We start from the raw sequence: 55,971 nt of genomic DNA on the forward strand, positions 1-55,971 counted from the left end.
ACACGGGAGTGCTCGGCGGTGCGCTCCTTGATGATCTGGCGATACGAGGCGATCATGCGGTTCGCCGCCTTGCCGTCGCCGAGGATCTCGCGCAGCTGCTCGATCTCGCCGTCGCGGACCATCTTCCAGAACTCCGAGCCCTCCGCCGGGTCGCTCAGCGGGAGGTTGACGTTGCGCACGCCCGGCAGCTCGACGTCGGGGCCCTCCAGCTTCTGGTCCGAGGCGTTGCGGAAGTCGAAGATCGTGTGCAGTCCGAGCGAGGTGAGGAACGCGGCGTCCTCGGCGGTCGCGTGTGCCAGGTGGCCGCTGCGGTACAGCACTCCGTAGCGCACCCGCCGTCCGTCGACGGTCGGCAGCCCGCCCACGTCGCGGAAGTTGCGCACGCCGGCCAGCTCTGGCTCGGTCGACGGGATCTGCTGCGTCACGGGGGCTCCTCCCGGTCGGGACCGTCGCCGCGGCTCGTCGACGGGCACTTTCATGACGATACGACATCGGTTCCCGGGGCAATCAGTTGTCCACAGACGTTGCCTCCAGGCCCGCAAGCCCTTGATGATGTTGACGATTGAGCGTCCATGTTCGAATGTGTGAGGGTTTGATGCTGGAGATCTCCGAAACCGGCCGTACCTGGCTTCTCTCCGGGCCGGCCAGCAGTTACGCCGTCCACCTCACCGAGGACGACGTTCTGCTGCACCTCCACTGGGGCCCGAGCATCACGCTCGCCGACGCCGAGGAACTCGCCGCCCGGCCGCTGCCCGGCGAACGCGGATTCGAGTCCCCGCTCGACGGCCGCGAGGAGTACCCCGTCGAGGGCGGCCCCCGCTTCGTACGCCCCGCGCTGTCCGTGCGCGCGGGCGAGCGACGCGGTACCGAGTGGAGCTTCGAGGCGTACGAGACGCCGGACGGCGCCGGGGGCGACGAACTGCGGCTCCGCTTCCGCGACGGCGGACTCGCGATCACGCTCCACTACCGCATGCGCGGCGACGTCGTGGAGCGCTGGGTGGGCCTGGACAACCAGGGGCCCGACGCCGTGGAGCTGCTGCGCGCCGACTCCGCCACCTGGACGCTGCCCGAGCGCGAGGACTGGCGGCTGTCCCACCTGCACGGCCGCTGGGCCGCCGAGTCCCGGCTGACCAGTGCGCCGCTCACCTACGGCGAGAAGGTCATCGGCAGCCGCCGCGGCCACACCGGGCACCAGCACCTGCCGTGGGTCGCGCTGGACACCGACGCCACCGAGGAGCGCGGCGAGGTCTACGGCTGTGCCCTCGGCTGGTCGGGCTCCTGGCGGATCGCCGTGGCCCAACTCCTCGACGCGCGCGTGCAGATCACCGGCGGCGCCGGGTACGACGAGTCGGGCCTGCTGCGGCTGGCGGCGGGGGAGTCCTTCACCACGCCCGTCTTCGCCGGACTGTGGAGCGACGGCGGCTTCGGGGGCGCGAGCCGGACCTGGCACGCGTACCAGCGGGCGTACGTCGTCCCGGACGCGGACCGGGACCGGCCGGTGCTGTTCAACTCCTGGGAGGCCACCGAGTTCGACATCTCCGAGGAGCAGCAGGAAGCGCTCGCCCGGCGCGCCGCGGACATCGGCGTCGAGCTGTTCGTGGTCGACGACGGCTGGTTCGGCGCCCGCACCAGCGACCGCGCCGGGCTCGGCGACTGGGCGCCCAACCCGGACCGCTTCCCCGGCGGTCTGAAGCCGCTGGCCGACCAGGTGCACGCGCTCGGCATGCAGTTCGGGATCTGGGTCGAGCCCGAGATGGTCAACGCGGACAGCGATCTGTACCGGGCGCACCCGGACTGGGTCCAGTACCAGCCGGGACGAAAGCGGACGGAGTTCCGCAATCAGCTCGTACTGAACCTGGCACGCGAGGATGTCCAGGAGTACCTGTTCAGCCGGCTCGACGCGCTCCTGTCCGGCGCCCCGATCGACTACGTGAAGTGGGACTTCAACCGCAGCTTCACCGACGCCGGCTGGCCCGGCGAGCCGTATCCGCAACGGCTCTGGGTCGATCACGTGCACGCCTTCTACGCCTTGCTGGACCGGCTCAGGGCGGCCCACCCGGACGTCGCCTTCGAGTCCTGCTCGGGCGGCGGCGGCCGGATCGACCTCGGGGTGCTGAGCCGGACCGACCAGGTGTGGACCTCCGACAACACCGACCCGCTCGACCGGCTCGCCATCCAGCACGGCTTCAGCCAGATCCACCCCGCGCGCGTGATGGCCGCCTGGGTGACCGACAGCCCGAACGCCATGCTCAACGGCCGCGTCAGCTCGCTGCGGTTCCGGTTCGTCAGTGCCATGGCTGGGGTGCTCGGGGTGGGTGGCGACCTCACCCGGTGGAGCGAGGCGGAGCTCGGCGAGGCCCGTGAGTGGGTGGAGCTCTACAAGGAGATCCGGCCCCTGGTGCAGCGCGGCGACCAGTACCGGCTGCGGCCGCCGCGGGGCGGGCTGAGCGCCGTGCAGTACGTCCTCGGGGACGAGACCGTGGTCCTCGCCTGGCTCCAGGCGCAGAGCTACGGCGAGCCCGTGCCGGCGCTGCGGCTGCGGGGGCTCGATCCGGCAGCGTCGTATGCATGCCTGGAAACGGGCGAAATCCACAGAGGGGCCGTATTGCTGCATCACGGACTTCGCGTCGGTTTGCGGGGCGATTTGGATGCGACGGTTCTTCGGCTGCGGCGCGTCTGAACCTTCTGTCCGAATTGGCGCCTTCCTTCGTGTTGCGATGCGTTCATTCCAACTCGCTCTGGAATGAGGGAACCTGTGCGTCGGGCACGTGAGGAGCGTCATATCCGTGACGGTGCGTCGCCCGTCATGTTCACGTAATCCCCATATTTTTCCTGGGGTTTGGAGAGCTGGAGGCGGACGTAATGCACGCAGGGTGACCGGTAATTCCCGCAGCGGATCACGAGAAACGCATGCGCGTGGAACCTCTTACTTGTCGCTTTGCGTCCTGCTCGCTTACGTTCGCCATCCATCCGGACGGACGCCCAATCCTGCCGCCGCCCGGAGTCCCCACTACTCACCCGTGAACGGCAGGAGCGGGGGACCCACAGGTACAACGCCTGTTCCGGTCTCCGGAACGGCTAGGGGTTAAGCCGCGCCTCGGTGCGGCCGGGCATCTCCAGCTCGCACCCGACAGCTCACCTCGCAGGCGCCGGAGAGGAATTCGCCATGCCCGCGAAGGGTAAGCACCGCCGTCCGAAGGCCCAGCGCCTGACCCGCTCGATCGCCGTCGCCGGTACCGGCGGAGCGGCACTCGCCCTCCCGCTGATGGGTGCCGCAGGCGCCCACGCGGCCCCCTCGCAGTCCCCTGCGGAAAAGGCCGTCCAGTCCCTTCCGGCCGCCGAGAAGACGACTGTCGACAAGGTGGCGGAGAAGAAGAGCGCCGCGAACACCGCGACCGTGCGCACCTATTCGGTGCGGGCCGGTGACTATCTTTCGAAGATCGCCGACGAGCAGCACGTCAGCGGCGGCTGGCAGAAGCTCTACTCCGACAACCGCGAGGTCGTCGGCTCCGACCCGTCGCTGATCCACCCCGGTCTGAAGCTGACCCTCGGCAAGAAGGGCGCGGCGAGCGCGCAGAAGTCGGCGGACACGTCCACGAGCACCCGGAAGTCCTCGTCCTCCGCGTCGAGTTCGTCCTCGCAGTCCTCCTCGAAGTCGAGCACGACGGCCGCCGCCCAGAGCAGCGAGTCGACCGGCGCGAGCAGCAGCGCCGCCGGCTTCACGCTCCCGGTCGCCGGTGCCACCGTCGGCACGCCGTACCGCATGGCCGGCAGCATGTGGTCCAGCGGTTACCACACCGGCGTCGACTTCGTCGTCCCGACCGGCACCCCGCTCAAGGCCGTAGGCGCCGGCACGGTCGTCTCCGCCGGCTGGGGCGGCGCGTACGGCAACCAGGTCGTCATCAAGCTCGCCGACGGCTACTACGCCCAGTACGCCCACCTGTCCTCGCTCTCGGTCTCGTCCGGCCAGACCGTCGCCGCGGGCCAGCAGGTCGGACTCTCCGGCGCGACCGGCAACGTCACCGGTCCGCACCTGCACTTCGAGATCCGCACCACCCCGGACTACGGCTCGGACGTGGACCCGGTCGCCTACCTCCGCGCGAAGGGCGTCTCCGTCGGCTGACGCCCACTCCACGTGCCACCGAAGGCCGGACCCCGATCCCCGGGTCCGGCCTTCGGTGTCGGCGTGGCTGCGTGCGTGACCGCCGCGTTGCGTTCTTGTGGCACGGGCGCCCGGGGCATCGACAGGAAGGGGTGGATGGGGCCAGAGTGATCCCGGCCGTCGCGTAAGCGCTTTCTGTCCCCGCTCGCTGCCACGGGGACCTCGGCGGCACACGTTCCCCGGGCGCCGCACGGTGGCCGACCGGCCCTTTCGCAGAGGAGCAAGATGACGACCACCCGTAGAGCCTTCGGGGCGCTCGCCGCCGGTGCCGCGCTCGCCGCCCTCGGCCCCGCCGGGAACGCCGCCGCCGGGCCCCGCCACCGTCGCCTGATCGCCCACGACGACTTCCGCCACGGCCTTCGCCAGTGGGCCGTGGAGCTGGAGAAGGGCGGCACCGTCACCGCCTCCCGCGGCACCCTGGAGGTCGAGGTACCGGCCGGCGCGACGATCTGGTTCAGGAAGCGGCTCGAAGGGCCCTACGTCATCGAGTACACGGCCACGCCCGTGTCCGAGGGCGGCGTCAACGACCGGGTCTCCGACCTCAACACCTTCTGGAACGCGGTCGACGTCCGTTCCCCCGAGGACCTCTTCGCCACCCGGCGGGGCGGGGCGCTGGCCGAGTACGACCACCTCCGGACGTACTACGTCGGCTACGGCGCCAACTCCAACACCACGACCCGGCTGCGCCGCTACGTCGGTGAGGCCGGCGTCCGTCCGCTGATCTACGACTACACGGAGCCGCTGCTCGTGGCGAACGAGCCCCACCGCGTCCGGATCGTCTCCGACGGCTCCACCCAGCAGTGGTGGACCAACGGGCGCCTCGTCTTCGACCACACCGACCCGCAGCCGTACACCAGCGGGCACTTCGCCTTCCGGACGACGTGGAGCCACTTCCGCCTGCGCGACTTCCGGGTATGGCGGCTGAGCCCTCAACGCCTCTGATCGGAGGCCTATTCCGGGCTTGGGAAACACTTTAGGAGTGGCTTATCTCACCGCCCGTCAATCCTCCCTTACGGTCGCGTAGGTCACATTCGAAGGTGAATCATGGGCCGACGTGGCAGACGATTCGAAGAGTGACAGCAGAGCAGTGATCGGGTCGTACGTTGCGGTGGGGGACAGCTTCACCGAGGGCGTCGGCGACCCCGGCCCCGACGGGGCGTTCGTCGGCTGGGCGGACCGCTTCGCGGTGCTCCTGGCGGACCGGCGCCCCGAGGGCGCGTTCACGTACGCCAACCTCGCGGTACGCGGGAAGCTCCTCGACCAGATCGTCGAGGACCAACTTCCCAAGGCCGTGGCCCTCGCACCGGACCTGGTCTCCTTCTGCGCGGGCGGCAACGACATCCTCCGGCCCGGCAGCGACCCCGACGAGGTCGCCGAGCGCTTCGAGCGGGCGATCGCCCGGCTCTCCGAGGCGTGCGGCACCGTGATGGTGACCACCGGCTTCGACACCCGTGGCGTGCCCGTGCTCAAGCACCTGCGCGGCAAGATCGCCACGTACAACGGACATGTGCGGGCGGTCGCCGACCGCTACGGCTGTCCCGTGCTCGACCTGTGGTCCCTGAAGACGATTCAGGACCGCAGGGCCTGGGACGGCGACCGGCTCCACCTGTCGGCCGACGGGCACACGCGCGTGGCGCTCCGGGCCGGCCAGGTGCTCGGTCTGGAGGTCCCCGCCGACCCCGACCAGCCGTGGCCCCCGCTGCCGCCGCGCGGCACCCTCGACATCCGGCGCGACAACGTGCAATGGGCGCGCGAGTACCTGGTGCCGTGGATCGGGCGCCGGTTGCGCGGGGAGTCCTCGGGCGACCATGTGACGGCGAAGGGCGCGCTGTCGCCGGACGACATCAAGATGCGGATCGCGGCGGTCGCCTGACGAGCGCGTGGCGGCCGCCCCGGACGTGACCGCGCGGGTGCGGGTGCGGGTGCGGGTGCGGGTGCGGTCCGGTCTCCGGGCCGGCGTCGGGTGGCGGTGTGCCGTCACCCGACGTCTGGCTCCCGGAAGGGCCGGAACACGCAGGCCTGTTCCGCGTACGACCGTCGCGGGCGTCGCCGCGGCCCTCCGGCCCTGAGGCCGGGCGGTGGCTGCCCGGTGTCGCCGCACCGGCGGCCGGGGCCGTCACCTCCGGCGTCCTGCCAGAAGCCCTCGCCCACGCGCGCGCGATGCCGTCGGCACGGGGCGTGCCGTCGGTACGGGGACGGATCAGGGTGACGGCGTCGGTGAGGGCGGCTTGCGGAGGGGGCCGAACGGCCGGCGGGTGCCGCTCAGGCCCCGATCCACCGGCGAAGTGTCTCGACCGTGTTCTCCGGCGCGGAGTTGAAGCACAACCGGATGCCGGGCGCCTCCTCGACGAGGAGGTTGACCAGTCGTTCGAACAGGACGGTGTGCTCCGGCATCATCCGGACCCCGCCCCCGATCATCGCCAGGCCGAACGTGTCCGCCCGGAGGGCTTCCCGGACGGCCGCCTCGGCGTCGTCCGCCGCGGTCCCGATCAGACAGGACCGCACATCGAACCCCGCCTCGCGCAGTGCCGTGTGTGCCGCCTCGATCCGGGCCGTGAAGGCCTCCTCGTCGATCCCCGCGGGCAGCCGGCTGTAGTCGAGCACCCGCGGGTCCAGCCCGACGGACAGCACCTTCGTCGTGCTCGGCAGGGGAGCGGAGGCCGTCGGACGGACCATGGGCGGGACCCTCTTCTGTCGACGGAGGGCCGGGGCGGCTCCCTCAGCCCTCCTGCGCGCTCAACGTGCCGGTCCCCAGCCCGAGTTCCCGGGCCAGCGCGTCGTCAGCCCACTCCCGCGCGCGGGCCCGGGACACCGCTTTCGGGTACGAGGTCAGCTGCACGGCGAGACCGTCGAGGAACGCCGTCAGGCGCAGGGCCGAAGCCTCGGGGTCGGGGCACCGGAACTCGCCCGCGGCCACGCCCTCCCGGACGACCTCGGCGATCGCCGCCTTCCACTGTCCGTCGAGATCCCGGGTGACCTCCTGGAGCGCGGGCTCGCGCAGCGCCGCCGCCCAGCCCTCGATCCACAGCCGCCAGCCCTTGGCCTGGCCGGTCGGGGCGTACCAGCGCACGGCCGACCGCAGTCGGCGCAGCGCCGTCGTCCGCCGGCCGAGCAGCTTGCGCAGGTGGGCGAGGTCGTCCGCGGCGGCGTGGGCGAACGCGGCGGCGACCAGCTTCTCCTTGGTGGAGAAGTGGTAGAGCACCAGCGCGTTGCTCACCCCCAGCGCCGCGGCCACGTCGGCGATCCTGACCGCCGCCACGCCCCGCGCCTCGATCTGCTCCACGGCGGCCCGCAGCAACTCCGCACGCCGCTCGGCCACGCCCAACCGCACTCTCGCCACGCGGTCACCCTATCCAGGCGGGGTCCGCCGGGGCCCGGACCGTGGGACGGCCGCCGTCACCGGTACCACCCGAACCGCTCCGCGATCACCGGCAGCCGGTCCTCGACGATCGCGTGCGCGGCGGCCCGCGGTGACGTGCCGTCGGCCTCCGCGCGGGCCAGCATCAGATCGACCAGGGCCCGCATGGCGCGGCGGGTGTGTGCGAAGGCCTCGTCGGCGTCGGGGCCGATGTCACCGAACAGGGTCCACCACCACCAGGCGTTCGTCCCGGAGTTCACGACCACGTCGGGCAGGACGGTCACCCCCCGCGCGGCGAGCAGCGCCTCCGCGGCGGGCAGGACGGGCATGTTCGCGGCCTCCACGATCCAGCGGGCGGTGATCCGGCCCTGGTTCGCCGCGTCGATCGCGTACGACACGGCCGCGGGCACCAGTACCTCCGCGTCGGCGGACAGCCAGGCCTCGCCTGGCAGGTCGCGGTCGCCGGGGCGCAGCGCGGCACGGTCCACGGTGCCGTACGCGTCCCGCGCCCGCAGCAGTGCCTCCACGTCCAGCCCGGCGGGGTTGGCGATCGTGCCCTTGATGTCGGCGACGGCCACGACGGTGAGCCCCGCGCGCGTGAGGAAGCGTGCCGTGGCCCCGCCCATCGTGCCGAGCCCCTGCACCGCGACCCGCGTCCCGGGGTACGGCACGCCGGCCCGGTCCAGGGCCGCGAGCACCGACTCGGCGACCCCGCAGCCGCCGACCAGTTCGTCCAGGCCGATGCCGTCCACCTCCACGGCGAACGCGTCCGCGAGCCGTCGCCGGGCCGCCCTCTCGTCGTCGAGCAGCGGATACACGGCCTGTATCGAGGAGACGAGCCCGGCCTCGGCCACTGCCCGGTCCACCAGGTCCTGGGTGAGCCCGAGATCCTCGCCCGTGGTCCACACACCCTCGACGTACGGTCGCGTCGCGCGCAGGAAACGCACGAGGATCCCGTACGCCGCCGGGTCCCGCGGGTCGCAGTCGATGCCGCCCTTGGCGCCGCCCAGGGGGACGTAACGGCTCTCGGGGTCGTAGTGCAGCGCCTCCTTCATGGTCATGCCGCGGGCCAGTCCGGTGACCTCGTCCAGGGTGCAGCCCTCGCGCATGCGCAGCCCGCCGCTGGCCACGCCCCGGACCAGCCGGTCGACGACCAGGAAGCCCTGGCGGCCGGTGACGTGGTCGGTCCAGGTGAGCGAGAGCAGGGGGGTGGTCATCGGGGGTCTCTCCTGGGCGAGGGGGCGGGCACGGGGCCGGGCGGTCGGGCGCACTACTGAACGGCGAGTCAGTATCCGGAGGCGGTCGGGGTGCTGTCAACGCGGGCCGAAACCGGTTGACGCGCGCAGAGCCGGCGCTGTTGGGTCCTCCTGGGGAAGGCACCGGTCGTCGAAGGGAGCGAGGGCGTGGCGAACGTCGTCGAGTTGTCGTACTACCCGGTCAAGGGATGCGCCGGGATCTCGGCGAGCGAGGCCGTGGTGACACCGGCCGGGCCGGCCCACGACCGCGCCTTCATGGTGGTGAGCGAGGACGGGGTCTTCCGGACCCAGCGCCGACACCCCCGGCTCGCGCTGATCCTGCCCGGCATCGACGCCGCCGGCGAGCGGCTGACGCTGCGGGCGCCGGACCACGGCGAGGTGGCCGTCGACGTCGACACCACCGGGGCCCGCCGACCGGTCGACCTCTTCGGCACGCCGTACCGGGGCATCGACCAGGGCGACACCGCGGCCGGGTGGCTCTCCGAGGTGCTCGGCGTGCCGAGCCGACTGGTGCGGGTGCCGCCGGACCACGACCGGGTGACCGACGGCAGGACCCCGGGCACCGCGGGCTGGGCCGACAGCGGTGCCCTGCACGTGCTGTCGCGGTCCAGCCTCGACCTGCTCAACGAGAGGATCGCCGAGCGGGGCGGGGAACCGCTGCCGATGAACCGGTTCCGCCCGAACATCGTGATCGACGGCTGGGACGTCCCGCACACCGAGGACCGGGTCCGGCGCGTCCTGGTCGGCGATGCCGAGCTGGCCTACGCCAAGCTCGCCGTCCGCTGCGCCGTCACCCTGGTCGACCAGGAGCGCGGCGCCAAGGCCGGCCCGGAGCCCATCCGTACGCTCGCCGGATACCGGCGCGGCACTGTCGGCACCGTGTTCGGCGTGAAGTTCTCCGTGCTGCGACCGGGCAAGGTGGCGGTCGGCGACGAGGTCGACGTCCGGGAGTGGGGCGCGTCCGAGGCGCGGTTCACGCCGCCGTGACCGGGGCGACCCCGGTCTGTCGGCGGGGCCGACCATAATGGAATGCCTCACCGACTCCACCTGGAGGTACCGTGTCCGGTTTCCGTTCCCCGAGCTCCGGGTTCCGCGCGCTGCGGCCCGCGGCCTTCGGTGTGGATCCGAGCGGTGAACGCCTCGCGCGCATCCGTAGATCGCCGCACTTCAAGGACGGGGTCTTCCAGAACCCGGGCGGCGTGGCCCGCACCCGGCCGTCCGGTTCGATGCTGGAGTTCGCCAAGGTCTTCTTCGACAAGGACGAGCGGCCCCGCCGGTCCCCCGGGGGCCGGATCCCGGTGCACCCGACCACCCTCGCCGACATCGCCCGGCCGCCCGCCACCGGGCTGCGGCTGACCTGGATGGGGCACTCCAGCGTGCTCGCCGAGATCGACGGGCAGCGCGTGCTCTTCGACCCGGTCTGGGGCGAGCGCTGCTCCCCGTTCCCCTTCGCCGGCCCCAAGCGCCTGCACCCGGTGCCGCTCCCGCTGGCCGCGCTCGGCCCGGTCGACGTGGTCGTCATCTCCCACGACCACTACGACCACCTGGACCTGCCCACGATCAAGGCGCTGGCGGGCACGGACACCCTGTTCGCGGTGCCGCTCGGCGTCGGAGCCCACCTCGAGCACTGGGGCGTCCCCGCCGACCGGCTGCGCGAGCTGGACTGGCACGAGGCCACCCAGGTCGGCGGCCTCACCCTCACCGCCACCCCGGCCCGCCACTTCTGCGGTCGCGGCCTGCGCAACACCCAGCACACCCTCTGGGCCTCCTGGGTCGTCGCCGGCGCGGAGCACCGGATCTACCACAGCGGTGACACCGGCTACTTCGAGGGCTTCAAGGACATCGGCGCCCAGCACGGCCCCTTCGACGCCACGATGATCCAGATCGGCGCGTACAGCGACTTCTGGCCCGACATCCACATGACCCCCGACGAGGGCATGCGCGCCCACCTCGACCTTCAGGGCGGGCCCGCGGGCGGTCCGCTGCTGCCGATCCACTGGGCCACCTTCAACCTGGCCACGCACCCGTGGGCGGACCCGGGGGAGGGCACGCTCGCGGCGGCCCGCAGGGAAGGGGCCCGGGTCGCCCTGCCCCGGCCCGGCGAGCCCTTCGAGCCCACCTCCGAGACGGTGCCCGGCGAGCCGTGGTGGCGCGGGGTCGCGGCGGCCCCGGTGGGTGGGTGGCCCGCGGACGGTGTGGTCGCCGCGACGGCACCGCCGACCGACACGGCCCGTGACCTTCCCGGTGCCGCCACCGCGGGCACCGGGGACCCCGAGACGGTGCCCGCAGGCTGAGCGCGAGCCTGGGAACGGCTGACGGCGAGGGCCGGGGAGCAGGACGCTCCCCGGCCCTCGCCGTTTGTTCGTGACCACTTCTGACCAGGTTCGATCGGAGTCTGGCGATTACGGAACAGGCAGTCGCGGGGCTTATCGGGCTGTCGTACGAAGCCTCATACCAGAGCGGGACGCTCTCCGTACGAGTTTGTCAACTGCCCATCGCATGTGATGCCGCGCCGACTACTGTGAGTGTCCGTCGAGCGACGCAGCGCCGAATTCCCGGCGCTCTCGACCGACGCCGCGATGGCGCATGCCCTGCCGGCGCGCCACGCGGATTCAGACCGGATCAGACCGGGATCAGGGAGCGGGGTCCGGTACGTGCAGCCGCGAGCCGGAGGAGGGAGTCGACGCGATGGGGAGCCCCCCAGCTCGACCGCAACCGGGCACCGGGGGAAGCCGGTGACCGACGACCGCGTCGGAGCACGCCCCACCAGGAGCGGGCGCACCCGGCAACCGGCGGGAGCGCGCCCCGGGCCCAGGGAGCCCGGCCGCGGACACCCGAGCCCGCCCGGCGACCCGGCCCGACGGACCACCAGTACGAGGACACCGATGTCTCAGCTCCGCGCACCGGCGCCCCGCGCAGACCGCCGTGAGGGCGGCCGGCACGGAAGGCCGACCGCCCGGCCCGCACCCGCGCTGCCCGAGACCCACATACGGCCACAACTGCTGCGGCTGGCCGTCCTGCCCCCCATCGCGGTCGCCCTCAGCGCCTCGGCGGCCGTCCTGTTCACCGTCCGCTCCACCGGCGCACAGCCCGGACTCACCCTGTGGGGCGTGCTCGCGGGCGCCTTCTCCGTCACCCTCGCGGGCATTCTCATCGCCGCCGTCGCCGCCGACCGCGCCGCCGGGGCGGTCAGCGACCGCATCGGCGCGCTCCGGCGCACCAGCGCGCGCGGCGAGGCCGACCTCAAGGCCCTCGTCGAGGCCCTGCGACGCGGCGAGGGCCCACCCCCGCGCAAACCGCGCGGCGGCCCTCCCGAGGACGCCGACGACTTCGACCTGCTCGCCGCCGACCTGACCCGCGCCCACGACGGCGCCGTCACCGCGGTGGTCCAGGCCGCCCAACTGTCCAGCCAGGCGGGCAGCGAACAGAAACTCGAGGTCTTCCTCAACCTCGCCCGGCGCCTGCAGTCGCTCGTCCACCGCGAGATCTCCATCCTCGACGAGCTCGAGAACGAGATCGAGGACCCCGACCTCCTCAAGGGCCTCTTCCACGTCGACCACCTCGCCACCCGCATCCGGCGGCACGCCGAGAACCTCGCCGTGCTCGGCGGCGCCGTCTCCCGCCGCCAGTGGAGCAACCCCGTCTCCATGACCGAGGTGCTGCGCTCCGCCATCGCCGAGGTCGAGCAGTACTCCCGCGTCAAGCTCGTCCCGCCCATCGACGGCACCCTGCGCGGGCACGCCGTCGCCGACGTCATCCACCTGCTCGCCGAACTCGTCGAGAACGCCACGGTGTTCTCCGCCCCGCACACCCAAGTCCTGCTGCGCGCCAACCTCGTGACCGCCGGACTCGCCGTCGAGGTCGAGGACCGCGGCCTCGGCATGCCGGTCAACGAGCAGAACAAGATGAACGCCCTGCTCGCCGACCCCGACCAGGTCAACGTCGGCAGCCTGCTCGCGGACGGCCGGATCGGCCTGTTCGTGGTCTCGCAGCTCGCCCGGCGGCACGGCATCAACGTCCGGCTCCAGACCAACATCTACGGCGGTGTGCAGGCCGTACTCATCGTGCCGCAGGCCCTGCTGGGCGCGGACCAGGACGTGCCGGGTGCCGTCCCGCGCGCACCCTCGCCGCCACAGCCGGGCACGGGGGCACCGGCGGCGGGTCCGATGGGCGGGACGGGGACCGCCGTACCACCGCAGCAGTACCCGTACGCCGGAACCCAGCCCGGAGCCGGGGCCGTCGGGGACACCGGGCCGCAGCGCGTCGTACCGTTCACGCCTCGCCGCCCGGAGCAGGCCCCGCGGGCCACGGCCCCGGAGCGGGGTGACGGCGATCCGGTGCCGCTCCCCGTCCGCGGCACCCACCAGGAGCGGCCCAACCCGGCCGAGGCCGTCCCCGGCATCCGTCCCGACGACCGGCAGCACGTCGCCGAGACGACCGGCGCACCGCCGACCCCGCGCACCGGCACCGTGCGCGGCACTATGGGCAAACCCCAACTGCCCCGCCGCCGCGCCCAGGAGCACATCGCACCCCAGCTGCGCGACGGCCCGGCGGCACCGCGCCCCGAGAACGAGCACCTCGTCGGTCACGACCCGGGGCTCATGGCGGCCTTCCAGCGCGGCATCGGCCTCGCCGAGGCGCAGCAGCACCTGGAGGCGGACCCCACCGGGTCGGCCCCCTCGGCCGGCGGCCACCCCCCGCACCTGGAGGCGACCCGCTTCGACACGGACCGGACGCCCTCCCCGTACCTCGACGCGACGTACCCCGCCCCGGACCGCACGCAGCCGGACACCGCCCGCCGGGACGCGCCGCCCCACGACGTCCCCGCCATGGACCCGGCCCGTGCGGCCGAGGTGCGCGGCGCGCACGACGGCCTGTCCGCGGCCCGCCCCGAACACACCCCCACCCGGCACGACGGGAGCGCGACAGCCGGATGACGACCCCCCTCTCCACCCCACCCCCCAGCGCTCCCGTAGACCTTCGTACCTCAAGGAGTCGATCCCCCATGGCGAGCGAAGCGCCGACCGGCCAGGTATCCGATCTCGACTGGCTGATGAGCGGCCTCGTGCAGCGCGTACCGCACACCACCAGCGCCGTCCTCCTCTCCTGCGACGGGCTCGTGAAGTCGGTCCACGGCCTCGACACCGACAGCGCCGACCACATGGCCGCCCTGGCCTCCGGCCTGTACTCGCTCGGCCGCAGCGCCGGGGTCCGGTTCGCCGACGGCGGGGACGTCCGCCAGGTCGTCGTCGAACTGGACTCGACCCTGCTGTTCGTGACCACCGCCGGATCCGGCACCTGTCTCGCCGTGCTCGCCGGCCGCGAGGCGGACGCCGCCGTCCTCGGCTACGAGATGGCGATGCTGGTCAAGAGCGTGCGCCCCTACCTGGTGACCGCACCCCGGCAGCACGCAGGCGGACCGACGGCGATGAGGCCTTGAGCGTGGCGGCGGCCGGTGACGGGCCCTGGCTCGACGACGCGGCCGGACGCCTGGTGCGCCCCTTCACGGTCAGCAACGGCCGCACCAGGCCCACCATCGCGCTCGACCTGCTGTCGCAGGTGATGGTCACCGGAGCCACCCCCCTCGGCTATCTCGGCCTCGAGCACACCCAGGTGCTCGACCTGTGCCGGGCGCCTGTCTCGGTCGCCGAGATCGCCGCCCATCTGAAGCTGCCGGCGGCCGTCACCAAGGTGCTGCTGTCCGACCTCGTCGACTGCGGGGCGCTCACCACCAAGCCCCCCGAGTTCACCCACAACCCGACTGACCGGGCCCTTCTGGAGGCAGTGCTCGATGGACTACGACGACAGCTCTGACCCCTTCCCCACCGCACTGAAGATCCTGGTGGCGGGCGGGTTCGGGGTAGGCAAGACGACCTTCGTGGGCGCGGTCAGCGAGATCGCCCCGCTCAGTACGGAGGAACTGCTCACCACGGTCAGCGCCGCGACCGACAACCTCGAAGGGATCGAGAACAAGGTCGAGACGACCGTGGCCATGGACTTCGGCCGCATCACCCTCGACCCGGAACACGTCCTCTACCTGTTCGGCACGCCCGGACAGCAGCGGTTCTGGTTCATGTGGGACGAACTGTCCGAGGGCGCGCTCGGCGCGGTCATCCTCGCCGACACCCGGCGGCTGGAGGACTGCTTCGCCGCCGTCGACTTCTTCGAACAGCGCGGCCTCGGATTCATCGTCGCGATCAACGAGTTCGACGGCTCGTACCGCTACGACCCCGAGGAGGTCCGGGCCGCCATCGACCTCTCCCCGGAGATCCCCATCGTGCGCTGCGACGCCCGGATCTCCAGCTCGGGCGTGCAGACCCTGCTGACCCTCGTACGCCATCTCATCGCCCATGCCCCCGCACCCGCGCCGAGCCATGGCGCCCACAGGTGATGTCCGCACCCACCGCCACGGAGCCGCACATGACCGACACCCGCAGCGACGGGACCCGCCGATGAGGTACGACCCGGCGCGCCCGGCCGGTCGGCTGCTGCTCACGCCCGAGGACAAGGAGGCGCCCGCGCGGGCCCGCCGGCTGCACGGGCTGGGGCTCGGCGCGCGTCCGGAGCCCGTGCTCGACGACTTCGCGGACCGGCTCGCCGCGCGGACCGGGGCGCCGTACGCCATGGTCAACTTCATCGACGAGAACCGGCAGTTCTTCGCCGGCCTGCACACCCCGGACGCCCGGCCGGTGGTGACGGGCGAGGAGACCAAGCCGGAGCTCGGCCGCCATCTGGAGCGTGACCACGGCTTCTGTCCCCATGTGGTGGTCCGGCGCAAGGCGCTGGTCCTGGAGGACGTCTGCGACTATCCGCGGTTCGCCGGCAACCCGGTCGTCGACGAGTTCGGCATCCGTTCCTATCTGGGCGCCCCGCTCGTCGACAGCACCGGCATGGTGCTGGGCACGGTGTGTGTCGTCGACGTGGAGCCGCGGCCGTGGGGGAGAGGGGGCCTCGAGACCATCAAGTCGTCGGCCGCGGAACTGACCGCCAGGCTGGAGCGGATGGCGGTGGACGGCCTCCCGCTCTGAGGCCGCGGCCGTCGGGGGGCCGCAGCCGTTGGAGGGCGTTCGGGGGAGGAGGGTCTCAGACCCCGCCCCGCCAGATGTTGTCGAACGCCGAGTTCTCTATCGCCCGTCGCTGCCGCACGCCCTCCAGTTCCATCACCGCGTCCCCGACGGCCGCCAGCACCGCCGTGACGGTGTCGTCGGTCAGGTCGTCCGGAGCCTCGGCCGGCTCCTCCTGGAGCCCGGCGGCGGTGGCCAGTGCGGCGAGGACGGGCTCGGCGGAGGCCCGCCGCTCCTCCGCGCGGGTCCGCTCCGGCGAGTCGAGCAGCACGGTCCGCCCGGTGCGCACCGGGATACGGCGGCCCCGGGCCCGGGTCGCCAGGCCCTGCGACTCCAGGGCGGCGGCGTAGGCCGCGGACAGCCCCTCACCCCGGCGCCACAGCCAGTCCTCGACCGACTCGTACGGCTCCTGTCGTACGACCGAGGCGCCGGCATCGTCCAGCAGGGCGTCCCCGGTCCGCGGCGGCGCCCCGGGCACGATCCGGTCGGAGTCGACGGTGAGCGCACCGGCCTCCACGAGGTCCAACAGCTCGGCACCCGCGAGCGCGAGCGAGACGTCGCCCTGCTCGACCGGGGTGCCGGGCGCCGCCGCCAGCGCGAGTACAGCGAGATCACGTGCGGTGTTCATGTGCGGCTCCCCGTCGGTCCGGTACGTCCCTGCGCATACCAACGGGCATCCCCCGTCCGGTGTTCCCGCCACGCGCGGCGGGCGTGAAGCGGAGCTGCGGCGCGGGTTAAGAAAACCTCGATGGACCCGGGGCGGTGCCGTACGGCAGATTGCTACGCGATCCCACCCTCTTCCCGGACGCGGGCCGCTTCGGCGTGCACGCGCGCGGGACCGCACCCACAGGAGCCGTAGCGTTGAAGGCGCTGGTCAAGGAGAAGGCGCAGCCCGGGTTGTGGCTCGCGGACGTCCCCGAACCCGTCGTCGGACCCGGCGACGTACTGATCAAGGTGCTGCGCACCGGGATCTGCGGCACCGACCTGCACATCCGGTCCTGGGACGGATGGGCGCAGCAGACGATCAGTACCCCGCTGGTGCTCGGCCACGAGTTCGTCGGGGAGGTCGTGGAGACCGGGCGGGACGTCGTCGACATCGCCGTCGGGGACCGGGTCAGCGGCGAGGGCCACCTGGTGTGCGGCAAGTGCCGCAACTGTCAGGCCGGGCGCCGCCACCTGTGCCGGGCGACCGTCGGGCTCGGCGTCGGCCGGGACGGTGCCTTCGCCGAGTACGTCGCGCTGCCCGCCGGCAACGTCTGGGTGCACCGCGTCCCCGTCGACCTCGACGTCGCCGCGATCTTCGACCCGTTCGGCAACGCCGTGCACACCGCGCTGTCGTACCCGCTGGTCGGCGAGGACGTGCTGATCACGGGCGCCGGGCCGATCGGGCTGATGGCGGCTGCGGTGGCCAAGCACGCCGGTGCCCGCAACGTGGTGGTCACGGACGTGAGCGAGGAGCGCCTGGAGCTCGCCCGCAAGATCGGCGTCAGCCTCGCCCTGAACGTCGCCCGGTCCACGATCGCCGACGGCCAGCGCTCCCTCGGTCTGCGCGAGGGCTTCGACATCGGCCTGGAGATGTCCGGCAACCCCGTCGCGATGCGCGACATGATCGCCAACATGACGCACGGCGGCCGGATCGCCATGCTCGGCCTGCCCGCCGAGGAGTTCCCGGTCGACTGGGCCCGGATCGTCACCTCGATGATCACCATCAAGGGCATCTACGGCCGTGAGATGTTCGAGACCTGGTACGCGATGTCGGTGCTCCTGGAGGGCGGCCTCGACCTCGCCCCCGTGATCACCGGCCGCTACGACTACCGCGACTTCGAGGCGGCGTTCGAGGACGCCGCGAGCGGTCGCGGCGGCAAGGTCATCCTCGACTGGACCGCGTAACCCATTAGGAGCCTGACCCATGTTCGACTCTGTCCGTGACGACCTCCGCGCCACCCTCGACGAGATCCGCGCCGCCGGTCTGCACAAGCCAGAGCGCGTCATCGGCACCCCGCAGTCGGCAACCGTCGCCGTCACCGCGGGCGGCCGCCCCGGCGAGGTCCTGAACTTCTGCGCCAACAACTACCTCGGTCTCGCCGACCACCCCGAGGTCGTCGCCGCCGCCCACGAGGCCCTGGACCGCTGGGGCTACGGCATGGCGTCCGTGCGCTTCATCTGCGGTACGCAGGAGGTGCACAAGGAGCTGGAGGCGCGGCTGTCGGCGTTCCTCGGGCAGGAGGACACGATCCTGTACTCCTCCTGCTTCGACGCCAACGGCGGTGTCTTCGAGACCCTCCTCGGCCCCGAGGACGCGGTGATCTCCGACGCCCTCAACCACGCCTCGATCATCGACGGCATCCGCCTGTCCAAGGCCCGCCGCCTGCGCTACGCCAACCGCGACATGGCCGACCTCGAAGCCCAACTGAAGGACGCCTCCGACGCGCGCCGCCGGCTGATCGTCACCGACGGCGTGTTCTCGATGGACGGTTACGTGGCGCCGCTGCGCGAGATCTGCGACCTCGCCGACCGCTACGACGCCATGGTCATGGTCGACGACTCGCACGCCGTCGGTTTCGTCGGTCCCGGCGGCCGCGGCACCCCCGAACTGCACGGGGTGATGGACCGGGTGGACCTCGTCACCGGCACCCTCGGCAAGGCGCTCGGCGGTGCGTCCGGCGGCTATGTGGCCGCCCGCGCGGAGATCGTCGCCCTGCTGCGGCAGCGCTCCCGCCCGTACCTGTTCTCCAACACCCTCGCCCCGGTGATCGCGGCGGCCTCCCTGAAGGTCCTCGACCTGCTGGAGTCCGCGGACGACCTGCGCGTCCGGCTGGCCGAGAACACCGCCCTGTTCCGCCGCCGGATGACCGAGGAGGGCTTCGACGTCCTCGCGGGCGACCACGCCATCGCGCCCGTGATGATCGGCGACGCGGCGAAGGCGGGCCGGATGGCGGAGCTGCTGTTGGAGCGCGGCGTGTACGTCATCGGCTTCTCGTACCCCGTCGTGCCGCAGGGCCAGGCACGCATCCGTGTCCAGCTGTCGGCCGCGCACTCCACGGACGACGTCAACCGGGCCGTGGACGCCTTCGTCGCCGCGCGGACGGAGCTGGACGCGGAGGCCGCGGCGGGGTCGGCGGGCTGAGCCGGAGCGCACGGGGGCATTTGAGACAATCGATCTCATGATCGAAGCGCGGCGGCTCCACATCCTGCGTGCGGTGGCCGACCACCGCACGGTGACGGCGGCTGCCGCCGCGCTGTACCTCACCCCCTCCGCGGTCTCCCAGCAGCTGACGGCCCTGGAGCAGGAGACCGGACACCGTCTGGTCGAGCGCGGCGCGAAGGGGGTACGGCTCACCGCGGCCGGCGAGATCCTGCTCAGCCACACCAACGCCGTCCTGGCCCAGCTGGAGCGCGCAGAGGCCGAGCTCGCCGCGTACGGCTCGGGGGAGGCGGGCACGGTCACCGTCGCCTCCTTCGCGACCGGCATCGCCCTCGTCGTCGCGCCCGCGGTGTCCCGCCTCGCCGACACCGCGCCCGGCATCCGTATCCGGGTCCAGGACGCGGAGGGCGACGCCAGTCTGCCGATGGTGCTGGACCGGCAGGTCGACGTGGCGGTGGCGGTGGAGTACCGCGGGGCGCCACCCGCCGACGACCCGCGCCTGGCCCATGTCCCGCTGTACGCCGAGCCCTTCGACGCGGTCGTGCCCGTACGGCACCGGCTGGCCGAGGCGGAGGAGGTGCCGCTCGCGGAGCTGGCCAAGGACGCGTGGATCGGCCCCTACCCGGGCAACCCCTGCCATGACGTGGTGGTCCTGGCCTGCGAGAGCGCAGGCTTCCAGCCCCGGTTGGAGCACTCCTCGGACGACTTCCGCGCGGTCGTCGCCCTGGCCTCGGCCGACGCGGGCGTCGCGCTGGTCCCGCGCTCGGCGCTGATCGGCATGGACCTGACCGGCGTGGTCGTACGCCCGGTCGACGGCACCGCCCCCACCCGCCGGGTGTTCGCGGCGGTCCGGCGGGGCGCCGAGGACCACCCGTTGATCCGCCCGGTCCTGGAGGCGCTCGCCGAGGTCGCCCGGGCGTAGGAAACCGGGAGTTCTCATATTCGGGATAGGATCCCGAATATGAGACACGATGTGGTCGACACCGGGCCCGACCCCGTCGACGCCCGGCTCGGTGCCCGCCTCGCCGAGTTGCGGGCCGAACGGGGCTGGTCGCTGGGCGAGTTGGCGGAACGCAGCGGGGTGAGCAGGTCGACGCTGTCGCGGGCCGAGCGCGCCGAGATCAGCCCGACCGCCTCCCTCCTGAACCGCCTGTGCGGGGTCTACGGCCGGACCATGTCCCAGCTGCTCAGCGAGGTCGAGGCCGAGCCCGCGGCGCTGGTACGGGCCGCCGAGCAACCGGTCTGGGAGGACCGGGCCTCCGGATTCGTACGCCGGTCCGTGTCGCCCCCGCACGCCGGGCTGCGCGGCGAACTCGTCGAGGGACGGCTCACGGCGGGCGCCGACATCGCCTACGACCGGCCGCCCGTGCCCGGCCTGGAACAGCACATCTGGGTCCTGGAAGGGGCACTCGAGGTGAGCGCGCAGGACACCGCGCACCACCTGGAGGCCGGGGACTGTCTGCGACTGCGCGTGTGGGGTGCGACGCGGTTCCGGTGCGCCGGGCCGGAGCCGGTGCGGTACGTGCTGGCGGTGGTGCTGCCATGACCGTGACCCCGGCACGCCTGAGTGCCACCGGCGTACTGGACCGGATCGACGCGCTGGCCGACCTCATGGTCGACACCGTCGAGGGAGGCGCCTCGATCGGCTTCCTCGCCCCCCTCGACCACGCCGAGGCCATCGCCTGGTGGAAGGAGCGGGCCGCCGGAGTGGCCGCCGGGACCCTCGCGATCTGGGCGGCGCACGTCGGTGACCGGACGGTCGGCACCGTCAGCCTGGCCTTCCCCGACAAGCCCAACAGTCGCCACCGCGCCGAACTGGTGAAGCTCATGGTCCACCGGGACGCCCGTGGCCGGGGTCTCGGCCGCGCGCTGCTGAGGACTGCCGAGGAGTCCGCCGCCGCGGCCGGTATCACCCTCCTCCACCTCGACACCGAGACCGACAGTCCGGCGGAGCACCTCTACGCGAGGGCCGGCTGGACCCGTGCCGGAGTGATCCCGGACTACGCCGCCGACCCGGCCGGGGTGCTGCGGCCGACCACCCTCTACTACAAGCGGCTTGGGGCGAGCCCTCCCACCAGGTGATTGTCAGTGCGAGCGGCTACGGTGCCTGCCATGCCGGATGCCGAAGACGTACGCCGTATCGCCCTGTCCCTGCCGGACACCACCGAGAAGATCGCCTGGAGCATGCCCACCTTCCGGGTCGCGGGCAAGATGTTCGCCACGCTGCCCGAGGAGGAGACCTCCCTCGCGGTGCGCTGCCCGAAGGAGGAGCGGGACGAACTGGTGCTGGCCGAGCCGGAGAAGTTCTGGATCGCCGAGCACGAGGCACACTTCGCGTGGGTCCGCGCCCGGCTCGCGGCGATCGAGGACGAGGACGAACTGCGGGCCATCCTCGCCGACTCCTGGCGCCAGGCCGCCTCGCCCCGACTGCTGGAGGCCTATCCGGAGTTGGGGCGGCCGGAGGCGGGCTGAGCGGAGCGCCGGGGCCGCTGTCCTGGCCGGTGGCTTCGGCGCCTCTCCGGCGAGCGGTCGGCGCCGACCACGTCCTCCTCGTCGCCGGCGCGACCAGCATCGTGGTCTGTGCCCGCCTTCGCTCGGTGCCCGCGACACGCGACCTCGTACGCGTCGCCCCCGGGCCCCGGACAGTCGACCTGAGCGAGCCCCGGACCGTCGCCCCCGCATAAAGGTGTGCGCGACCACCGACCCGAGTGCGGTATTGTTTCCCTGCACGTTCGGCCGGGGGAAACCCCAGGTCAGACGGACACCGGGACGTGGCGCAGCTTGGTAGCGCACTTGACTGGGGGTCAAGGGGTCGCAGGTTCAAATCCTGTCGTCCCGACGGTGTCGAAGGGTCTTCACAGGCGAGAGCCTGTGGGGGCCCTTTCTCGTGCACCCAGACCTCCCCGCTCGCTGCGATGAGAGCCGCCGCGCGCACCGGGTCCCGCCTCGTCGGTGACACGGAGATCACCGACGAGGCGGTCCCGCGGCGGATCAGGAGGGGAGCCGCACGGGGCTGGGGGTCGTCACTGCTGAGCCTTGCGGCGGCGTACGACCACCATCGCGCCGGCGCCCACGGCGACGGCCGCCGCGGCCGCGCCCGCGAGGGGCAGCGTGGCGGAGGAGCCGGTGCTCGCCAGGTCCCCGTCGACGGTGGCGCCGGTGGTGCCGGTCGTGGCGGAACCGCCGGTCGAGGAGGTCGTGGAGCCGCCGGTGGAGCCGCCGTCCGTCGAGCCGCCCCCACCGGTCGTGGTGCCGCCCCCGCTCGTGGAGTCGCCGCCCCCGGTGGAGCCGCCCCCGCCGTCCCCGCCGGTCGAGCCGCCGCCCCCGGTGACATCCATCAGGATGTCGGCGCTGTCGTTGTCCTTGTTCTCGTCGAACGGCCGGGCCTCGGTGCCCAGCCGCACGGAGCCCTTCGCCCCTGCCACGGCCTTGTCGATCCGCAGCTTGAAGGTGTGGGTCTCGGTACTGCCGGCCTCGATCCAGTCCTGGGAGGTGCCGCACTGGTAGACGCGCGTCTCGAGCTTCTTGCAGGAGGCGTCGCCGACGACGGTCGTCCCGGCGGGCATCGTCACGCGGATCCTGGTCACGGGGTTGTCGCGCTTGGCCTGCACCCAGGCGGGGCCGGCGTTGGTGAAGTCCACCTTCAGCGGCACCGTGGCCCCGACCTTGCCCGTCACCTTCGACGCGGCCGCCCGGAAGTCGGCCGTGTTCACCGACGTCACCGGGACTGTGGCAGCGTCCCAGTCCTCGTGCTCCGCGCTGCCGGCCGGGGCGGGTGTGGCGTCCGGTCGCTGGACCAGCTTCACCGCGGGCGCGGTCCCCGGCACGGGCTCGCCGTAGTTGTCCCCGCCGCCGGAGTCGTACGCGGTGACCGACACCCGCAGCTCGTCGTAGAGGGCGGTGTCGAGGACGTCGACGCGCTGCGTCTTCTCCGGCGCGTAGACGACACCGGGCTCCACGGTCTGGTCGAACTTGCAGACGACCGAGGTGGAGCGCGGCTCCTCGTCCATCGAGGAGACCTCGTACACGAGGCAGTTGGAGGGCACGTCGGCGACGCCCAGCCCCTGGGTGACGTCGTACGACAGATAGACCTTGTCGAGCGCCTGCGCGCCGGTGTTCGTGAAGGTCGCCGGCACGTCGAAGCCGGCACCCGGCTTCAGGCCGTCCACCGGCGCGATCTCGCTCAGCACCAGCCCCGGCGCGGGAGCGTCGGCCGCGACCGCGGGCGCCGCACCCAGCGCGAGGAGCGCGACGGCGCCCAACGCACCGGTGGCCCGGCGGAGCGTGCTGGGGGTGGGGGGAGCCTGGAACATGCACGTACCTCTGTGTGAATCGACGAGGGCGGCCGGTCGAACCGCCGGGGAACGCGGAGTTCCCGGAGATGAGACATGTGCGGCGGCCGAAGAGTTGTACGCCGCAATGATCTTTCGTCGGGTTTCACGCGTGCCGGGTGCGCCGGCCGGGCCGCCGGGCTCGCCGCGAAGTTCGCGCCGTGCAGTCCGCCGTGCTCAGACCGCGCAGCCCAGGTGTGCCAGCGCCTGCTTGAGCAGCACCCCGTGCCCGCCCGGCATCTCGCTCTGCACCGCCTCCGACACGGCCTCCTGCGGGCTGAACCAGACCAGGTCGAGGGCGTCCTGACGGGGACGGCAGTCACCGCTCACCGGCACCACGTAGGCCAGCGACACCGCGTGCTGACGGGGGTCGTGGTACGGCGTGATGCCCTGCGTCGGGAAGTACTCGGCCACCGTGAAGGGCTGCGGGGCGGCCGGGATGCGGGGCAGCGCCACCGGACCGAGGTCCTTCTCCAGGTTCCGCATGAGGGCGTCGCGGACGCGCTCGTGGTGCAGTACACGGCCGGAGACCAGTGTCCGGCTGACCGTTCCGTCGGGGCCGATGCGCAGCAGCAGACCCACGCTGGTGACTTCGCCGCAGTCGTCGACCCGCACGGGCACGGCCTCGACGTACAGGATCGGCATCCGGGCCCGCGCCTGTTCCAGGTCGTCGGTCGTCAGCCAGCCGGGCGTGGTTTCGGTCATGTCAGACATTGCTTGATCATACTTTCAGGAGGGGCCGGGCAGGCGGTAGACCCGGCGCGCATTGTGTGCTCCTGCCCACTCGACGAGCCGCAGGGCGTCGGACAGACTCAGCTCGTCGGCGTCCACCCGGTCCTGGAGCAGCTCGCCCAGGCCCCGGCGGAAGGACAGCGCGCCGAGCGCGTAGAACTCCGCCAGACCGTACGCGTCGGAGCTGTACAGCAGTTTGCTGAACGGTGTGATCTCCAGCGCCTCCTCCAGCACCGCGCGCGCCCGGGCCGGGCCGACGTGGTGCAGGGTGAGGCCGACGTCCAGGTACACCTGCTCGAAGACCGCCGCCAGATAGCCGGCCTGCCGCTGGTACGGCCAGCAGTGCAGCAGCATGACCGGGACGGTGCCTGCGGTCAGGTGCAGCCAGTCCGTGAGGTGCGTGGGGTCCACGCGGTGCAGCCGGATGTCGTTGTCGCCGAAGCCCGTGTGCAACTGGAGCGGCAGGCCGAGGTCGACCGCCGTCCACAGCAGATGACGGACCAGGACAGGGTCCTGGAGCCGTCCGACCGCAGCCACCCGGTCCCGCGCCGCCCGCTCGACCTCCGCCGCCGACGGACGGGCCGGGTCCAGGTCGAAGCCGGTGCGGTAGGCGGCCACGGACTTCACCCCGACGACCCCGGGCCGCCGCACCGCCGCGTGCGCCGCCGAACGGAACGCCTCGGCGTACGCGTCCGGCTCCACCCCCTCGGCCACCAGCGCCTCCTCCACGCTCTCCAGCCGGACCACCTCGTGCACGTCGTCGGCGGCCAGCTCGGCCGGACCGAACCCGGTGTCGAGGCAGTAGGTGCCGGTGCCCGCGGCGGCCAGGAAGCGCCGGTTGACCTCCTCCGGGCCCACTTCCGCGCGGCGCGCCAGGTACACCTCCGCCGGGGCGTGCCGGTCCAGGTCGAGCAGGGGCGCGCAGTGGCGGCGTACGGCGACGCCGACCGGGGTGTCGAAGGTGGAGACGCCCGGCCACCGGTCGCCCTCGGTGAGCAGCGACTCGAAGCCGGGCCGGTCCAGGGGGTCGGTCACCACACCGTGGCAGTGGTGATCGACCAGGCTCAGGGCGGCGAGTGCCTCGTGGACGGCGCCCATGTCAGTACTTCCAGCGGTACGCCGCCGCGACCCGCTCGTCGTCCAGCCCGGCCACCGCCGCGATCTCACCCTCCCGTACGGCGATCACGGCGTCGGCGAGGACCGGGCCGAGGGCGCCCCGCAGCGTGGTGTCCGCGCGGAACTCCGCGACCGCCTCGGCGAGCGACGTGGGCAGTCGGCGTACGCCCCTGCGCCCCGCCTCCTCGGCCGGCAGCCGGGCCGGGTCGCCGATGATCTCCTCCGGCAGCGCGGTGCCCGACGTGACACCGTCGAGGCCCGCCGCGATCACGCCCGCCAGCGCCAGATACGGGTTGGCGGCCAGGTCGACGGGCTTGACCTCCAGGTTGGCGGCCTGGTCGCGCAGGCCCAGGGTGCCGGTGACGATCCGCACCGCCGCCTCGCGGGTCTCGCGGCCCCAGGCGGTGAACACCCCGGCCCACTGGGAGGGCCGGAGCCGCAGATAGCTCGCCGGGCTCGGGGCCGTCACCGCCGTGAGGGCCGGGAGACGGGCGAGGACACCGGCCGCGAACGACTCCGCCTCCGCGGTCATGCCGTATCGGCGGTCGCCGCCCGAGTGGAGGTTGGTGCCGTCCCGCCAGGCGGACAGGTGGAGATGGCCGCCGTTGCCGACGCCCTCGGCGAGGACGGCCGGGGCGAACGACACCACGAACCCGTGCCGTTGGGCCACCGCGCGGATCGTCTGGCGCACCAGCACGCTCCGGTCGGCCGCCGCCACCGGGTCCAGCGCGCCCACCGACACCTCGAACTGCCCTGCCGCGTACTCGGGATGGAGCTGGTCGACGTCCACCCCCTGTGCGGCGAGGGCGGCGAGGAGGTCGGCCATGCAGTCGCCGAGCTCGATCTGACGGCTCGCGCCGTACGCGGGCCCGGACACGGCCGGGACGAACTCCCCGTCCGCCCTTGTCCCTTGACCGACCGCCCACTCGATCTCGACGGCCGCCTTGAACGTGATGCCGTGCCGCTGTTCCGCGTCCGCGACGATCCGGCGCAGCAGGGTGCGGGTGCAGCCCGGGTGCCGCTCGCCCTCCTGGGTGACGCGGTCGACGGGGGCCCAGGCCCAGCCCGGCTGCCCGGCCAGCACCACGAGCCGGCCGAGATCGGGGAAGAGGCGCAGGTCGCCGTCGGGGGAGCCGAGGACGTCGGTGGTGACGATGGAGTCGTTCGCCAGGAAGGTGTCGAAGACCGGCGACATGCCCACGCCCCAGGCCGCGGCCGCGGCGAGCTTCGCCGTGGGGATCGTCTTCACCCGGCCGACGCCCGCCGTGTCGACGTACGACAGCACGACACCGTGCACACCCTGGCCGGCCAGCTCGCCGCTCAGGGCGGTGGCACGGTCGACGTCACCGGGATGCCCTCCGGGCACCGGGTCGGTGAGATCGGCAAGGCGGGTCATACGTCCTCCTCGACGGGCTGGTCCTCGGCGTCAGGGTTTCACGGCCACCGCGCCGAACTGCGGTACCGCGCCCGGGGAGCCGGAGTCGGGGCGCCACTGCGAGCAGGACACCAGGCCCGGCTCCACCAGGTCCAGACCGTCGAAGAACGCGGCGATCTCCGTGCCGCTGCGCGCGGTGATCGGCGGGGTGGCGTTCTCGTTCCAGAACTTCATGGCCGGGATCTGGCCCGCGCCGCCGAGGGCGTCGTCGAAGGTGGGGTGGGTCAGCACCAGGAAGCTGCCGGAGGGGACCTGGGCCAGCACCTGGCGGACGATGCCGCGCGCCGTGTCGTCGTCGAGGACGAAGTTGAGGATGCCGAGCATCATCACCGCGACGGGCCGAGTGAAGTCCAGGGTGCGCGCGGCGCGTTCGAGGATCGCGTCGGGGTCGTGGACGTCGGCGTCGATGTAGTCCGTGACACCGCTGCCGGTGCTGGTGAGCAGGGTGCGGGCATGGGCGAGGACGATCGGGTCGTTGTCCACGTAGACCACCCGGGCGTCCGGGGCGACGCGTTGGGCGATCTCGTGGGTGTTGTCGACCGTCGGCAGACCGGTGCCGATGTCCAGGAACTGCCGCACCCCGCGCTCGGCGGCCAGGTACCGCACGGCCCGGCCGAGGAAGTCGCGGTCGGCGCGGGCGATCGCCCGGATGATCGGGAACATCCCGGCGACCTGCTCGCCGACCTGCTGGTCGACCTCGTAGTTGTCCTTGCCGCCGATCCAGTAGTTCCACACGCGCGCGTTGTGCGCGACGGTCGTGTCCAGCTTCGGTGTCCCGCCCGACGGGGTGTCGCTCACGTCTCGTCCTCTCCTCGCCCCGACGGCCGCGGCGCCGCGGGCCGTCGCCGCCAATTGTGCCGCCGGATGATCAAGCTGTCCCGGGATCGGCCCAAGTGGGGTGCGGGAGAGGTGAGATGGCCGGAGCCGGGCTCAGCTCACCGCGTCCTTCAGGCGCTTGGTGCCGGCGCGCACGGCGTCCGCCACGGAGTCGTCCTCGTCGCCGTCGAGACCGCCGGCCGTCACCGTGATCGCGTCCGCGCCGACCCGGACGGCGGCGACGTCCAGCGTGAGGGTGACCGGGTTGCCGTCGGACGTGCCCTGGACCGTCACCCGCACACCCTCACGGGCGTCGCCCTCATCGGGCAGCGAGGTCTCGGTGACCTGGACCGTGCGCCGGTCGCCGGCGGAGTCCGTCGCGGTGAACCGGTCGCAGGTGACCGGCAGGGACTTCAGCCAGGCCAGCGAGGTGTCCAGGCCCGCCCGTCGGTAGGAGCCCACCTGGTACAGCAGCCGGGAGTCCTCCTCCTGGAAGCCGGTCAGCGCGGACGCGCCGGACGGCTCACCCAGCAACGCGTCGCTGTAGAGGCCGTCCAGGAGCCGTTGGCAGTCGGCGGTGTCCGCCTTCGCGGTGAGGAAGTCGGCCACGTCGACCTTCCCGACGAGCAGGCTGTCCCGCCAGGTCCCGGCGTCCTTCACGCGTGTCCAGTCGTCCTCGAGGTCCGTCTCGGTGATCAGCGCCTGCCGGGCCTCCGCCTCGGTGAGGCGGTCCGCGGGAGTGGGGGATCCGGCGGCGACCGGGGAGGCGCCGATGGCCGAGGTGTCGGACTCCTTGTCGTCGTCCGAGCAGGCCGCGCAGGTCAGCAGCACGGTCGCGGTCAGGGCCGGGGCGAGGACGCGGGCGGTGCGGGACGGGCGACGGCTCATGGCGACTGCCTCCTGGGGGCGTGGGTGTGCCCTCAGCGCAGCACCGGCTCGTGCGCTCCACCAGCTCATCCGGACCGTTCGGGTGAGCCGTGGGGGAGGCGCGGGTGATGCCGGCGGGCGGACGACGGCTTACGGCACCTCGAACGACCCGTCCGGCATGCCCGATCGCGGTGGGGCACCGACACTGGCCCCACGGCCGGACCCGCACCGAAGGAGTCGTCATGCTGCCCGGATTCCTCACCAGGGCCGTCGACTTGCTGCTCGGGCGGGAGGGACGCTCGCTCCATCTCAAGGCGGCGAGCGGTGCCACGGCCGTGCTGGGAGTCGTGGCGGCCGTCGGCTCGTGGGCGGTGGTGATCGCCGAGGAGGGGGCGAGGGGCGCCAACCTCACGTCGTACCCGAAGGCGTTGTGGTGGTCGATCGAGACCGCGACGACCGTCGGGTACGGCGACTTCTACCCGGTGACGCCCTGGGGACGGGTCGTCGGCGCCGTGGTGATGGTCGTCGGCATCACCACGTACGGCATGGTCACCGCGGCCCTGGCCACCTGGTTCGTCGGCCGGGAGCACGAGCGCCGGCACCGGCTCGCCCAGGACACGGCCCGGGCCCTGCACGAACGCTTCGACCGGCTGGAGGAGTTGGTGACGGGAAAAGGCGGACCGCGCTGAACGCTACCGGCGAGTACCCCGCCGCTCGACGCGCCCGAGGCCTCGGGTAGGGTCCCGTGCGATTCCGCTGCGGGCGGGTGTGGAAGGGGGCGGCAGCACGATGGAGTTCCACGTGGTCGAGGAGCAGGAGCCCGCGTCGGGTGGTGCGCGGCTGGAGGACCTGGCCCCCGAACCCCTGCTGACCCGGGACTACGAGACGCGTCCCGGGCTCGTCTACGAGCGGCTGCGCGAACGGCACGGCCCGGTCGCCCCGGTCGACCTGCTCGGCGTGCCCGCCTGGCTGGTGCTCGGCTACCGCGAGTCGCTCCAGGTGCTCCAGGACGACGCCGGCTGGCCCAAGGGGCTGGAGAACTGGCGGGCCCGCACCGAGGGCAGGGTGCCCGCCGACTGGCCGCTCGGCCCGTCGCTGGAGGTCAACCATGTGCTGATCCAGGGCGGTCCCGGCTACCCGCGGCTGCGCGGTGCCTGGGACGCGGCGCTGCGGCCCTTTCAGGACCCGCGCAACCCGCAGGCCAAGCGCCTGAAGGCGGCCGTCACCGGTTACGCCGACGAGCTGATCAACCTGCTCGGTCAGGGCGGCCGGTCCGGGCTCGCCGACCTGTCGGCCCAGTTCTCCCGCCCGCTGCCCCTGATGGCGGCGAGCCATCTGCTGGGCTTTCCCGGCTCCCAGGGCGACGACGCCCTGATGGACATGTGGCGGGTGCTGGACGCCGGGCCGGACGCCGAACCCGCCCTGGCCCGGCTGCTGGTGACCCTCTCGGAACTGGCCGCCGCCAAGACCAGGGAACCGGGCGACGACTTCCCCTCCCACCTTCTCGCCGCCCACCCCGACCTCACGGTCGACGAGCTGGCCCGCGAGCTGTTCATGCTGCTGGGCATGACCTCCGACCACGTCGGCATCCTCATCTCCAACACCGTCGTCGAGGTCATCTCCGGGGACAACGACGGCGGGGTGCGCCACACCCTGTCCGCCGGGATGGTGCGGGAGACCATGAACCGGGTCGTCATGCGCAAGCCGCCCCTGGTCAACTTCGTGCCGCGGTTCGCCGCCGCGGACACCCCGCTCGGCGCCTACACCATCCGGGCCGGCGACCCCGTGTGGGTCTCCGCCGCCGCCGCGCACGCCGACCCCCTGTTCGCCGGGCAGACCACGCCGGGCTCCTCCAGCATCAGCAGCCGGGCGCATCTGGCCTGGGGGGCGGGGCCGCGCCAGTGCCCGGCGCGCGAGCTGGCGTTCACCATTGCGGCGGCCGGGGTGACCCGCATCGTCGAACGGTTCGGGCATCTGGAACTGGCCCTGCCCGTCGACCAACTCCCCTGGCGTTCCTCGCCGTTCATGCGGGGACTGCGCTCGCTGCCGGTGCGGTACGAACTGACCGGGAACATCGGCTCGGGGCCGGTGCGGCCCGCCGCGCCCGAGGCGGACCCGGTGGGTCCGGTGGACGGGCCGGACCAGACGATCAAGCGGCGCTCGTCGCTGTGGCGGTATCTGACGGGGCTGATCCGCTCCGGCGACTGAATGGTCGTCAGGAGCGCGGTTGTGCCCGGGGGTTGTGCCGGGCACAGGGGGCGGAGGGTGCGGAGCGGCTCAACCGGTCGGTCGACGCGGTGAACTGGTGGTTGCTCGGCCGGGCGGCAACACCGCTACAGCCGGGGCTCTCAGTGCTTGAACCCGACCGCGCCGTACAGCGACACCGGGCCCTCGCCGTTCGGGGTCTCCCCGTCGGCGAGTTCGGGCCGCCAGTCCTTGACGGACACGATGCCCGGCTCGATCACGTCGAGTCCGCGGAAGAAGCGGCCGAACTCGTCCTTGGTGCGGGCGACCAGCGTCACCCCGCCCGCGGCGTAGGCGGCGATGCCCCGCTGGACGTTCTCCGGCTCGAAGTCGGCGGTCATCGCGGACAGCACCAGCGCGCTGCCCGGGGCCAGCGCGCCTACGAGGGTGTCGACGATGTCGTAGGCGCCGTCCTCGTCGGAGACGAAGTGCATCAGGGCGATGAGGGACAGGGCGACGGGTCGGTCGAGGTCGAGGATCTGGCCGGCCTGTTCGAGGATCTTGCGCGGGTCGCGCGCGTCCGCCTCGATGTACTCCGTCACGCCCTCCTCGGTGCCGCGCAGCAGGGCACCGGCGTGGGCGAGGACGATGGGGTCGTTGTCGACGTAGACGACCCGGGCGTCCGGGGCCGTGGCCTGGGCGATCTGATGGAGGTTGGGCTCGGTGGGGATACCGGTCCCGATGTCGAGGAACTGGCGGATCCCGGCCGCGCCCACGAGCCGGCGCGTGGCCCGCTGCATGAACCAGCGGTTGGCGCGCGCGGCCCGCGGGGCGTCACCGTTGAGGCCGGCGATCCGCCGCCCGAGTTCCTCGTCGACCGGGTAGTTGTCCTTGCCGCCGAGGTACCAGTCGTAGACCCGGGCCGGATGGGGCCTGGTCGTGTCGATCCGCGGGGCGGTCGGCTCGGTCCCGGTCACGTGTGCTCCTCTGCTCGCTCGGCAGGACTGCGAGCAGTCTTTCACGATCATCCGAGGCCGGCGGAGTCGGTCTTCGGCCACCTGTTTCGCGTCAACTCGGCGGGCGGGCCGCGGTGTTACGGCCTCAGTGGATCATGCCCGAGCGACATGAGGCGGTGCCGGCGCCGGGTCTCCTCCGGCTCGGGCTCGTTCTCGGTGTCCGCCTTGTCGGAGACGGCGTCGACGACCTCGTACATCACCTGGACGTCGTCGTCGGTGAGATCCGTGCGCCGCTTCTGCAGGATCGCGAGGACATGCTGTCCGGTGGGCGATCCGGCGTGCTCCGGCAGTGGTTCCGTGTCCTCGTCGGCCTCGCTGACCCGCAGCCAGGCCGCGAGTTCCTGTGAGGTCATGTTCACCGCGCGGTGGAAGTCCTCCCACAGCGCGTCGAGTTCGAGGGCGTCGGCCATCGTGTGCACCTTCCGGCGTGCGTCGTACGTCGTGCGTCGCAGCTGGGCCGGTCAGTCCCGCGGCCAGCTCTCGGCGTCGAACATCCAGCGCTGCTTCTCCAGTTCGGCGGTGATGCCGATGAGCAGGTCCTGGGTGACCGGATCGGCCTTCTCGGTGGCCTCGATGCGCTCCCGCAGCCGCCCGATCGCCGCCTCCAGCGTCTCGACCATCAGGGAGACGACGTCGTTGTCACGCTGCCAGCCCTCCTTCGAGCCGGGCAGCGTGTACGCGGCAGCGATGGTCTCCGGACGGCCGTCCGGGGACACGCCGAGCGCCGCGGAGCGCTCCGCCACGGTGTCGGAGAACGTGCGTGCCGTCGACACGACCTCGTCCAACTGAAGATGGATGGAGCGGAAGCGCGGCCCGACGATGTTCCAGTGCGCCTGCTTGCCGATCAGCGACAGCCCGATCAGATCCACGAGCGTGCTCTGCAGGGCGTCCCCCGCGACCTTGCGGGCTTCCTCGGGAAGGGTGCTCCTCACCACGGTCATACGGTGCTCCTCCTTCTTGCCTGGTTCGTGCCGTCACGGAGCAGTGCGACGCGTTCCTGTTCACAGGTGCCGCCCCAGACGCCCGCGGTCTGGCCGCTGTCGAGTGCCCAGCCGAGACAGTCGGCGATCACCGGGCAGCGCGCGCAGACGCGCTTGGCCGCCGCGGTGTCCCGCAGGGCCGGGCCCTGGGTGCCCACGGGAAAGAACAGCTCAGGGTCCTCGTCCACGCAGGCGGCGCGCCGCAACCACTCCATGAGGGCGCGGGTGCCCAGGGCGAACCCGCGCAAACGCCGCGACCGACGACGTCAGGGCCCCTGTCGCCGTTCCCGCCGACCGAGCCGGTCGAAGTCCCCGGGGTCCTGTCGAGAGGGCGGCACGAGATCTTCCCAGGGACGGGGCGGAGGTCTATAGTCCGAAACTAGCAGTGCTAATTAATTCAACCGTGGAGTTCCCGTGCGTCCCGTCCACTTCGCGGCCGCCCGCCGCACCCCCATCGGCAAGCTGCGCGGCTCCCTGTCCGCCGTACGCCCCGACGACCTCGCGGCCGCCGTCATCCGCGCCCTGGTGGCCGACGTGCCCGCCCTCGACCCGGCGCGCGTCGACGACGTGTACTGGGGCGCCGCCAACCAGGCCGGTGAGGACAACCGCAACGTCGCCCGGATGGCGGCGCTGCTCGCCGGTCTTCCCGAGAGCGTGCCCGGTGCCACGGTGAACCGGCTGTGCGCCTCCGGCCTGGAGGCGGTGACCATGGCGGCCCGCACCATCGCCGCGGGCGAGGCCGACATCGTGCTGGCCGGCGGCTCCGAGTCGATGAGCCGCGCCCCCTTCGTCCTGCCCCGCCCCGACGAGGCGCTGCCGCACCGCATCGAGACGGTGGACACCCGGCTCGGCTGGCGCCTGGTCAACCCGGCGATGAAGGACCTGCACGGACTGCTGTCCATGGGCGAGACCGCCGAGGAGGTCGCCGCCCGCCACGGCATCTCACGCGAACAACAGGACGCGTTCGCCCTGCGCAGCCACCAGCGTGCCGCCCTGGCCCGCAAGAACGGCCACTTCGACGACGAGCTCCTGCCCGTCGAGCGCCCGGACGGCGTGGTCGTCGACACCGACGAATGCGTCCGCGAGGACACCTCCCACGACAAGCTCGCCCGGCTGAAGCCGGTGTTCCGGCAGGGCGGCACGGTCACGGCGGGCAACGCCTCACCCATGAACGACGGCGCGGCGGGCCTCCTCCTGGTCAGCGAGGAGGCGCTGAACGACCTCGGCCTGGAGTCCCTCGGCCGGTATGTCGCCGGTGCCTCGGCCGGCGTCCACCCCGACGTCATGGGCATCGGTCCCGTCCCCGCCACGCAGAAGGCGCTGGCCCGCGCCCACTGGAGCGTCGGCGACATCCAGGAGGCGGAGTTCAACGAGGCCTTCGCCGCCCAGGCCCTGGCCTGCGTGGACCGTCTCGGCATCGACCCCGACCTCGTCAACCCCAGCGGCGGCGCGATCGCCCTGGGCCACCCGCTCGGCTGCTCGGGCGCGCGGATCCTCACCACGCTGCTGCACCGGATGCGGCGCACGGGCGCGCAGCGGGGCCTGGCGACCATGTGCGTGGGGGTGGGGCAGGGGAGCGCGGTCCTGGTGGAGCGGCACTGACACGGGACCGACCCGCGAGACGGCGCTTACGCACACTGGTTGACTGCACATAGCATCGGGTTCCGCATGAACACGATGACGCTCTGGCACCTGACCGGCTGGGAGTTCGCCGCCCTCGCCCTCGCGGCCCTTCTCGTCGGCTTCTCCAAGACCGCCGTGAGCGGGGCGAACACGGTCAGCCTCGCCATCTTCGCGGCCGTCCTGCCCGCCCGCGCCTCCACCGGCGTCCTGCTGCCGATCCTGATCGCCGGTGACGTGCTCGCCGTCCTCACCTACCGGCGCCACGCCCACTGGCCGACCCTGTGGAAGCTGTTCCCGGCGGTCGCGGCGGGCGTGGTCGCCGGCACCCTGTTCCTGGTCTGGGCGGACGACGAGATGGTGCGCACGTCGATCGGCGCCATCCTGCTGCTCATGGCCGGCGTGACGATCTGGCGCCGCCGCGCCACCGACCAGGACGACGAACCGGACTCGGTCGCCACCAGAGCGGGCCGGATCAAGGCCCGTTCCTACGGCGTCCTCGGTGGGTTCACCACGATGGTCGCCAACGCCGGCGGCCCGGTGATGTCCCTGTACCTGCTGTCGGCGGGCTTCAGGAAACTCGGCTTCCTGGGCACCTCGGCCTTCTTCTTCCTGATCGTCAACACCTCCAAGGTGCCCTTCAGCGTGGGGCTCGGCCTGATCGACGGCCACTCGCTCCTGATCGACGCGGCCCTCGTGGCGTTCGTCGTGCCCGGCGCCCTCCTCGGCAAGTGGGCCGTGAACCGGATCAACCAGCGGCTCTTCGAACAGCTCGTGATCGCCGCCACGATCGTCGGCGGCCTCCAGCTACTGCTGCGCTGACCAGGTCCGCAGCAGATCCGGCAGATCGGCGAAGGAGTCGATCACATGGTCCGGCGACCCGCTCGCGTCCCGGTGCGTCTCGGGCAGGTACTTGCCCGTCCTCACCAGCACGCCCGTGACCCCCGCGGCCTGCGCGGCCAGCACGTCCGACTCGATGTCGTCCCCGACCATCACCGCCTCGTCCGGTCCGGCCCCCAGCCGGGCCAGCGCCGACGCGAAGAACGCCCGCGACGGCTTCCCCGTCACCACGGCCTCGGTACCGGCCGCCTTCTCCAGACCCGCCAGGAACGCCCCCGCGTCCAGCCGCAGCCCGTCCCCGGTACGCCAGTACAGGTTCCGGTGCATCGCCACCAGCCGCGCCCCGCGCTGGAGATGCCCGAACACCCGGTTCAGCGCCGCGTAGTCGAACTCGGGCCCCGCACCCCCGACGATCACGACCTCCGGCTCGTCGCCGTCGTCCCCGGGGTCGACCAGCTCCACGTCCCCCAGGTCCTGCCCGATGTCCCCGCTGTTGAGCAGCGCGCACCGCGCCCCCGGGAAGTGCTCGGCGACATACGCGGCGGTGACGGCGGGCGCGGTCAGGATGTCCTCGGCCGACACCGGGAACCCCGCCTCCGCCAGCGTCCCGGCGATCGACGCCCGCGTCCGGGACGTCGTGTTGGTGACCAGCGCCACGGCGAGACCGCGCTCACGGATCTCCCGCAGCGCCTCCACCGCGCCCGGCAGCGGCTCCCAGGAGACGGTGAGCACCCCGTCGATGTCGATCAGTACGGCGCGTAGGGACTCCATGCCAGGACGATAGCGATCCGGCCGGGCCCGCGCGCCTCAGGGCGTGACCGCCGGACTCGCGGGGGAGGGACTCTGCGGCACGGAGGACGGCTCGGAGCCGCTCGGGCCGGACTGGAGCATCGCCACGGTCGCGGCACCGGCCAGCGCGGTCGCCACCGTGGTCGCCATGGCCACGATCACCGTGGCGGCGGGCGCGGTGACCGTGGACAGCCGACGCAGATCCCGCAACCCGCTCCACGGCAGCCCGGCCAGCCGCGCCAGCCGTATCTCCCAGGACAGGCCGAGGCCGTAGCAGAAGACGACCGTCTCGCCGATGCGCAGCAGCAGGACGGTGAGTGCGTCCCGTGCGGAATAGGGAGCGGACAGCGGAATGAGCGTGAGTTCGGGAAGCAGCACGGCCAGCAGGAAGAACGTCGACTTGGCGACCGGGACGTGGCCGAGCAGCCGCGGGTAGAAGTAGCCGTAGAAGGCGCCGTACACCATCCAGCGGAGTATGTGCAGGGCGAGCAGGGCGAGTCCGCTGAGCGAGACCGTGGGGAAGAAGAATTCCCAGCTGCGCAGGTCGATGACGATCACGGGAAGCGCGAAGACCAGGCCCAGGACCGCGGTTTCCACCGCGTTCTGGCCGGGTGCTCGGGCGGCGCTGCTGGCCAGGGCGGGATTCGTCGAGATGAAACGCTTGTTGCGTATGGGCAGGGACCGCTCCGCGAGATTCCGCCACCTCATCTCGAATTCCCTGGCGTCGGTCTCCTCGGAACTCAGTGAGGTGTGGGCGGATTTGTGGAAACCGATCCAGGCCTGCCGGTGCAGACGGTTGCGTGCTTCGGCGTGCATCAGGCGCACATAGGCTCCTGGGCTGAGCCGGGAGAGCCGGTAGGCGAATTCCGCTTTTCCTTTCGGCAGCAGGAACCAGAAGGCGATCATTCCGAGGACGCAGGCGATCACGTCGCTCGCCATGAAGGTCGTGTTGGCCATCAGGGGACTGATCGACAGCCCCACGAGCACCACGCCGAAGAGGCGGACCCTGTCGTCCCGCACGGCTTCCGCGTCCACGCCCCGCCGGAAGAGGATCGCGGCGCACACCACGGCGGTGGCCAGGGTCACCAGTTCGATCAGCCCGGAGGCGACGAAGGCGGGGATGATGTCGGCCACCGCCCGGAACAGGGCGTCCTCACCGCTCCAGGAAAGGTATTTGCTCACGGGGAAGAGACACAGCGCCGCGGTGAACGCGGTCAGCGCCAGGGCGCCGATCCGCCAGGCGCCGAGCTCGCGTGCGCAGAACGTCAGCGCGGCGGCCCACGACAGGGAGCAGCCGAGGACCAGGGCGAAGGTGTGGACGGCAGGAAGGGGAGCGTCCAGCAGAGGTGCCAGAGCGAGACCGGTGAACAGCAGCCAGCCCAGCGCGGCCCCCGCTCGCCGGCCGTGCCCCAGGGCCCGGGACGCCATGGCTGACGCCACGACCGTCACGAACCCGGTGCACACCAGCCGCGGACGGTCCGCCGGGTCGGCGTACGGGGCCAGTACCGCCGGCACCGCCAGGGCGACGGCGGCGAACGGCGTGGCGGCGCCGACCCTCAGCAGCCGGGACGGACGCGCCCGGTTCCCCTCCGTGGGTCGGTGGGTGACGGCGATGATCAGCAGGGCGGGCAGCAGCACGCTCCACCAGGCGAAGGAGAACGACGTCAGGAAGGTGCCCGCTGTCCCGTCCCCCAGGAGGGAACTGTCCGAGGTGCCGAGGAAGAACCCGGTCGTCGCACTGGTCAGCGTCACCACCCCGACGGCACCGGCGGAGGCACCGGGGAACCAGGAGCGGACCAGCAGGAAGCCGGCGCCCGCGGCCGCCAGGACCAGGGCCAGCTCGTTGCGCAGGGCGTCCTCGGGTTCCGGTTTCTCCGCCGTGGCGAGGGCGGCGCCCCTTCCGTCCGGGGCCACGTAGACGCGGAACCACGCGTCGGCGTCCTGGGTGCGGATCTTGACCGTGTGCGGTTCCTGGACGTGCGGGTCGGCCTCGGACATCCCGGTGAACGAATATCCCTTCGCGGTCAGGGCGAAGTCCCGCTGACCTATGGGCGGTGTGTTCATGCCGCTGCTGTCGTAGCCGCATTGCAGACCGATCGCGGTGGCGTCCGTCAGATCGAGTGTGGTCGCCGGGACGGGAAAGGTCGCGACGACCTGGTCGCCACGGACGGTGATCCGCGGTGCCTGGGGGTAGATCCAGCCGGACGCCGGTGTCTGGACGGAGCAGGCCATCGCCTCCACGAATCCCGACCACCCGGCGGTGACCTCACCGTGCCGCAACCGCGCGGCCAGCGGATCGTCCAGGGGCAACGTGAGTACTTCCTCGCCGCTGATCTCGAGTTCGCCTTTGCCGTTCTCGGCGAATTCCAGTGAATAGGTGGAGAACCGCTTTTCCCGCCCCTCGGAGTAGGCGAGCCAGTACGAGACCCCGTCGGGCGTGGATTCGTCGGCGGTGTAATCCGCGCCGAGGGTGTAGACGGCCCATGTCATCGCGGGCATGACGCGACAGCAGAAGAAAAGGGCGAACAATGCCAGGATCACTGCCCAGGCCACTTTGAATATGTGTGAGGGTGTCCCCGAAAGTCCCGGCACCGACGCAGTGTAGCGGCGGCCGTATCGAGCCGTACAGAGAGCGGAAATCGAACGTCCCGGCGCGGTCCGTGCGCATCCGCCCCCCGAATCGCGTCGCCGAACCCCCTGTCCGCAGCCGCGCGCCCCCCTTTCGTACGCTCTACCCCATGTCCCCCCACGTCCTCATCCTCGGCGGCACCACCGAGGCCCGCGAACTCGCCGCCGCGCTCACCGCGTTGCCCGCGGTCCGCGTCACCACCTCGCTGGCGGGACGCGTGAGCCGGCCCGGGGCCGTCACCGGGGACGTGAGGGTCGGGGGGTTCGGCGGGGCGGAAGGGCTCGGCGACTGGCTGCGCGAGCAGAGGGTGGACGCCCTCGTCGACGCCACGCACCCGTTCGCCGAGACCATCACCGCCCACGCGGCACGCGCCGCCGCGGCGACCGGCGTACCGGCGGTGGTACTGCGCCGCCCGGGCTGGCGGCCGGGCCCCGACGACCGCTGGTACCCGGTCGGTTCACTGGCCGAGGCCGCCGGTCTGCTGCCCCTGCTCGGGCCGCGCGTGTTCCTCACCACCGGCCGGCTGGGCCTCGCGGTCTTCGCCCGTCTCACCGAACTCCACTTCGTCGTACGCTCCGTGGAACTGCCCGACCCGCCGATGCCGCCGCGCACCGAAGTCCTGCTGGCCCGGGGGCCGTTCACCGTCGAGGAGGAGACCGCGCTGCTCGCCGCGCACTGCGTCGACGTCGTGGTGACGAAGGACAGCGGGGGAGCGGCGACGGCCGCCAAACTCACCGCCGCCCGCCGACTGGCGCTGCCCGTCGTGGTCGTACGGCGTCCCCCGCTGCCGGCGGGCGTGCCGGTGGTGCCCGACGTCGCCGGGGTCCTGAACTGGCTGGGCCTCAGCCCGAGATGACCGAGGCCCGCATACGGTCGATGGCGCGCAGCACCTCGGCGCGGTTCTTGGCGCTCTTGATCCAGGCGGGGAGTCGGCCGATGTACGTCATCTTGCGCCCGTGCTCGTACCAGGGGGCGCGCTCGCGCAGGTCCGCGGCCACGAACCGCCGGAGCAGGTCGAGGTGTTCGAGGTTGTACGCCGTGAGCGTGCCGTGCCGGGTGTCGGCGCGCAGCCACAACCGCGGCCATGCGCACCGGTTCACCGCCCGGCACAGGCCGCAGGACCGGCAGATCACCCGAGGCTCCGGGGGCGCGCTCCGCTCGAAGTGCGCGATCCGGTCGCAGCGCGGACAGCGCACCAGCGTCGAGCCGCTGAAGTGGGCGGCGTCGAGACCGGGATCGTGGAAGCGGGCGGGGGCGGCCATGCCGGAAGTATGACGGCTGCCCGACCGGTGCCGCGCGCGGATTTCAGTGCGCGGCGGTCAGGTCCTTCGACCGGTGCGGCAGGCCGTTGCCCAGGTCCTCCACCAGCAGGCGCTTGGAGATCGTGTCGACTGCGGCCTTGAGGTCGGTGCCCGCGGGGCGGCCGATGTCCCGCTGCACGCGGTCCTCCAGCCAGGTCGCCCAGGCCCTGCCGATGACACGGGCCTCGCGGGCGCCCGCCTCGGTGTGCGAGAAGAGGTTGCCCGCCCGGGTCAGGAAGCCCTCCTCGACCATCCGGTCGAACACCGGCACCAGCACCTCGGGCGGCATGTGACGGCGGGCGGCGATCAGGCCGAGACTGGCGTGCCCCACCATCCGCGTGAACAGCTCGACCTGCATGACCGCCCAGGCCCCGGCGATGTCGAGCCGGGTGTCGGAGGCCGCCACGATCCGGCGGGCGTCGTCCACCCGCGCGGCGCCGATGATCTTCCCGACCGCCGTCTCCAGCACCCGCTGCGAGTCCGCGCCGGAGGGCTGTCCGAACCCCTCGCCCATGTCGGTGGAGCCCGCCCGCGCGCTGTCGCGCAGCTGGACCTGTTTGAGGAAGAGGGCGACCAGGAAGCCCAGCACCGCGACCGGCACCGTCCACAGGAAGACCGTCTGGATGGTGTCGGCGTAGGCGTCGATGATCGGGGCGGCCGTCGCCGAGGGCAGGTCGTGCACGCCCTGCGGGCTGGTCGCCGCCCGGCCGAGGACCGCCGGGTCCAGACCGCTGCCGGTCTGCGCGGCCTTCGCCACGGCGTCCTCGAGGCGGGGGGTGAGCGAGTTGGCGTAGATCGTGCCGAAGACGGCGGTGCCGAAGGAACTGCCCAGCGTACGGAAGAAGGTGACGCCGGAGGTGGCAGTGCCGAGGTCCGTGTACTCGACGGTGTTCTGCACGGCGATCGTCAGCACCTGCATGCACAGGCCGATGCCGCCGCCGAGCACGAACATGTACAGCGACTCCAGCCAGGTCCCGGTGCCCGGCCCCATGAGGGACATCAGATACAGCCCGAGCCCCATGACCAGCGAGCCGACGATGGGGAAGATCCGGTACCGACCCGTCTTGCTGACCACGTTGCCGCTCGCCACCGACGCGATGAGCAGACCGATGACCAGAGGCAGGGTCCGCACGCCGGAGACGGTCGCCGAGTCGCCGTCGACATACTGGAGATACGTCGGCAGATACGTCATCGCGCCGAGCATGGCGAAGCCGACGATGAAGCTGAGGATCGAGCAGACCGTGAAGACGGGATTCCCGAACAGCCGCATGGGCAGCATCGGTTCGCGCGCCCGGGACTCCACCCAGCAGAACAGCGCCAGGGCGAGCGCGCCGCCGACGAACAGGCCGATGACGACACCCGAACCCCACGCGTACTCGTTGCCGCCCCAACTCGTCGCCAGGATCAGGGCGCCGGCGCCCGCCGCGACCAGCGCGATGCCGAGGTAGTCGATGACCGGCCGGGACGCCGACCTCACCACCGGGATCGTGCGGGCCGCCGCGAAGACGACGACGATCGCGATGGGCACGTTGACGTAGAACGCCCAGCGCCAGGTCAGATGGTCGGTGAACAGTCCGCCGAGCAGCGGTCCGACGACCGTCGCGACCCCGAACACCGCACCGATCGCGCCCTGGTACTTGCCGCGTTCCCGCAGCGGGATGACGTCGGCGATGAGGGCCATCGACGTCACCATCAGACCGCCCGCGCCGATGCCCTGCACGGCCCGCCAGACGATCAGCAGCGTCATGTCGCCGGCGAGACCGCACAGGAACGAGCCCGTGATGAACACGATCGCCGAGACCTGGAAGACCACCTTGCGGCCGAACAGGTCGCCGAACTTGCCCACCAGGACCGTCGAGACGGTTTCCGCGAGCAGATAGGAGGTCACCACCCACGACATGTGCTCGGCGCCGCCCAGGTCGGAGACGATCGTCGGCAGGGCCGTGCCCACGATCGTCTGGTCCAGGGCCGCCAGCAGCATGCCGAGCATGATCGTCACGAAGACGACGTTCCGCCGACGCTTGTCCAGCACCGGCGGCTGTGTGGCGGGTGGCGCGGTTTCCTCGGTGACGGTCACGAGGTCACGATCACACCGGCGGCCCGGGGCTGCATGCGGGTGGGGCCGCCCGGGTGCCCTAGGGCCTGTTGTGAAAGTGGCCTCGTCGCCCGGAGGGCGGCCGCGCGGCGTTCGGTGCGTGCTCTCGGCGTGCCGCCCGGAAGCCCTCGTACTGGGCGTACTCGGGCTTTCGGGCGGTGCGGCGAGAGTGCGTGCCGGGCGTCGCGCGGCAGAGGCCACTTTCGCAACAGGCCCTAGCCGTCCTGGGGGTTGCGGCGCAGCAGATACGTGTCCATGATCCAGCCCTTGCGCTCCCGGGCCTCGGCCCGCAGCCGTTCGATACGGGGCGCGGTCTCCGCGATCGGGCCCGAGGCGAGGATCTCGTCCGGGGTGCCGAGGTAGGCGCCCCAGTAGATGTCGATGTCCTCGTCGGCGAAGTTCCGGAAGGTCTGGTGCGCGTCCAGCATGACGACCACGTCGTCGACCCCCTCCGGGAAGCCCTCGGCGAGGCGCCGCCCGGTGGTGATCTGCACGGGACGCGCGACCCGGTTCAGGCCGGTCCGGTGCCGGGCGACCAGCGTCGAGACGCTGCTGATGCCGGGTACGACGTCGTACGTGAAGTCGACGGCACCCCGCTCCAGGATCTCCTCCAGGATGCCGAGCGTGCTGTCGTACAGCGCGGGGTCGCCCCACACCAGGAACGCGCCGCTCTCGTCCGCACCGAGCTCCTCGGTGATCAGCCGCTCGTAGATGACCGCCCGGGCACTGCGCCAGTCCCCGACGGCCGGGGAGTAGGCGGCGCCGCCCGCCTTCCGGTCCCGGTCCGGGTCCCGCGCCTCGACGACCCGGTAGGTGCCCTCCGGTATGTGCGTGCGCAGGATCTCCCGGCGCAGGTCCGTCAGGTCGCTCTTCACCTCGCCCTTGTCCAGGACGAAGAACACGTCCGTGCTCCGCAGCGCCCTGACCGCCTGGAGGGTGAGCTGGTCGGGGTCGCCCGCGCCGATACCGATGACATGAATCTTTCGCACGCCCCGAGTCTGCCGTACGCCACTGACAGTGACGGCACCGCGTCCGGGGAGCGGCGGGGCATCGGCGATCCCGGGCGCCAGAAGCTGCGGCGTGCGGCGGGGGCGCGCCTTGGCGTCGGGGTTCTCGGCGGCGTTCCGGCCTTCGGGGGCTGCCCGGCGTGAGGCCCGCAGGTGCCCCCCGCCAGGCGGGACGTCCCGCGTGTGGACCCCGGGTGCCACAGCCCCGGCACCAGGACCTCCGGCGTCAGGAATTCGCGGCCCGGCCCTCGACGGCCCCGGCGCCACGCCCCCATCGCTGTCGCCGCGCCAGCGTCCCGTCATCGCCGTGTCAGCGCCCCCGACGCAACCGCGGCGCCCGCGCCCCCGCGTCGACCGGACCGGCGCCCTGCTCCACGTCCGTCGCGAGTACGCGCGCCCACTGGGCGAGGCCGGTCAGGTCCATGCCGTACGGCTGGTGCCGCTGTGGGCCGGACGCCCAGTCCTCGACCGCGGTGGCCCCGCGCCGGAGCAGCCGTGCCCCGCCCGTGACGTTGCCCCGGGCCGCGTGGGTGAGACCCACCGCGAGCTGGGCGAGGCCGCGCCACAGCGGCCGTTCCTCCTCGGGGCCGGACTTCCAGGCGTCCTCGAAGACCTCGTGCGCGTGGAAGGGCTTCCCCGCGTCCAGCAGTTCCTGCGCTTCCGCCACGCTCTGCTCGGGAGTCCGTACGACCCCCTCCGGCTGCCGTTCCACTCCGGCCGCGCCGTAGGGGAGGGGCCGCCCCAGCCCGTCGCGCGGGCGGGCGTTGCGTGCCCGCCCCGCGTCGTCGCGGTCCCGGGCGCCGGCCGGTCGTCCTGAGGGTGCACTGCTCATGCGTCGATTGTCCCGCGCCGCCCCGACCGCCTTCGAGGCGGCCCGGCAGGTGGGGTAAAGTGCTCTTCGCGCAATCACGCGGTTCACCGCGCGAGAACGCACCGGGACGTGGCGCAGCTTGGTAGCGCACTTGACTGGGGGTCAAGGGGTCGCAGGTTCAAATCCTGTCGTCCCGACTGGAGACAGTCGCAGGTCAGGGCCGGTTTCGGAGGTATCCGAAACCGGCCCTTGATCATACTTGGGGACCAGTTGGGGACCGGCGCCCTTGACCGGGGTCAGCGGGTCATGACGATCGGGCTCGGCAGCGAGCGCGGTGCGCGCAGCACGCTGAAGTGGGCCGAGAGCGCCGCCCCGGCGGCCGTGATTTTGTGTACGTCCGGGTGCAGGTAGCGCTGGGTGGTGGTCAGTGACCCGTGGCCGGCGATCCTGCGTAGGACGTGTACTTGGACTCCGGCGTCGGCGAACCAGGTCAGTCCGGTGTGCCGGAGGTCATGGCGGCGCAGGTGCTCGTAGCCGAGCTTGGTGACCACGTCGTCCCAGTGTGTGGCGTCGCGCAAAACGGCGGTGGAGATGCGTCCGCCGCGTGGGCCGGTGAACAGACGGGCGTCGGGATTGGGGCCGGCGGATAGGATGCGCTCGGCGATGAGGGGGCGGATCTCCTCGACGATGGGAACCTTGCGTGCCCGCTTGCCCTTGGTGCCCTTGTCGGTCAGCCCGCCGGGCGCGGGTGTGGTCTGACGCCGCACGGTCCAGATCCACTGGGTGGTGTCGATGTCTCCGACGCGGCAGCCTGAGACCTCGCCGATCCGCGCGGCGGTGCACGCGGCGAAGATGACCACGTCTCCCCAGCCGCGGTACTGGTCGTGGGAGGCGGCCACGAGCGCGTCGGCCAGCGCGACGAGGGTCTCCCAGTCGGGCAGGGCCAGCGCGCGTGGGTCGAGGAGTTCGTCCTCGGCCTGCTTGTAGAGTTTCTGCCAGCCGGTCACCCGGGCGGGGTTGACCTTGATGATGCCGTCGCGGACTGCCTGCTCCATGACGCGGACCAGGACGGCGATGGTGTTCTTCACCGTCGAGCGGCTGTGCTCGTCGGCGATCCAGTTCTGCACGGTGCGGTCGACGACGCCGTTGGTGATCATCCGCACGGCGAGGTGGCCCAGGGCGGGGACAATACGCGTCCGCCACCCCGACAGGTAGGGGTCCAGCGTTTTCAACTCCAGGCCGCGCAGGGCGAGGTCCATGTTCACTTCGCCGTATTCGGCGAGCTTCATGGTGGCCAGCGACGGGGTCAGTCCGGCTTGTGCGGCCTCAATGATCGCCTGGAGCCATTCCTGGGCTTCTTCTTCGCTGTCTTTTCCCTCGGACAGAGACTGGCGGCGCTTGCTGGTCGGATCGGTCCACCGGACACGTGCCCGATACGGAGTGGGGCGGTCAGGACGGTACTCGATGTCGGTGGAGAGCCGGACTCCGACAGGAACGTTGGTCTTATCGGCCATTGAGCTCCTTGGCCGGGACGGTGCGACGGCGGCGCAGCCATTCCTCGACGTCGAGGGCGCTGTACATGACGACGCGTTCCGAGATTGCGACGAAAGGCGGCCCCTGAGGTGGCTGAGCAGTGCGCCAGCGGCGCAGGGTTGAGGCATCCACTCCCAGACAAGCGGCGAGGTCACTGGTTGAATACCAGGCGTTGGTCAGGAGAGGCGTTTGGTCGTCAGGTGAGACGAGGTGATGGCGAGTACCTGCAGGGTACGCTGCGGCCTCCTTCTCGTGATGCGGTTCGGCGTTGGCGATAGTTGCTATCGGCTCATCGGGCAAGTGCGGCTATTCTCCGGGGAATACGGAACACTAGACGGATCTGTGGATGAGTCCAGAGACGGACGACACAGTTCGCGAACGGAGAACGCGCGCGGTGAATTTCGGGTTGCTAGGGGCGACGCGCTTTCCCTGTCGCTTAGGTCCGTGGTTGTGCTCGGGAGTCGACGTTGGCGAAATAATCGTCTCTGGAAACGCCGGTTTGGCTAACCGGCGATCACGAGCTATGTTGCTCCGCTTCAGTGGAGCAGGGCGGCACGGGCTACGCTCCACGTGCTATGCCAGGGCGAAGGCGCCTACTACTGCTGCGGGCGCGCTTCGTGATGGCTGCGGATTACATGTGTTGTCCGTACTCCGAGGTAGTGCGCGCTTGTGCGCATTCCTGCTGTCCCACGGCTTTTCCAGAGCAGCAGGGCGTGTCGCACTCCGGTTCTGGCGAACATCAGCCCTGCGGTGACGGAGGTCGGCTGGCATGGACTGCATGTCTGTCGGGGGCTGACGCACACGGTGGCGTCTTGGCCGTCAGAGTCTCTTGGAAATGCGAAGGGTTGGCGCGCCGGACCGACCTCGCCACGTTGGAGCCCTGGAGTTCGATGTCACCCGCTGGAACCAAGAGGTCCAAGAGTCCCCAACAGCCCTCCTTGTGCGCCGATGTACGTCCATCCTGGGAGCATGACTCAGGCCGAACCCTTGCTAGCACCGTGCAGCACGCCGAGGATCACGGCGGTGACGCGACGCGACATCTTTGCCTACCTGCGTGGCGAGGGCGGCCCCTGGTGGGGACGGCTCGACGAGATCGACTTCCTGGAGGGTCTGTACGACCTGGACGGGCTGGCGTCGACGGACTCCCGGTTCACGACGGCGCGTGGCGACATAGTGCAGCACCGGGTCAACAATCCATTGGACTTGCCGGACGACTGGGTTTTCGAGGACCCGCGCTTTCAACTTCTCGATGGCCCCGATGAGGTGCTCCTTGCCTTCCTGACGCGGCTCGTTCATCCACAGGTACAGCCCGACGTCGACCAGTCATCCCGACGAGTCGAGGAGCTGAATCGCCTCCTAGGGCCGGACGGCTGGACCTTCCGCGCCTTCGAGTTCCTGTCGGGCCGGCCGATCTACAAGGCGGTTCCCACGCAGCCCACTGGCCCCGTGGTCTCGCTGCCGCTCGCCGACGACGACACCGGCAAACTCGACCTCGTTCTCGGGCAGACGTACAGCCTCCTCGACCGCGACCGCGAGGAGGTGGCCCGTGACCTGCTCCGCGCGACCGTCCTGACGCTGCGCCGTGACGGCGGCATCTACCACCCCATGCCCGGTGACCGATGGACGGACGATACATACGAGGCTGTCCTCACAGTGGACCGCGCGTTGCTGCCCGCGTTCACAGCAGCGGTCACCGACGCGATCTGGCAGCGGCTGGAATCCGTGCTCGCCAGGGTCCAGCGCGAAGATGTTCAGTCCCTCGTGGTCGAAGGCGATATAGGGCATTTGCCGGCCATCCCGCCGGACTGGAGGAACCAGACGGCCGAGCCGGGTCCGCCCATCGCTCGGCGTCTTCGCATCGGTCTGCTGAACCCGGAGTTCGACGTCACACGGCAGGACTTCTCGGACCTTGAGATCCGCGGCACCGGCCTTCCCTACTTCTACGACATCCGCCGAGGTCGTCTGATCACCGAATTCCTCCTCGACGACCGGCCGCAGGTGGCCACGCTGTGCCACGTCACCCTCATCAACAAGGACGGCGTCCTTTCGCCCAGGATCAAACTGTGGAAGAAGGACAAGACCAAGGCTGCGAAAACGCCAGCCACGGAGGTGATCCCCGGTACCGAGGCGTCTCAGATCGTCAAGGCGCTTGTTGACACAGGAGATGTCCACGAGAGCTTCTGGAAGGTCATCAGCTTCCTCCAGAGCTGCGTCGGGCTGGACCTCCCGGGAAGCAGCCTACGGCTGGTCGTCGGCGACGAAGCCGAGTTGGCTCGGCTCCTGGCCGACCAGGACCGCACGACACTCCTTGAAGCCGTCAGGACCGCTATCGGTGGCGCCCTCACTGAGGAGGACATCCGGCTGATCAGCAACCGCAAGTCGCAACTCCAACGGTTCAGGCAGCTGTTGAACGACCCGGAGTTCTTCGAGCGAGAGCGCGGCCGGGTGGCCGGGCCGGAAGCAGTCTGGCAGGACTTCTTCGAGGAGAATCCGTGGATCTTTGGGTACGGCCTCACCCTCGTCGCTTGTGGCCCCTTCGACGACGGCAAGCTGGAGCGCATCACCACTGGCGCCAACATCTTCTCGGGGGCGGGAAAGCGCAGTGACGCGGTCATGCGCTCCAAGGGTTTCATCAGCAGCCTGCTGTTCTGCGAAATCAAGACCCACCGGACATCCCTGCTGGCTGGCGCGCCGTACCGGCTCCCAGACGTGTACCAGGTCTCCAAGGACGTGGTTGGCGCCGTGGCGCAGGTGCAGAAGACCGCCTACAAGGCCCGACAACTGGTCAGTGGCGAACTGCACAGGCACTACCGGGACGACGGCGCCCCGACCGACATCGAAATCTCCACTGCCCGCCCCCGCCAGGTATTGGTGATCGGAAGCCTCAGCGAGTTCACTAACGGCGGCGCGGCGAACCCGGAGAAGATCACCTCCTTTGAGCAGTACAGGCGATCCATCCAGGACGTCGAAGTCATCACGTTCGACGAGCTCTACGAACGGGCCTGCTTCATCGTGGAGGACCGCTGAGGCTAACGAGGACCCGACCGCACCAAGGTGGGGCGGCGGTCACCCATGCCCCGGGCTTTGAAGGAGGGTCTCTGATTCGAACTCGCGCTCTGAGCTTGGGAAGCGACGGCTCTTGGAGAGCCGGATAGCTTCTGACCTGGCAAGAGTAATCCAGCACGGGACTCCGGCGTTGTCCGAGAGCGCTTCATGTGAGGGCCAGCGTGTTGAGGCGCGCACGCGTGAGTGCCACGTAGAGGGCGCGATGGTCTGCCTCCGCAGGGTCGAGGCCGAGCGCCAGGGCCGAGACGTCTGCGGTGCTCAGCTTTATGGCCACCGTGTTCCACTCTCGACCTTTGGACTGGTGGCATGTGAGGCCAGGGACCAGCTGGTCATCTCCGAGCCGGAGCTGTAAACGGGTCATTGCGAGGAGGGGCTTGCGTGCGTAGCGCTGTGCAGCTAGAGCCGGAATCAGATCGACCAGCCCGTCTGAAAGGCTCTGCCATACCTGCCGAGACGGGGCGCCGTCTTTCAGGTGAGAGACGGCATCCTGCAGGCAAGAGTGGAGAGTTGTCGCTAGAGCATCCTTTTCCAGACCCAGCGTGGCCAAAGCGTCGTGCAGAAATACTGCCTGCAAGCCGAGTGCATGCTGGGTGATCTCGTTGAGAAGCAGTGTGCATATCGCCTCCTGGACTTGTCCTACACCAGGCTTGATGGCAAGGGGAAGTACGTGTGGATCGGCGCCCCAAAGTGCCTGCCATTTATGTGCAATGACCACATCGGCGTCCTGAGCGAGGCCCGGGGGCAGTTGCACTGGCATCCGTCGGCGCAGCTGCCTCGTGAGTGATGCCTGCCTGTCGCTTCCCCACCGGAATGATTCATCCAGGCGGTGTGTGGTGAAGCTATTCTCGCTGATGTAAGTCCTCATCGCCGCGGGACGTGCGCCTCTGAACTGGTAGAGGGCTTGCCAGGGGTCCCCGACCAGAGTGAGTGACCTGCACCCTGAAGCGGCCAACGAGAAGATGTCCCTGTCCAGGTCGTTAGCGTCGAACACTTCGTCCACCGTCAAGGATCGTATGGTGGTCTCGAAGTAGGAGGTCAGCGCTTTCCTTACCTCGCCGCTTGCGAGGGCTCCTTGCAGGACCTCTCGTACGTTGTCGTGTGTGCATCTGCCCTCAGAGATCGCTTTCCTGAAGTCCAGGACGGAGGGGTGGCTTGCCGATTGAGATTCGTCAACGGTTCTTATGACAACCTGTCCGCTGTCGACGCTCAGAACGGGCCTTATGCGCCCAGGTTTCACGGGGAGGGCCGTTCGCCACGTGTCCAGGACATCGAGGTCGGTGTGACCGCCTGGCCACTGGACGACGCCCTCTTGGAGGAGGTGGAAGAGAAGGTCGCACAGCAGGGTGTCCAGGGTCACGATGCGGTGCGGCCAGGTCACTGATGACGGGCCCCAGTGCCGGATGACGCGGTTTCGTAGTTCCTCGGTGGCTGACCGTGTGAAGCTGACGGCTACGACTGCCCGCCGGTCGGTGGTGGCGGCAAAGCGGTGCAGTCCGAATCGCACTGCTGACACTGTGGTCTTTCCCGAGCCAGGCGCCGCTTCCACGTAGACGCATGCGTGCGGACTGCCGCTGGCCATGAGCTGTCGTGGCGTCAGGCTGTTGATCCCCGCGCCAGGCTTAGGCATTGCTCTGTGCTCCTGGCCATTGACCAGGTATCGGTACTCGTGCGTTGGGCCAGCCTCCAGGACCGCGGTTCACCGCGCGGTCCTGCTGCGCCGGACGTGCGAGGAGTAGATCGTCCCAGCGCGTTGCCTCCTCCGCACCAACGATTGCCGGCTCGGACTCTGCCTCCTCCGGGTCCGGTTCGTGCTCCTGCCAGAACGCCGGTTCGTCGAGGTCGTCCCAGTCGAAATGGTCCGGGATCTCATCCCAGATGTTGTCCGGCGCAAGCCAGGCGGGCGGTTCCGCTACGGCCTCGTCGGCCGGGGTATCGGTGGCGACGGAGTCCGGGGCAGAAGGGTAGAGGAAGTCGAAGAGATTCCTGAGGTGGTCGGGTACGCGGACAGGCGCGAGGCCGTCAGCTTGCCCATGCTCAGTGTCGGTGGCGTCGCGCAGCAGGGCGGCGAGCGTCAGGGCGAACTCAGCCTTTCGCCGTGCGCCTCGCCCTTCCTTCACTCCTTCATCTCCGTCCTTGCCCGCTCGCCGGCTCCCGAAGTAGGCACGGACACTCTCGACGGAGACTTCGGCCAGCGGGTGCTCCGGGTCGACAGATTGCTGGGCTGCTGCGATGAGATGCTCGTTGCCCGGAGTGATCGCTGGCTCAAGTGTGGGGTGGCTGATAAAGGCTTGGACGATCGACGGATCGTGCTCGGCGAGCCACTTGGGCGAGTCTCGTGCGCCGTCGAAGGGCAAGTCGCTGTCGCTGTCGCGGAGGATGGCCAGCTTCGTGCACAGCTCTGCCCCGTGTGTAGCCAGGAGGCGGACAGCCCATTGACCGACCTTGGTGCCCATGGGGACGATGCTCAGGGCATCAATGAAGGCTTGCTTCGCATCATCGTCTGCGGCCCAGGCTCGGCCGAACTCTCGTACCACGGCGCCCTCTGTCACCCCTTCGACCAGAAGCAGGCGTTCAGCGAAGAGTGCTGATGAACGGCTCGCGTCGAGGTGCAGTCGGGTCATTCGCAGAGTGGCCTCGCGATGCTGGTGCGGGACGACGTCTTTCACGCACCGACTGATGCTTCCCTGCCCCGTGCGGCGTACGACGACAAGTTCCTCCGGGTCGCACGCGGTGATGATGTCGGTCGCATGGCTGGAGAGGATCACCTGCAGCTCAGGTCGCGACCTGACGGTCCTGCGCAGGTAGCGGACCAGCGAGTGCTGCAGCTGAGGGTGGAGATGCGCTTCGGGCTCCTCGATGACGACCGTTGCATGGAAGGGGGCCGTGGAGAAAAAGGAGTCTTCCTCCGATGCTGCCTCAGCTTGGGCTTGGACCAGATTCTCGAAGGCGTGCCGGGCCTGCTCCTCCTCGGAGAGGGGCTCCCCGTCTCCGAGGCTTTCCATCGGGTCCCTAGTTTCGATGGGCGCTTCGGTGGAATCGGGTATCGCTGCCAACGTCACCGCGATGTGCAGCAGGTTCACATACCCCAGTCCGGAGACCTCCAAGGGACGGGCCTCGGAGCGGCCTTCGACGACGGCGAGCATGACTTCCAGCACGCGCGCAAGGTAGGCGTCGTCGATGACTTGGCCACGGATGTATGGCCACTGCGGACTCACTCCGGCGGACAGCCTGCCCAAGTGTTCCCCGATTCGTGCTTCTACGGCGTCGATCAGGCTGTCTTTGGCAAGGTCCTCGAGCAGCCGGGAGGCGCGGGCCCGTAGAGCCACCAGGTTGCGGCTGCCGTGGAGTTCCTGCTGTCGCGCCCGCAGTAGCTCGACCAGGATGCGTGCCTCGCGTCGGGCGAGTTCGTCCAGCGGATGACGCCAGGCGGGCAGATAGATCAGTTTGAACTTGTCCAACTTTGGGGCAATTCCGTGGTTATTGGTCAACCGGGAGGTGACCGTTCCCAGCTGTCGGTGCAGGGAGACACTCCAGGAGTCAGCGTCGCCACCGAGGCGTCGGTGGCCCGTGGTGTGAAGCTCGCGGCCAAGCCGCCCTTCCGCTTCGAGGGTCTCTCCCAGCGCATAGGTGATGTCGATGCTGCGCTCTACGCCTGCGTCAGGTGGTGCCAGTACAGCTGAAGTCGGCCGCGGCAGCACGGGGAACCGGCTTCCGGGGTGCGCGAGGTAGAGCGCGTCTGTGAGCGTCGTCTTGCCGGCGCCGTTCGCGCCGATTAGCACACTGAATCTGCCAGGAAGAATGCAAGTCATTGGAGTCTCTGCGCTCGCGCGCAGGCCGCTCACCGCAACTCGACTCAGATGCATGGCAGATCCCCCGATCGGCTCGCTCGCTCTGTGAACATCATCGCTCAGCGATATGCACGTGCAGGCCCATTTTGATCGTTGGGGAAATTTCCCCCGGGGCCTCGATCCTCCGCAGGTGGTAGTGCACCGAGGTGCCCCGGTGTGGAAGAGGGCTGAGGGCGCCGACCTCGCGCCTCGCGGGCGTGCTGTCGGTGCCCGACTTGTTCGCGCCCGGCAACCGGCGCACGACACCGGCGGCCCGCGACGTCCTCGACTCGGATCTCCGGTTTCGGTTAGTGACCCATAGCCGCGAGTGATGTGATAACGAGCGTACTGTCACAGGAAGAAGAGTTCTTCCTGGTACCTATCGATGGTGGCGGGCGGGGTCATGCTTGTTTTTCTACCCGTGCGCTGGCGGCGCGGGCACGGAGGGGTGTGTGGCCGTGCGCCGGGGGCCGCTGACCCGGTCGACCGGCCGTTCAGTACACCTTCTTCACAGGCTTAACGGCCGTTGCGGAAACAAATCTCTACCCGCCCGACGTTGTTGATCTCCGATGTGAGAGCGGGGGAGGTCGGCTTGAAGCTGTTCCGTACGGACGCAACGAAAAGCGGCGTGACTGAGGTCACGCCGCGTCTTGCTGAGGTCGAGGCAGATGTGCAGGGTCTCGTCGAGGCGCACATGGAGACGCTGCTGGGCGTCCGGTTCCTGGCGAGCGAGTACGGCACGGGGCCGGTGCACGCGGGCCGGATCGATTCGCTCGGGCTGGACGAGAACGGATCGCCGGTCATTGTCGAGTACAAGCGCGGTGTCGACGCCGGCGTCATCAACCAGGGCTTGTTCTACCTGGCGTGGCTGATGGACCACCGGGCCGAGTTCGAGCGCCTGGTCCGCGACCGGCTCGGCGTGACGGCCGCGTCCCAGGTCCTCTGGAGCGGCCCGCGCCTGATCTGCATCGCCGGCGACTTCACCCGCTACGACATGCACGCCGTGCGCGAGCACCGACGGTCGATCGACTTGGTCCGCTACCGGCTCTTCGGCAGCGACCTGCTCGGGCTTGAGACCGTGGCGTCCGTGAGCGGCAGCATGCAGGTGGCCCGCCGGACGCGGCGCCATGGGGTTGCTCGGGCGGTGGCCGACGTCCAGGGCGCGTCGATGGTGGAGCTGGCGGGCGCGGTCGACGAGGTACTGCTCGGGCTCGGGGACGGTGTGAACCGCGTCGAGCGCAAGCAGTACCGGGCGTACCAGCGGCTGCGGAACTTCGCCTGTCTGTGTCCGCCGCAGCGGACCAAGCTGCTGGTCTACCTGAAGGTCGCCCCGAAGGACGTCGACCTCGTTCCGGGGTTCACCCGGGACGTGTCGGGTCTCGGTCACCACGGGACGGGTGACTTGGAGGTGCAGCTCCGTACGCCGAAGGACGTGGAGCGGGCGCAGGATCTGTTCCGGGCGAGCTACGCGGCGGCGTGATCGCCTGTCAGCCTCTTGGCCGCGCTCGCTTAGCGACTGCTCTCTGGTCGTGGGTGGTGCCTTTCGACGTGCGGGCAGGGCGTGGCGGTGGACTATCAATGGTGCGCGGGATCGCCGGTTTGGGTAACCGGCGATCCCGCGCTATGTTGCCCCGCTCTCGTGGCCGGTGATCAGCGTGAACGGCTGGCAGAGCGACTGGCCGCGACCGCTCGAACGGCCGGCGGGCTGGTGAAGAGGGGCGTCCTGCGCTCGGGGCCCGCCGTTTGCGGGCGGCGAAGACCGGTTTCGTGGGCGAGGGTCTCGGAGAGATCGGCCAGCAGCGAACTCGGGGTGTGCGGGGACGCGGTGACGGCCCAAGTGGGCCTGTCAGGATCGAGACCGGCCCAGACGGTCCAGGTGGCCAGGTCCTGGCTCGGGTGCTGGGCAGTGAAGGCGTCGAACTGGACGCCCGCGTCCCCGGCGGGGGATGTCCAGCGGATCCATCGCCCGTCCACGGTGTGCTTCCATCCGGCGTCGGAGAGGGGTTGCGTGGCCGCGGTGACCATCTTCTCGTCCACCGGGGCGCCGACGGCTGTGTCCCAGCCGTCGCCGTCGGCGAGATGGTCCAGCAGTTCCTGTAGCACGGGGGCGGGCGTGGCGCCGGTCGCGGTGAGGACCCATATGCGGTTGGAGACGGGCGTCTCGTAGGCGGCTACGGTCCATGCGGTCTCGTGGGCCGGGGTTTCGTGGACGCGCTCGATGCGCAGGGTCTGGGACTCGTGGATGGCGTGCGTCGTCTCGTCCGACCAGGTCCGTTCCCTGTCAAGTTCAGCGTGTTGAGTCATTTGATCTACGGAGGCGTAAGAACGACGAAGGACCCCGGTGACGGCCGGGGTCCTTCGTGTTTGGCGGGGCTGGGGGTCAGTGGCTGGTGAGTTCGCCGGTGAGTTTGCCGTGGAGGTCGGCGCTGGGGTCGTTGAGGCCGATGATCTCCACGGTCTTGCCGCGCTGGGTGTACTTGGTCTCGATGGCGTCCAGGGCGGCCACTGAGGAGGCGTCCCAGATGTGTGCGGCGGACAGGTCGATGACGACCTTCTTCGGGTCGCCCGCGTAGTCGAACTGGCCGACGAGGTCGTTGGATGAGGCGAAGAACAGCTCGCCGGTCACGGAGTAGACCACGGTGGTGCCGTCGGGGTCGGTGACGGCGGTGACGTTGGCGAGGTGGGCGACGCGTTTGGCGAAGATGACCATCGCGGTGACGGAGCCGACGACGACGCCGATGGCGAGGTTGTCGGTGGCGACCACGCAGATCACGGTGATGGCCATGACGGCGATCTCCCCGGCCGGCATCCGCTTGAGGGTCTTGGGGGCGATGGAGTGCCAGTCGAAGGTCGCGAACGACACCATCACCATCACGGCGACCAGGGCCGCCATCGGGATGTCGGAGACGACCGGCCCGAAGACGATGCACAGCACCATCAGGAACACGCCCGCGAGGAACGTGGACAGGCGGGTGCGGGCGCCGGACACCTTCACGTTGATCATCGTCTGGCCGATCATCGCGCAGCCGCCCATGCCGCCGAAGAAGCCGGTGACGATGTTGGCGATGCCCTGGCCGATGGACTCGCGGGTCTTGGAGGAGTGGGTGTCGGTGATGTCGTCGACGAGCTTGGCGGTCATCAGGGACTCCATCAGGCCGACCAGCGCCATCGCGAAGGCGTACGGGGCGATGGTGGTCAGGGTGTCCATGGTGAACGGCACGTCCGGCAGGCCCGGGACCGGCAGCGAGGACGGCAGGGCGCCCTTGTCGCCCACGGTCGGCACCGCGATCCCGGCGGCGACCGTGATCACGGTGAGGATGATGATGGAGACCAGGGGGGCCGGGATCACGGTGGTGACCTTCGGGAAGAACACCATCAGCGCCAGCCCGGCGGCGATCAGCGGATACACGGCCCACGGGACGTCGTGCATCTCGGGGACCTGGGCCATGAAGATCAGGATCGCGAGGGCGTTGACGAAACCGACCATCACCGAGCGCGGTACGAACCGCATCAGCTTCGCCACACCCAGCGCGCCGAGGGCGACCTGGATGACGCCGGCGAGGATGACGGCGGCGATCAGGTAGCCCAGGCCGTGCTCACGGTTCAGCGGCGCGATCACGAGGGCGATGGCGCCGGTGGCGGCGGAGATCATCGCGCGGCGTCCGCCGACGATCGAGATGACCACGGCCATGGTGAACGAGGCGAACAGGCCGATCGCCGGGTCGACCCCGGCGATGATCGAGAACGAGATCGCCTCCGGGATCAGCGCGAGCGCGACCACCAGGCCGGCCAGGACCTCGGTCCGCCAGACCTTCGGGTTGTTCAGCCAGTCCGGACGCAGGCCGCGCAGCCGCGCGGCGGGGGACACAACGGAAGAAGACAAGAGAGAGGGAACCTGTCGTGCTCGGGCACACCCCGCTCTGGGCAGGCCGGGGGTGTGCGGGAGGACGCGGAAGGGCCGGGCCGGCACCCCGCGGACGGCCCGCGAGAG

Annotated in this window: 51 protein-coding genes, 2 tRNA genes and 1 riboswitch (1 of these 54 only partly in view); of the genes, 26 read left to right on the top strand and 27 right to left on the bottom strand. The window is 70.9% G+C overall.

Features of this window, described 5'->3' with window-relative positions:
- Positions 1-425: the 5' portion of a tyrosine-protein phosphatase gene (locus tag ACH41F_RS11460; RefSeq protein WP_391235153.1), read on the bottom strand. The gene continues 373 nt to the left of window position 1, outside the view; only the first 425 of its 798 coding nucleotides appear in the window; its start codon is at positions 423-425; its stop codon lies off the left edge, out of view.
- 170 nt (positions 426-595) lie between these two features.
- On the opposite strand from ACH41F_RS11460, the gene ACH41F_RS11465 reads away from it, so the two are divergent.
- The 4 genes from ACH41F_RS11465 (at position 596) to ACH41F_RS11480 (ending at position 6,035) form a co-directional block, all read left to right on the top strand.
- Positions 596-2,680 (top strand): alpha-galactosidase, encoded by a 2,085-nt coding sequence (locus tag ACH41F_RS11465; RefSeq protein WP_398834505.1) that lies wholly within the window; start codon positions 596-598, stop codon positions 2,678-2,680.
- Positions 2,681-2,985: 305 nt separating this feature from the next.
- Positions 2,986-3,162: riboswitch (cyclic di-AMP (ydaO/yuaA leader) on the top strand.
- Between the two features lie 4 nt (positions 3,163-3,166).
- Entirely contained in the window at positions 3,167-4,123 is a 957-nt protein-coding gene (locus ACH41F_RS11470; protein WP_398834508.1) for a peptidoglycan DD-metalloendopeptidase family protein, read from the top strand.
- 264 nt (positions 4,124-4,387) lie between these two features.
- Positions 4,388-5,104, top strand: coding sequence for a DUF6250 domain-containing protein (locus ACH41F_RS11475; protein ID WP_391235147.1), 717 nt, complete (start codon positions 4,388-4,390; stop codon positions 5,102-5,104).
- Between the two features lie 145 nt (positions 5,105-5,249).
- Positions 5,250-6,035, top strand: a complete 786-nt coding sequence (locus tag ACH41F_RS11480; RefSeq protein ID WP_391235640.1) for a GDSL-type esterase/lipase family protein — start codon at positions 5,250-5,252, stop codon at positions 6,033-6,035.
- A 389-nt stretch (positions 6,036-6,424) separates the two neighbouring features.
- Here the strand turns inward: ACH41F_RS11480 and ACH41F_RS11485 are convergent, their stop codons facing one another.
- The 3 genes from ACH41F_RS11485 to ACH41F_RS11495 are packed head-to-tail and all read right to left on the bottom strand — an operon-like array spanning position 6,425 to position 8,737.
- Positions 6,425-6,838 carry a hypothetical protein gene (locus tag ACH41F_RS11485; protein ID WP_398834511.1) on the bottom strand — a complete coding sequence of 138 codons (414 nt, stop codon included), beginning with the start codon at positions 6,836-6,838 and terminating at the stop codon, positions 6,425-6,427.
- 43 nt (positions 6,839-6,881) lie between these two features.
- A complete protein-coding gene (locus ACH41F_RS11490) occupies positions 6,882-7,502 on the bottom strand; it encodes a TetR family transcriptional regulator C-terminal domain-containing protein (protein ID WP_391235143.1) in 621 nt (206 codons plus the stop codon).
- A 56-nt stretch (positions 7,503-7,558) separates the two neighbouring features.
- The gene (locus ACH41F_RS11495; RefSeq protein WP_391235141.1) at positions 7,559-8,737 is read right to left on the bottom strand and encodes a Glu/Leu/Phe/Val dehydrogenase dimerization domain-containing protein; all 1,179 of its coding nucleotides are present in this window, start codon (positions 8,735-8,737) and stop codon (positions 7,559-7,561) included.
- A 186-nt stretch (positions 8,738-8,923) separates the two neighbouring features.
- Here ACH41F_RS11495 and ACH41F_RS11500 point away from each other — a divergent pair, with 186 nt between their 5' ends.
- The 7 genes from ACH41F_RS11500 (at position 8,924) to ACH41F_RS11530 (ending at position 15,804) form a co-directional block, all read left to right on the top strand.
- The gene (locus tag ACH41F_RS11500) at positions 8,924-9,763 is read left to right on the top strand and encodes an MOSC N-terminal beta barrel domain-containing protein (protein WP_391235139.1); all 840 of its coding nucleotides are present in this window, start codon (positions 8,924-8,926) and stop codon (positions 9,761-9,763) included.
- 71 nt (positions 9,764-9,834) lie between these two features.
- Positions 9,835-11,070: an MBL fold metallo-hydrolase gene (locus ACH41F_RS11505; protein WP_391235137.1), complete on the top strand. Its 1,236-nt coding sequence runs from the start codon at positions 9,835-9,837 to the stop codon at positions 11,068-11,070.
- Between the two features lie 591 nt (positions 11,071-11,661).
- Positions 11,662-13,713, top strand: coding sequence for an ATP-binding protein (locus ACH41F_RS11510; protein ID WP_398834515.1), 2,052 nt, complete (start codon positions 11,662-11,664; stop codon positions 13,711-13,713).
- A gap of 68 nt (positions 13,714-13,781) precedes the next feature.
- The gene (locus ACH41F_RS11515; protein ID WP_391235133.1) at positions 13,782-14,216 is read left to right on the top strand and encodes a roadblock/LC7 domain-containing protein; all 435 of its coding nucleotides are present in this window, start codon (positions 13,782-13,784) and stop codon (positions 14,214-14,216) included.
- Positions 14,217-14,218: 2 nt separating this feature from the next.
- Positions 14,219-14,590, top strand: a complete 372-nt coding sequence (locus tag ACH41F_RS11520; protein WP_398835358.1) for a DUF742 domain-containing protein — start codon at positions 14,219-14,221, stop codon at positions 14,588-14,590.
- The gene (locus ACH41F_RS11525) at positions 14,568-15,167 is read left to right on the top strand and encodes an ATP/GTP-binding protein (RefSeq protein WP_391235131.1); all 600 of its coding nucleotides are present in this window, start codon (positions 14,568-14,570) and stop codon (positions 15,165-15,167) included. The genes ACH41F_RS11520 and ACH41F_RS11525 overlap by 23 nt, the downstream gene beginning before the upstream one ends.
- A gap of 61 nt (positions 15,168-15,228) precedes the next feature.
- Positions 15,229-15,804, top strand: coding sequence for a GAF domain-containing protein (locus ACH41F_RS11530; protein WP_398834520.1), 576 nt, complete (start codon positions 15,229-15,231; stop codon positions 15,802-15,804).
- Between the two features lie 55 nt (positions 15,805-15,859).
- On the opposite strand, the gene ACH41F_RS11535 is transcribed toward ACH41F_RS11530, so the two are convergent.
- Positions 15,860-16,468 carry a GPP34 family phosphoprotein gene (locus ACH41F_RS11535; RefSeq protein ID WP_398834523.1) on the bottom strand — a complete coding sequence of 203 codons (609 nt, stop codon included), beginning with the start codon at positions 16,466-16,468 and terminating at the stop codon, positions 15,860-15,862.
- 233 nt (positions 16,469-16,701) lie between these two features.
- On the opposite strand from ACH41F_RS11535, the gene tdh reads away from it, so the two are divergent.
- The 7 genes from tdh to ACH41F_RS11570 all read left to right on the top strand — a co-directional run bounded on the left by tdh (position 16,702) and on the right by ACH41F_RS11570 (position 21,824).
- A complete protein-coding gene (gene tdh / locus ACH41F_RS11540; protein WP_391235634.1) occupies positions 16,702-17,730 on the top strand; it encodes an L-threonine 3-dehydrogenase in 1,029 nt (342 codons plus the stop codon).
- A gap of 19 nt (positions 17,731-17,749) precedes the next feature.
- Positions 17,750-18,967: a glycine C-acetyltransferase gene (locus ACH41F_RS11545; protein WP_398834525.1), complete on the top strand. Its 1,218-nt coding sequence runs from the start codon at positions 17,750-17,752 to the stop codon at positions 18,965-18,967.
- Positions 18,968-19,004: 37 nt separating this feature from the next.
- Positions 19,005-19,907 (top strand): LysR family transcriptional regulator, encoded by a 903-nt coding sequence (locus ACH41F_RS11550; RefSeq protein WP_398834528.1) that lies wholly within the window; start codon positions 19,005-19,007, stop codon positions 19,905-19,907.
- 39 nt (positions 19,908-19,946) lie between these two features.
- The gene (locus ACH41F_RS11555) at positions 19,947-20,531 is read left to right on the top strand and encodes a helix-turn-helix domain-containing protein (RefSeq protein WP_391235121.1); all 585 of its coding nucleotides are present in this window, start codon (positions 19,947-19,949) and stop codon (positions 20,529-20,531) included.
- Positions 20,528-21,067: a GNAT family N-acetyltransferase gene (locus tag ACH41F_RS11560; RefSeq protein WP_398834531.1), complete on the top strand. Its 540-nt coding sequence runs from the start codon at positions 20,528-20,530 to the stop codon at positions 21,065-21,067. The genes ACH41F_RS11555 and ACH41F_RS11560 overlap by 4 nt, the downstream gene beginning before the upstream one ends.
- A gap of 30 nt (positions 21,068-21,097) precedes the next feature.
- Positions 21,098-21,457 (top strand): MmcQ/YjbR family DNA-binding protein, encoded by a 360-nt coding sequence (locus ACH41F_RS11565; RefSeq protein ID WP_391235116.1) that lies wholly within the window; start codon positions 21,098-21,100, stop codon positions 21,455-21,457.
- A gap of 293 nt (positions 21,458-21,750) precedes the next feature.
- Positions 21,751-21,824: transfer RNA gene (locus tag ACH41F_RS11570), tRNA-Pro, on the top strand.
- Positions 21,825-22,008: 184 nt separating this feature from the next.
- Here the strand turns inward: ACH41F_RS11570 and ACH41F_RS11575 are convergent.
- From ACH41F_RS11575 to ACH41F_RS11600, 6 genes are all read right to left on the bottom strand, one after another.
- A complete protein-coding gene (locus ACH41F_RS11575; RefSeq protein WP_391235115.1) occupies positions 22,009-23,298 on the bottom strand; it encodes a hypothetical protein in 1,290 nt (429 codons plus the stop codon).
- 195 nt (positions 23,299-23,493) lie between these two features.
- Positions 23,494-24,030, bottom strand: a complete 537-nt coding sequence (locus tag ACH41F_RS11580; RefSeq protein WP_391235113.1) for a DUF4916 domain-containing protein — start codon at positions 24,028-24,030, stop codon at positions 23,494-23,496.
- Positions 24,031-24,045: 15 nt separating this feature from the next.
- Positions 24,046-25,146 carry an amidohydrolase family protein gene (locus tag ACH41F_RS11585; RefSeq protein ID WP_398834536.1) on the bottom strand — a complete coding sequence of 367 codons (1,101 nt, stop codon included), beginning with the start codon at positions 25,144-25,146 and terminating at the stop codon, positions 24,046-24,048.
- Between the two features lies 1 nt (position 25,147).
- A complete protein-coding gene (locus ACH41F_RS11590; protein ID WP_398834539.1) occupies positions 25,148-26,560 on the bottom strand; it encodes a glutamine synthetase family protein in 1,413 nt (470 codons plus the stop codon).
- 30 nt (positions 26,561-26,590) lie between these two features.
- A complete protein-coding gene (locus tag ACH41F_RS11595) occupies positions 26,591-27,397 on the bottom strand; it encodes an SAM-dependent methyltransferase (protein WP_391235107.1) in 807 nt (268 codons plus the stop codon).
- A gap of 132 nt (positions 27,398-27,529) precedes the next feature.
- Positions 27,530-28,303: a hypothetical protein gene (locus tag ACH41F_RS11600; protein WP_398834543.1), complete on the bottom strand. Its 774-nt coding sequence runs from the start codon at positions 28,301-28,303 to the stop codon at positions 27,530-27,532.
- Positions 28,304-28,524: 221 nt separating this feature from the next.
- Here ACH41F_RS11600 and ACH41F_RS11605 point away from each other — a divergent pair, with 221 nt between their 5' ends.
- Both ACH41F_RS11605 and ACH41F_RS11610 read left to right on the top strand, forming a co-directional pair.
- The gene (locus ACH41F_RS11605; RefSeq protein ID WP_391235103.1) at positions 28,525-28,971 is read left to right on the top strand and encodes an ion channel; all 447 of its coding nucleotides are present in this window, start codon (positions 28,525-28,527) and stop codon (positions 28,969-28,971) included.
- A gap of 100 nt (positions 28,972-29,071) precedes the next feature.
- On the top strand, positions 29,072-30,490 hold the full coding sequence (locus ACH41F_RS11610; RefSeq protein WP_391235101.1) for a cytochrome P450: 1,419 nt from the start codon (positions 29,072-29,074) through the stop codon (positions 30,488-30,490).
- Between the two features lie 140 nt (positions 30,491-30,630).
- Here ACH41F_RS11610 and ACH41F_RS11615 read toward each other — a convergent pair whose 3' ends face one another.
- The 4 genes from ACH41F_RS11615 to ACH41F_RS11630 all read right to left on the bottom strand — a co-directional run bounded on the left by ACH41F_RS11615 (position 30,631) and on the right by ACH41F_RS11630 (position 32,677).
- Positions 30,631-31,443, bottom strand: a complete 813-nt coding sequence (locus ACH41F_RS11615) for an SAM-dependent methyltransferase (protein WP_391235100.1) — start codon at positions 31,441-31,443, stop codon at positions 30,631-30,633.
- A gap of 116 nt (positions 31,444-31,559) precedes the next feature.
- On the bottom strand, positions 31,560-31,892 hold the full coding sequence (locus tag ACH41F_RS11620) for a DUF3140 domain-containing protein (RefSeq protein ID WP_391235099.1): 333 nt from the start codon (positions 31,890-31,892) through the stop codon (positions 31,560-31,562).
- A 51-nt stretch (positions 31,893-31,943) separates the two neighbouring features.
- On the bottom strand, positions 31,944-32,423 hold the full coding sequence (locus ACH41F_RS11625; RefSeq protein ID WP_398834549.1) for a Dps family protein: 480 nt from the start codon (positions 32,421-32,423) through the stop codon (positions 31,944-31,946).
- On the bottom strand, positions 32,420-32,677 hold the full coding sequence (locus ACH41F_RS11630) for a WhiB family transcriptional regulator (RefSeq protein ID WP_391235632.1): 258 nt from the start codon (positions 32,675-32,677) through the stop codon (positions 32,420-32,422). Before ACH41F_RS11630 ends, ACH41F_RS11625 begins: the two co-directional genes overlap by 4 nt.
- A 199-nt stretch (positions 32,678-32,876) precedes the next feature.
- Here ACH41F_RS11630 and ACH41F_RS11635 point away from each other — a divergent pair, with 199 nt between their 5' ends.
- Positions 32,877-34,064 carry a thiolase family protein gene (locus ACH41F_RS11635; RefSeq protein ID WP_398834552.1) on the top strand — a complete coding sequence of 396 codons (1,188 nt, stop codon included), beginning with the start codon at positions 32,877-32,879 and terminating at the stop codon, positions 34,062-34,064.
- Positions 34,065-34,130: 66 nt separating this feature from the next.
- Entirely contained in the window at positions 34,131-34,904 is a 774-nt protein-coding gene (locus ACH41F_RS11640; protein ID WP_391235093.1) for a TSUP family transporter, read from the top strand.
- Here ACH41F_RS11640 and ACH41F_RS11645 read toward each other — a convergent pair.
- Together ACH41F_RS11645 and ACH41F_RS11650 are read right to left on the bottom strand one after the other, a co-directional pair.
- Positions 34,890-35,693, bottom strand: a complete 804-nt coding sequence (locus tag ACH41F_RS11645; RefSeq protein ID WP_391235091.1) for an HAD-IIA family hydrolase — start codon at positions 35,691-35,693, stop codon at positions 34,890-34,892. The two genes, ACH41F_RS11640 and ACH41F_RS11645, sit on opposite strands and share 15 nt — an antisense overlap.
- 36 nt (positions 35,694-35,729) lie before the next feature.
- Complete coding sequence (locus ACH41F_RS11650; RefSeq protein WP_398834555.1) at positions 35,730-38,210, bottom strand: hypothetical protein; 2,481 nt, start codon at positions 38,208-38,210, stop codon at positions 35,730-35,732.
- Between the two features lie 239 nt (positions 38,211-38,449).
- Between ACH41F_RS11650 and ACH41F_RS11655 the strand changes: the two genes are divergently transcribed.
- Positions 38,450-39,196, top strand: a complete 747-nt coding sequence (locus tag ACH41F_RS11655; protein WP_391235087.1) for a cobalt-precorrin-6A reductase — start codon at positions 38,450-38,452, stop codon at positions 39,194-39,196.
- On the opposite strand, the gene ACH41F_RS11660 is transcribed toward ACH41F_RS11655, so the two are convergent.
- The 4 genes from ACH41F_RS11660 to ACH41F_RS11675 form a co-directional block, all read right to left on the bottom strand.
- Entirely contained in the window at positions 39,183-39,602 is a 420-nt protein-coding gene (locus tag ACH41F_RS11660; RefSeq protein WP_391235085.1) for a hypothetical protein, read from the bottom strand. The two genes, ACH41F_RS11655 and ACH41F_RS11660, sit on opposite strands and share 14 nt — an antisense overlap.
- A gap of 43 nt (positions 39,603-39,645) precedes the next feature.
- On the bottom strand, positions 39,646-41,718 hold the full coding sequence (locus ACH41F_RS11665) for a DHA2 family efflux MFS transporter permease subunit (RefSeq protein ID WP_391235083.1): 2,073 nt from the start codon (positions 41,716-41,718) through the stop codon (positions 39,646-39,648).
- 233 nt (positions 41,719-41,951) lie between these two features.
- The gene (gene cobF / locus ACH41F_RS11670; protein ID WP_391235081.1) at positions 41,952-42,725 is read right to left on the bottom strand and encodes a precorrin-6A synthase (deacetylating); all 774 of its coding nucleotides are present in this window, start codon (positions 42,723-42,725) and stop codon (positions 41,952-41,954) included.
- Positions 42,726-43,053: 328 nt separating this feature from the next.
- A complete protein-coding gene (locus ACH41F_RS11675; RefSeq protein ID WP_391235079.1) occupies positions 43,054-43,575 on the bottom strand; it encodes a DUF309 domain-containing protein in 522 nt (173 codons plus the stop codon).
- A gap of 102 nt (positions 43,576-43,677) precedes the next feature.
- Here ACH41F_RS11675 and ACH41F_RS11680 point away from each other — a divergent pair.
- A tRNA-Pro gene (locus tag ACH41F_RS11680) sits at positions 43,678-43,751 on the top strand.
- Positions 43,752-43,850: 99 nt separating this feature from the next.
- Here the strand turns inward: ACH41F_RS11680 and ACH41F_RS11685 are convergent.
- A complete protein-coding gene (locus tag ACH41F_RS11685; RefSeq protein WP_398834561.1) occupies positions 43,851-45,068 on the bottom strand; it encodes a tyrosine-type recombinase/integrase in 1,218 nt (405 codons plus the stop codon).
- Positions 45,058-45,387: a helix-turn-helix transcriptional regulator gene (locus ACH41F_RS11690; protein WP_398834563.1), complete on the bottom strand. Its 330-nt coding sequence runs from the start codon at positions 45,385-45,387 to the stop codon at positions 45,058-45,060. Before ACH41F_RS11690 ends, ACH41F_RS11685 begins: the two co-directional genes overlap by 11 nt.
- A gap of 669 nt (positions 45,388-46,056) precedes the next feature.
- On the opposite strand from ACH41F_RS11690, the gene ACH41F_RS11695 reads away from it, so the two are divergent.
- Positions 46,057-48,114: a Shedu anti-phage system protein SduA domain-containing protein gene (locus tag ACH41F_RS11695; protein WP_398834566.1), complete on the top strand. Its 2,058-nt coding sequence runs from the start codon at positions 46,057-46,059 to the stop codon at positions 48,112-48,114.
- Positions 48,115-48,298: 184 nt separating this feature from the next.
- Here ACH41F_RS11695 and ACH41F_RS11700 read toward each other — a convergent pair whose 3' ends face one another.
- On the bottom strand, positions 48,299-49,780 hold the full coding sequence (locus ACH41F_RS11700; protein WP_398834569.1) for a UvrD-helicase domain-containing protein: 1,482 nt from the start codon (positions 49,778-49,780) through the stop codon (positions 48,299-48,301).
- Positions 49,773-51,932 carry an ATP-dependent nuclease gene (locus ACH41F_RS11705; RefSeq protein ID WP_398834572.1) on the bottom strand — a complete coding sequence of 720 codons (2,160 nt, stop codon included), beginning with the start codon at positions 51,930-51,932 and terminating at the stop codon, positions 49,773-49,775. Before ACH41F_RS11705 ends, ACH41F_RS11700 begins: the two co-directional genes overlap by 8 nt.
- A 619-nt stretch (positions 51,933-52,551) precedes the next feature.
- Between ACH41F_RS11705 and ACH41F_RS11710 the strand changes: the two genes are divergently transcribed.
- A complete protein-coding gene (locus ACH41F_RS11710) occupies positions 52,552-53,460 on the top strand; it encodes a DUF5655 domain-containing protein (protein ID WP_398835362.1) in 909 nt (302 codons plus the stop codon).
- Positions 53,461-53,630: 170 nt separating this feature from the next.
- Here ACH41F_RS11710 and ACH41F_RS11715 read toward each other — a convergent pair whose 3' ends face one another.
- A complete protein-coding gene (locus tag ACH41F_RS11715; protein WP_398834575.1) occupies positions 53,631-54,284 on the bottom strand; it encodes a DUF317 domain-containing protein in 654 nt (217 codons plus the stop codon).
- A gap of 76 nt (positions 54,285-54,360) precedes the next feature.
- Positions 54,361-55,863, bottom strand: coding sequence for a SulP family inorganic anion transporter (locus ACH41F_RS11720; protein WP_398834578.1), 1,503 nt, complete (start codon positions 55,861-55,863; stop codon positions 54,361-54,363).
- Positions 55,864-55,971: the final 108 nt, after the last annotated feature.

It is taken from the genome of Streptomyces sp. NPDC020489 (assembly GCF_044386545.1).
Taxonomy (GTDB): Bacteria; Actinomycetota; Actinomycetes; order Streptomycetales; family Streptomycetaceae; genus Streptomyces.

Excerpts from the sequence above, each read along its gene's own strand:
- ACH41F_RS11465 (WP_398834505.1), top strand. The coding sequence starts at position 596 with ATGCTGGAGATCTCCGAAACCGGCCGTACCTGGCTTCTCTCCGGGCCG.
- ACH41F_RS11470 (WP_398834508.1), top strand. The coding sequence starts at position 3,167 with ATGCCCGCGAAGGGTAAGCACCGCCGTCCGAAGGCCCAGCGCCTGACC.
- ACH41F_RS11475 (WP_391235147.1), top strand. The coding sequence starts at position 4,388 with ATGACGACCACCCGTAGAGCCTTCGGGGCGCTCGCCGCCGGTGCCGCG.
- ACH41F_RS11485 (WP_398834511.1), bottom strand. The coding sequence starts at position 6,838 with ATGGTCCGTCCGACGGCCTCCGCTCCCCTGCCGAGCACGACGAAGGTG.
- ACH41F_RS11495 (WP_391235141.1), bottom strand. The coding sequence starts at position 8,737 with ATGACCACCCCCCTGCTCTCGCTCACCTGGACCGACCACGTCACCGGC.
- ACH41F_RS11510 (WP_398834515.1), top strand. The coding sequence starts at position 11,662 with ATGTCTCAGCTCCGCGCACCGGCGCCCCGCGCAGACCGCCGTGAGGGC.
- ACH41F_RS11515 (WP_391235133.1), top strand. The coding sequence starts at position 13,782 with ATGGCGAGCGAAGCGCCGACCGGCCAGGTATCCGATCTCGACTGGCTG.
- ACH41F_RS11525 (WP_391235131.1), top strand. The coding sequence starts at position 14,568 with ATGGACTACGACGACAGCTCTGACCCCTTCCCCACCGCACTGAAGATC.
- ACH41F_RS11530 (WP_398834520.1), top strand. The coding sequence starts at position 15,229 with ATGAGGTACGACCCGGCGCGCCCGGCCGGTCGGCTGCTGCTCACGCCC.
- ACH41F_RS11535 (WP_398834523.1), bottom strand. The coding sequence starts at position 16,468 with ATGAACACCGCACGTGATCTCGCTGTACTCGCGCTGGCGGCGGCGCCC.
- ACH41F_RS11545 (WP_398834525.1), top strand. The coding sequence starts at position 17,750 with ATGTTCGACTCTGTCCGTGACGACCTCCGCGCCACCCTCGACGAGATC.
- ACH41F_RS11550 (WP_398834528.1), top strand. The coding sequence starts at position 19,005 with ATGATCGAAGCGCGGCGGCTCCACATCCTGCGTGCGGTGGCCGACCAC.
- ACH41F_RS11555 (WP_391235121.1), top strand. The coding sequence starts at position 19,947 with ATGAGACACGATGTGGTCGACACCGGGCCCGACCCCGTCGACGCCCGG.
- ACH41F_RS11560 (WP_398834531.1), top strand. The coding sequence starts at position 20,528 with ATGACCGTGACCCCGGCACGCCTGAGTGCCACCGGCGTACTGGACCGG.
- ACH41F_RS11565 (WP_391235116.1), top strand. The coding sequence starts at position 21,098 with ATGCCGGATGCCGAAGACGTACGCCGTATCGCCCTGTCCCTGCCGGAC.
- ACH41F_RS11575 (WP_391235115.1), bottom strand. The coding sequence starts at position 23,298 with ATGTTCCAGGCTCCCCCCACCCCCAGCACGCTCCGCCGGGCCACCGGT.
- ACH41F_RS11580 (WP_391235113.1), bottom strand. The coding sequence starts at position 24,030 with ATGTCTGACATGACCGAAACCACGCCCGGCTGGCTGACGACCGACGAC.
- ACH41F_RS11585 (WP_398834536.1), bottom strand. The coding sequence starts at position 25,146 with ATGGGCGCCGTCCACGAGGCACTCGCCGCCCTGAGCCTGGTCGATCAC.
- ACH41F_RS11590 (WP_398834539.1), bottom strand. The coding sequence starts at position 26,560 with ATGACCCGCCTTGCCGATCTCACCGACCCGGTGCCCGGAGGGCATCCC.
- ACH41F_RS11600 (WP_398834543.1), bottom strand. The coding sequence starts at position 28,303 with ATGAGCCGTCGCCCGTCCCGCACCGCCCGCGTCCTCGCCCCGGCCCTG.
- ACH41F_RS11605 (WP_391235103.1), top strand. The coding sequence starts at position 28,525 with ATGCTGCCCGGATTCCTCACCAGGGCCGTCGACTTGCTGCTCGGGCGG.
- ACH41F_RS11610 (WP_391235101.1), top strand. The coding sequence starts at position 29,072 with ATGGAGTTCCACGTGGTCGAGGAGCAGGAGCCCGCGTCGGGTGGTGCG.
- ACH41F_RS11620 (WP_391235099.1), bottom strand. The coding sequence starts at position 31,892 with ATGGCCGACGCCCTCGAACTCGACGCGCTGTGGGAGGACTTCCACCGC.
- ACH41F_RS11625 (WP_398834549.1), bottom strand. The coding sequence starts at position 32,423 with ATGACCGTGGTGAGGAGCACCCTTCCCGAGGAAGCCCGCAAGGTCGCG.
- ACH41F_RS11630 (WP_391235632.1), bottom strand. The coding sequence starts at position 32,677 with ATGGAGTGGTTGCGGCGCGCCGCCTGCGTGGACGAGGACCCTGAGCTG.
- ACH41F_RS11640 (WP_391235093.1), top strand. The coding sequence starts at position 34,131 with ATGAACACGATGACGCTCTGGCACCTGACCGGCTGGGAGTTCGCCGCC.
- ACH41F_RS11645 (WP_391235091.1), bottom strand. The coding sequence starts at position 35,693 with ATGGAGTCCCTACGCGCCGTACTGATCGACATCGACGGGGTGCTCACC.
- ACH41F_RS11650 (WP_398834555.1), bottom strand. The coding sequence starts at position 38,210 with ATGCCCGCGATGACATGGGCCGTCTACACCCTCGGCGCGGATTACACC.
- ACH41F_RS11655 (WP_391235087.1), top strand. The coding sequence starts at position 38,450 with ATGTCCCCCCACGTCCTCATCCTCGGCGGCACCACCGAGGCCCGCGAA.
- ACH41F_RS11660 (WP_391235085.1), bottom strand. The coding sequence starts at position 39,602 with ATGGCCGCCCCCGCCCGCTTCCACGATCCCGGTCTCGACGCCGCCCAC.
- ACH41F_RS11675 (WP_391235079.1), bottom strand. The coding sequence starts at position 43,575 with ATGAGCAGTGCACCCTCAGGACGACCGGCCGGCGCCCGGGACCGCGAC.
- ACH41F_RS11685 (WP_398834561.1), bottom strand. The coding sequence starts at position 45,068 with ATGGCCGATAAGACCAACGTTCCTGTCGGAGTCCGGCTCTCCACCGAC.
- ACH41F_RS11695 (WP_398834566.1), top strand. The coding sequence starts at position 46,057 with ATGACTCAGGCCGAACCCTTGCTAGCACCGTGCAGCACGCCGAGGATC.
- ACH41F_RS11700 (WP_398834569.1), bottom strand. The coding sequence starts at position 49,780 with ATGCCTAAGCCTGGCGCGGGGATCAACAGCCTGACGCCACGACAGCTC.
- ACH41F_RS11715 (WP_398834575.1), bottom strand. The coding sequence starts at position 54,284 with ATGACTCAACACGCTGAACTTGACAGGGAACGGACCTGGTCGGACGAG.